This is a genomic window from Bradyrhizobium elkanii WSM2783 (genome assembly GCF_000472865.1).
Taxonomy (GTDB): domain Bacteria; phylum Pseudomonadota; class Alphaproteobacteria; order Rhizobiales; family Xanthobacteraceae; genus Bradyrhizobium; species Bradyrhizobium elkanii_A.
The window spans coordinates 1-40,582 of the sequence record NZ_AXAP01000075.1 but is presented as its reverse complement, the minus strand read 5'-3'; the positions used below and the strand labels follow the sequence as shown (position 1 = coordinate 40,582).

At 63.6% G+C, this 40,582-nt stretch carries 36 protein-coding genes and 1 pseudogene; 17 read left to right on the top strand and 20 right to left on the bottom strand.

The window, feature by feature from the left end; genetic code table 11:
- The first annotated feature begins 451 nt into the window (after positions 1 to 451).
- From YY7_RS0138715 to YY7_RS0138705, 3 genes are all read left to right on the top strand, one after another.
- On the top strand, positions 452 to 1,489 hold the full coding sequence (locus YY7_RS0138715) for a PrsW family intramembrane metalloprotease (RefSeq protein ID WP_028167864.1): 1,038 nt from the start codon (positions 452 to 454) through the stop codon (positions 1,487 to 1,489).
- Positions 1,490 to 1,557: 68 nt separating this feature from the next.
- Entirely contained in the window at positions 1,558 to 2,136 is a 579-nt protein-coding gene (locus YY7_RS0138710) for an HdeD family acid-resistance protein (RefSeq protein ID WP_028167863.1), read from the top strand.
- A 310-nt stretch (positions 2,137 to 2,446) separates the two neighbouring features.
- The gene (locus YY7_RS0138705) at positions 2,447 to 3,532 is read left to right on the top strand and encodes a 3-deoxy-7-phosphoheptulonate synthase (RefSeq protein WP_028167862.1); all 1,086 of its coding nucleotides are present in this window, start codon (positions 2,447 to 2,449) and stop codon (positions 3,530 to 3,532) included.
- A 47-nt stretch (positions 3,533 to 3,579) separates the two neighbouring features.
- On the opposite strand, the gene YY7_RS0138700 is transcribed toward YY7_RS0138705, so the two are convergent.
- From YY7_RS0138700 to epmA, 3 genes are all read right to left on the bottom strand, one after another.
- Positions 3,580 to 3,831 (bottom strand): hypothetical protein, encoded by a 252-nt coding sequence (locus YY7_RS0138700; RefSeq protein ID WP_028167861.1) that lies wholly within the window; start codon positions 3,829 to 3,831, stop codon positions 3,580 to 3,582.
- A gap of 70 nt (positions 3,832 to 3,901) precedes the next feature.
- Positions 3,902 to 4,993, bottom strand: coding sequence for a lysine-2,3-aminomutase-like protein (locus tag YY7_RS0138695; RefSeq protein ID WP_028167860.1), 1,092 nt, complete (start codon positions 4,991 to 4,993; stop codon positions 3,902 to 3,904).
- Positions 4,990 to 6,042, bottom strand: a complete 1,053-nt coding sequence (gene epmA, locus YY7_RS0138690; RefSeq protein ID WP_028167859.1) for an EF-P lysine aminoacylase EpmA — start codon at positions 6,040 to 6,042, stop codon at positions 4,990 to 4,992. The genes YY7_RS0138695 and epmA overlap by 4 nt, the downstream gene beginning before the upstream one ends.
- Positions 6,043 to 6,396: 354 nt before the next feature.
- Between epmA and efp the strand changes: the two genes are divergently transcribed.
- Entirely contained in the window at positions 6,397 to 6,963 is a 567-nt protein-coding gene (gene efp / locus YY7_RS0138685; protein WP_027578243.1) for an elongation factor P, read from the top strand.
- A gap of 46 nt (positions 6,964 to 7,009) precedes the next feature.
- Positions 7,010 to 8,587, top strand: a complete 1,578-nt coding sequence (locus tag YY7_RS0138680; RefSeq protein WP_433994557.1) for a M23 family peptidase — start codon at positions 7,010 to 7,012, stop codon at positions 8,585 to 8,587.
- 151 nt (positions 8,588 to 8,738) lie between these two features.
- On the opposite strand, the gene YY7_RS0138675 is transcribed toward YY7_RS0138680, so the two are convergent.
- Both YY7_RS0138675 and YY7_RS0138670 read right to left on the bottom strand, forming a co-directional pair.
- Positions 8,739 to 9,236: a cupin domain-containing protein gene (locus YY7_RS0138675; RefSeq protein WP_028167857.1), complete on the bottom strand. Its 498-nt coding sequence runs from the start codon at positions 9,234 to 9,236 to the stop codon at positions 8,739 to 8,741.
- Positions 9,237 to 9,286: 50 nt separating this feature from the next.
- A complete protein-coding gene (locus YY7_RS0138670; RefSeq protein ID WP_028167856.1) occupies positions 9,287 to 9,769 on the bottom strand; it encodes a carboxymuconolactone decarboxylase family protein in 483 nt (160 codons plus the stop codon).
- A 50-nt stretch (positions 9,770 to 9,819) separates the two neighbouring features.
- Here YY7_RS0138670 and YY7_RS0138665 point away from each other — a divergent pair, with 50 nt between their 5' ends.
- Together YY7_RS0138665 and YY7_RS0138660 are read left to right on the top strand one after the other, a co-directional pair.
- On the top strand, positions 9,820 to 10,395 hold the full coding sequence (locus YY7_RS0138665) for a MarR family winged helix-turn-helix transcriptional regulator (protein WP_035692057.1): 576 nt from the start codon (positions 9,820 to 9,822) through the stop codon (positions 10,393 to 10,395).
- Positions 10,396 to 10,450: 55 nt separating this feature from the next.
- Positions 10,451 to 11,680 (top strand): lytic murein transglycosylase, encoded by a 1,230-nt coding sequence (locus tag YY7_RS0138660; RefSeq protein ID WP_028167854.1) that lies wholly within the window; start codon positions 10,451 to 10,453, stop codon positions 11,678 to 11,680.
- Positions 11,681 to 11,687: 7 nt separating this feature from the next.
- On the opposite strand, the gene YY7_RS0138655 is transcribed toward YY7_RS0138660, so the two are convergent.
- Positions 11,688 to 12,506 (bottom strand): SDR family NAD(P)-dependent oxidoreductase, encoded by an 819-nt coding sequence (locus tag YY7_RS0138655; RefSeq protein WP_028167853.1) that lies wholly within the window; start codon positions 12,504 to 12,506, stop codon positions 11,688 to 11,690.
- A gap of 21 nt (positions 12,507 to 12,527) precedes the next feature.
- The gene (gene recJ, locus YY7_RS0138650) at positions 12,528 to 14,369 is read right to left on the bottom strand and encodes a single-stranded-DNA-specific exonuclease RecJ (RefSeq protein WP_028167852.1); all 1,842 of its coding nucleotides are present in this window, start codon (positions 14,367 to 14,369) and stop codon (positions 12,528 to 12,530) included.
- A 362-nt stretch (positions 14,370 to 14,731) separates the two neighbouring features.
- Here recJ and YY7_RS0138645 point away from each other — a divergent pair, with 362 nt between their 5' ends.
- Positions 14,732 to 15,826, top strand: coding sequence for a methyl-accepting chemotaxis protein (locus tag YY7_RS0138645; RefSeq protein WP_028167851.1), 1,095 nt, complete (start codon positions 14,732 to 14,734; stop codon positions 15,824 to 15,826).
- A gap of 172 nt (positions 15,827 to 15,998) precedes the next feature.
- Here YY7_RS0138645 and YY7_RS0138640 read toward each other — a convergent pair whose 3' ends face one another.
- The 5 genes from YY7_RS0138640 to YY7_RS0138620 all read right to left on the bottom strand — a co-directional run bounded on the left by YY7_RS0138640 (position 15,999) and on the right by YY7_RS0138620 (position 20,918).
- On the bottom strand, positions 15,999 to 16,718 hold the full coding sequence (locus YY7_RS0138640) for a haloacid dehalogenase type II (RefSeq protein WP_028167850.1): 720 nt from the start codon (positions 16,716 to 16,718) through the stop codon (positions 15,999 to 16,001).
- Between the two features lie 67 nt (positions 16,719 to 16,785).
- Positions 16,786 to 17,784 carry a class II fructose-bisphosphatase gene (glpX, locus tag YY7_RS0138635; protein WP_028167849.1) on the bottom strand — a complete coding sequence of 333 codons (999 nt, stop codon included), beginning with the start codon at positions 17,782 to 17,784 and terminating at the stop codon, positions 16,786 to 16,788.
- Positions 17,785 to 17,859: 75 nt separating this feature from the next.
- Positions 17,860 to 19,176, bottom strand: a complete 1,317-nt coding sequence (locus YY7_RS0138630; protein WP_028167848.1) for a homoserine dehydrogenase — start codon at positions 19,174 to 19,176, stop codon at positions 17,860 to 17,862.
- A gap of 24 nt (positions 19,177 to 19,200) precedes the next feature.
- Positions 19,201 to 20,421, bottom strand: a complete 1,221-nt coding sequence (locus YY7_RS0138625; protein WP_028167847.1) for an LL-diaminopimelate aminotransferase — start codon at positions 20,419 to 20,421, stop codon at positions 19,201 to 19,203.
- 212 nt (positions 20,422 to 20,633) lie between these two features.
- Entirely contained in the window at positions 20,634 to 20,918 is a 285-nt protein-coding gene (locus YY7_RS0138620; protein WP_051397151.1) for a hypothetical protein, read from the bottom strand.
- Positions 20,919 to 21,193: 275 nt separating this feature from the next.
- Here YY7_RS0138620 and YY7_RS0138615 point away from each other — a divergent pair, with 275 nt between their 5' ends.
- Together YY7_RS0138615 and YY7_RS0138610 are read left to right on the top strand one after the other, a co-directional pair.
- Positions 21,194 to 22,999: a PHA/PHB synthase family protein gene (locus tag YY7_RS0138615; RefSeq protein ID WP_028167845.1), complete on the top strand. Its 1,806-nt coding sequence runs from the start codon at positions 21,194 to 21,196 to the stop codon at positions 22,997 to 22,999.
- A 94-nt stretch (positions 23,000 to 23,093) separates the two neighbouring features.
- A complete protein-coding gene (locus YY7_RS0138610; protein WP_028167844.1) occupies positions 23,094 to 23,492 on the top strand; it encodes an MAPEG family protein in 399 nt (132 codons plus the stop codon).
- 10 nt (positions 23,493 to 23,502) lie between these two features.
- Here YY7_RS0138610 and YY7_RS0138605 read toward each other — a convergent pair whose 3' ends face one another.
- The 6 genes from YY7_RS0138605 to YY7_RS0138580 form a co-directional block, all read right to left on the bottom strand.
- Positions 23,503 to 24,483: an isopenicillin N synthase family dioxygenase gene (locus YY7_RS0138605; RefSeq protein WP_245287562.1), complete on the bottom strand. Its 981-nt coding sequence runs from the start codon at positions 24,481 to 24,483 to the stop codon at positions 23,503 to 23,505.
- Between the two features lie 46 nt (positions 24,484 to 24,529).
- Positions 24,530 to 25,498 carry an ABC transporter substrate-binding protein gene (locus tag YY7_RS0138600; RefSeq protein ID WP_028167842.1) on the bottom strand — a complete coding sequence of 323 codons (969 nt, stop codon included), beginning with the start codon at positions 25,496 to 25,498 and terminating at the stop codon, positions 24,530 to 24,532.
- 433 nt (positions 25,499 to 25,931) lie between these two features.
- Entirely contained in the window at positions 25,932 to 26,912 is a 981-nt protein-coding gene (gene argC / locus YY7_RS0138595) for an N-acetyl-gamma-glutamyl-phosphate reductase (protein ID WP_028167841.1), read from the bottom strand.
- On the bottom strand, positions 26,909 to 27,574 hold the full coding sequence (locus tag YY7_RS0138590; RefSeq protein WP_028167840.1) for an FMN-binding negative transcriptional regulator: 666 nt from the start codon (positions 27,572 to 27,574) through the stop codon (positions 26,909 to 26,911). Before YY7_RS0138590 ends, argC begins: the two co-directional genes overlap by 4 nt.
- Positions 27,575 to 27,907: 333 nt before the next feature.
- Entirely contained in the window at positions 27,908 to 28,897 is a 990-nt protein-coding gene (locus tag YY7_RS0138585; protein WP_028167839.1) for an MBL fold metallo-hydrolase, read from the bottom strand.
- Between the two features lie 129 nt (positions 28,898 to 29,026).
- Entirely contained in the window at positions 29,027 to 29,557 is a 531-nt protein-coding gene (locus YY7_RS0138580) for a DedA family protein (RefSeq protein ID WP_028167838.1), read from the bottom strand.
- A 178-nt stretch (positions 29,558 to 29,735) separates the two neighbouring features.
- On the opposite strand from YY7_RS0138580, the gene YY7_RS0138575 reads away from it, so the two are divergent.
- From YY7_RS0138575 to YY7_RS0138560, 4 genes are all read left to right on the top strand, one after another.
- Positions 29,736 to 30,104, top strand: coding sequence for a hypothetical protein (locus YY7_RS0138575; RefSeq protein WP_028167837.1), 369 nt, complete (start codon positions 29,736 to 29,738; stop codon positions 30,102 to 30,104).
- 138 nt (positions 30,105 to 30,242) lie between these two features.
- The gene (gene parE, locus YY7_RS0138570; protein ID WP_028167836.1) at positions 30,243 to 32,300 is read left to right on the top strand and encodes a DNA topoisomerase IV subunit B; all 2,058 of its coding nucleotides are present in this window, start codon (positions 30,243 to 30,245) and stop codon (positions 32,298 to 32,300) included.
- Positions 32,301 to 32,517: 217 nt separating this feature from the next.
- Entirely contained in the window at positions 32,518 to 33,300 is a 783-nt protein-coding gene (locus tag YY7_RS0138565; RefSeq protein WP_028167835.1) for an outer membrane protein, read from the top strand.
- Positions 33,301 to 33,466: 166 nt separating this feature from the next.
- Positions 33,467 to 34,237, top strand: coding sequence for an SDR family NAD(P)-dependent oxidoreductase (locus tag YY7_RS0138560; protein WP_028167834.1), 771 nt, complete (start codon positions 33,467 to 33,469; stop codon positions 34,235 to 34,237).
- A 1-nt stretch (position 34,238) separates the two neighbouring features.
- Here YY7_RS0138560 and YY7_RS0138555 read toward each other — a convergent pair whose 3' ends face one another.
- Positions 34,239 to 35,489 (bottom strand): FAD-dependent oxidoreductase, encoded by a 1,251-nt coding sequence (locus YY7_RS0138555; RefSeq protein WP_028167833.1) that lies wholly within the window; start codon positions 35,487 to 35,489, stop codon positions 34,239 to 34,241.
- A 47-nt stretch (positions 35,490 to 35,536) separates the two neighbouring features.
- The gene (locus YY7_RS0138550) at positions 35,537 to 37,009 is read right to left on the bottom strand and encodes a caspase family protein (protein ID WP_028167832.1); all 1,473 of its coding nucleotides are present in this window, start codon (positions 37,007 to 37,009) and stop codon (positions 35,537 to 35,539) included.
- 413 nt (positions 37,010 to 37,422) lie between these two features.
- On the opposite strand from YY7_RS0138550, the gene YY7_RS0138545 reads away from it, so the two are divergent.
- The 3 genes and pseudogenes from YY7_RS0138545 to YY7_RS61050 all read left to right on the top strand — a co-directional run.
- The gene (locus YY7_RS0138545) at positions 37,423 to 38,850 is read left to right on the top strand and encodes a DEAD/DEAH box helicase (RefSeq protein ID WP_028167831.1); all 1,428 of its coding nucleotides are present in this window, start codon (positions 37,423 to 37,425) and stop codon (positions 38,848 to 38,850) included.
- 212 nt (positions 38,851 to 39,062) lie between these two features.
- Entirely contained in the window at positions 39,063 to 40,130 is a 1,068-nt protein-coding gene (locus YY7_RS0138540) for a GGDEF domain-containing protein (RefSeq protein WP_028167830.1), read from the top strand.
- A 296-nt stretch (positions 40,131 to 40,426) separates the two neighbouring features.
- A pseudogene (locus tag YY7_RS61050) lies at positions 40,427 to 40,582 on the top strand (IS5/IS1182 family transposase); the annotation flags it as partial.

The window sequence follows — 40,582 nt, the reverse complement described above, 5'->3', positions numbered from 1 at the left end:
CTCGCAGTTCGACCTGGTCGCGCACCGGCTCGCGCAGCCGCGGCGCACCGCGCCGCACTGCTTCGGCCCGTGGCTCCGCTTGNTCCGGCAGCTCTCCAAACAACTCGTCACCAGCCATCATCCCCCTCCTGCAAATCAATCCGCGAAGAGAATCACAGCTGCCACGCGCCCGATATAAAAAGATTCACAGTCTCGTAGGATGGGTAGAGCGCAGCGAAACCCATCGCGATGAAATGAGCGGCGCGAATGATGGGTTTCGCTGCGCTCTACCCATCCTACGGACTACGGACTGCGGGATCCCGGCTCGACACCGGAAACGACCGACCGTGCCATGCGACAAAAAGCCGTGAATGTGGCGCGCCGAACCCATCGCAAAGCGGTTACGTTGCCTTGCCAAGCGCTGGCTTTGTGGCCATTTTCCTTACTCGTACCCGGTTTTGATTACCCGCAGATGCTATTGCTCGAGTCTCTCCCAACCGTCATCGGTGCCGCCGCCATTGCGCCGGCGCTTCTGATGCTCTGGCTCGTCATCGCCGCCGACGAGCGCCCGGGCCCGCCGGGACAGGTCTGGCTCGCTTTCGTGCTCGGCGCGGCCAGCATCTCGCTGCTTGGGCTGGTGCGGGCGCCGTTCAACGCATTGCTGGCGATACCGGAAAACCCCTGGATGACGTTGGTGGTGCGCTCGCTGTTCGGCGTCGCCCTCCCTGAAGAGATCGTGAAGATCGCGGTGATCATCGCCGTGTCGTCCCGGCGGCGGCGCGCCTCCGCCGACCCGATGGACCCGGTGGTCTACGGCGCCGCCGTAGGGCTCGGTTTCGCCGCCTATGAGAACCTCGCCTACCTGGTCCAGCACGCCGAGATGTGGCGCGCGCTCGCCGTGCTGCGCAGCGTGCTCACGGTGCCGTTTCACGGCGCGCTCGGCATCATCGCCGGCGCCTATGTCGCGATCGCACGCTCCGGCACCGCGCTCGGCGCGCACCGCAAGAATCGCGCCTGGGCGCGCTTGTCGAGCTGGGGCATGGTGCTGCTCGCCCCGGTCTTGCTGCATGCCGCGTTCGACTTCCCGCTCCTGACCCTGCAGCGGGGCGGCGATCTCGGCTCCACGCTGCGGATGGTCCTGGGCTCGGCGAGCGTCCTGATCGGGTTCAGCTCGATCGGCTTCGCCATCCGCCTGATCTACCGGGTCGGCCGCCATCATGCCCCGCGCACCGCGCTCGCGCGTGAACGGCTGAGCCAGTTGCGGCGGATGTGGGCCGTGCTCGTCCTCGGCAGCGGCGCCGGCTTTCTCGGGCTGGCCTTCGTGCTGACGTCGATCCGTCGCTGGCTGATCAATCCCGAGCACAATGCGGCGGCGATCCTGGTCCCGGTCGCGGCGATCTCCATTGTGATCGGTATAGCGCTGCTGATCGCGACCACCGCGATTTACATCTTCGGGCGAAATCGAATTCGCACGACATCGGAGGGCTTTTCGGCGCCGGGGCCGGGCTAATCTGATATAATCAGAACCGGACACGCTCTAGGATCGCGTGCAATCAGGCACCCGCCGGGAGAGCTGCGATGACCCTTCCAGATAACCTCGACAAGCTGCAGTCCGAAGTGAACGCCACGGTGAAAGCGCATTGGAAGGCCTTCCTGTTCGAAGGCATCCTGCTCGTGGTTCTTGGCCTCGCCGCGTTGATCGTGCCGGCCTTCGCGAGCCTCGCCGTGACCATCTTCCTCGGCTGGCTGTTCCTGATCTCCGGGATCGGCGGATTGATCGTAACTTACTGGGCGCGCGAGATGCCGGGCTTCTGGTGGTCGCTGATCTCGGCGGCGCTGGCCGTGCTCGCCGGCCTGATCCTGCTGGCGCGGCCGATGCAGGGCGTGCTGACGCTGACCATCGTGGTCGGAGCCTATTTCGTCGCCGAGGGCGTCGCCACCATCATGTATGCGCTGGAGCACCGGCGCGAATTGACCGGGCGCTGGTCGTGGCTCCTGATCGCAGGGCTGATGGACATCCTGATCGCCTTCATCATCGTCGCCGGCCTGCCCGGCTCGGCGGAATGGGCACTTGGGCTCCTGGTCGGCCTCAATCTGTTATTCGGCGGCGCCAGCCTGATCGGCATGGCGCTCGCCGCCCACAGCACCGACCCGTGATTTAGAGCGTTTTCGAGCGAAGTGGATACCGGTTCGCGTGAAGAAAACGCGTCAAAATAAGAAACTGAAGATCGGTTCTGATTGAATCAGAACCGAATCTTTGGAGGTGACAAGGCGGAATCCTTCCGTTATAGACCCAGCCATGATCAACGCCGCCACCAGCTATTTTTGGTACTTTAGCTACGACAGCTCGCTGGCGGCGGGAGGATCGCGCTCAATTTAGTGAAATTGCAGCGAGACGTCCGAACAGCCGCCAGACCTGGCGGCTTTTTTGTTGGCCGGCAGGTTCAAAAATCAAAAGGAGCCCGCCGTGTTGAGTACCACTGACGATCTTCGCATTAGAGAACTGAAAGAGCTGAGTTCGCCCGAAGAGGTGATGCGCGAGATCCCGCGCACCTTGACGGCGACGCGGGTGGTGATGGCGGCGCGCAACGCCATCCACGCCATCCTGAACGGCAAGGACGATCGCCTCCTGGTTGTCGTCGGCCCCTGCTCCGTCCACGATCCCGAAGCGGCCATCGATTACGCCGAGCGCCTCGCCACCTTGCGCGAGACGCTGTCTGACCGGCTCGAGATCGTGATGCGGGTCTATTTCGAGAAGCCGCGCACGATTGTCGGATGGAAGGGGCTGATCAACGATCCCAACCTCGACGGCAGCTTCGACATCAACAAGGGCCTGCGGCTCGCCCGCAGCGTGCTCTCCGCCGTCAACAATCTCGGCCTGCCCGCGGGCGCCGAATTCCTTGATATGACGACGCCGCAATACATCGCCGATCTCGTGAGCTGGGCCGCGATCGGCGCGCGCACCACCGAGAGCCAGATCCACCGCGAGCTCGCCTCCGGCCTGTCCTGCCCCGTCGGCTTCAAGAACGGCACCGACGGCAATGTGCGCATCGCCTCTGACGCCGTGAAATCGGCCTCCCACCCGCACCATTTCATGGCGGTGACGAAAGGCGGACGCTCGGCGATCGCGGCGACCAGCGGCAATGAGGACTGCCACATCATCCTGCGCGGTGGCCGCGCGCCGAACTATGATGCGGCGAGCGTCGATGCCGCAGCAACCGAGTTGGCGCGCTCAGGCGTCAACCAGCGCATGATGATCGACGCCAGCCACGCCAACAGCAGCAAGAAGCCGGAGAACCAGCCGCTGGTCGTTGCCGACATAGCCAGTCAGGTTTCCGGCGGCGAGACGCGCATCATGGGCGCGATGATCGAAAGCAACCTGGTCGCCGGGCGACAGGACGTTGTGCCGGGAGTTGCGCTCACCTACGGGCAGAGCATCACCGACGGCTGCATCGACTGGGAGACGACGGTCTCCTCGCTCAACGTGCTTGCCGATGCGGTCGAGGCACGCCGCAAGGCGGAGCGCCGCGATGTCCGGGAACGGTTGGCCTAGACGCTTGTCGTTACGGGCCGCTGGGCGACGCAACGCCGGCGGCTCGCTCAGCAACCCCTGCAGATGCTCTTGATCTTGCGATCAAGGGCGGCGTCTTCCTTGTTCACCGGATTGTTCGGGTCGTTGATATTGTTCTCGCTCGGCACATCGCCGCGGCGCGGCTGACGGTGGCCGATCGGCGCTTCCGGAATCGGCCTGGTCTCGGGAGTGCTTTTCGGCACTGTCGTGGTTCCACCCTGCGCAAAGGCAGGCGCACCGATCAGGGTCACAAGTGCCATCGACAAGATTGTTTTCCGCATCCTGATTCTCCTGCCTCTCGACACACTTTATCGCGCCCGTTCAGGCGCGTCGATATTACTGCATCTGCGCTCACACATTAGGTGGATAGAGATGCACGTCACCGCAATAATCGACGACACGGTAGCGTGTTTCATTAACTCCTTCACGCTGCGAGAGATTGTCCTGCGTCAAATAGCCCGGCCCGATCGGCGCTTTGCCGTGGCCGCCGGGAATGTCGAGCACGTAGTCGGGCTGGCACAGGCCCGAGACGCGGCCCCGCAACGATCGCATCAGTTCCTGCCCCTCCTCGATGGTTGTGCGCAGATGCGCAGTGCCGGGCGCGAGATCGCCGTGGTGCAGGTAGTAGGGCTTGATCCGGCATTCGACGAAGGCCCGCATCAAGCCTTCCAATGTGGCGGCATCATCGTTGACGCCCTTGAGCAGCACGGTCTGGCTCACCAGGGGAATGCCGGCATCCACCAGCCGCGCACAGGCGGCGCGCGCCTCGGGCGTCAGTTCGCGCGGATGATTGGCGTGGATCGCAACCCACGTCGTCGCGCCCTCCACACGCAGCGTGCGGACCATCTCTGGATTGAGACGGGCCGGATCAGCCACCGGCACGCGCGTGTGCAGGCGGATGATCTTGACGTGATCGATGGCAGCGAGATCGGCCATGATCTCCGCGAGCCGCCGCGGCGACAGCATCAACGGATCGCCGCCGGTCAGGATCACCTCCCAGATCTCCGGCTGCGAGCGGATGTAGGAGAGCGCATCGCGGTAGGCGTCCTCCGACAGCGCCATCGCCTTCCCCGGCCCGACCATCTCGCGGCGGAAGCAGAACCGGCAATAGACCGCGCAGACGTGCACGAGCTTGAATAACACCCGGTCCGGATAACGGTGCACGATGCCGGGAACAGGCGCATGCGCATCATCGCCGATCGGATCGGCGTTCTCGCCGGGATGCGTCACGAGTTCATCCGCGGCGGGGATGAATTGCCGCGCGATCGGATCGTTCGTATCATTCGGGTCGATCAGTGCCGCAATGTCAGGCGTCACCGCGATAGCGTAGCGGGCGGCGACCTGTTCGAGATCGGCAAGCGCCTCCTGCCGCGCAAGGCCGCGCTCGATCAGTTCGGCGGGCTGGCGCAGCGTTGCCGCCAGCTTTCGGTCGATCCGGTTCATGTCTCTCCTGCCGGCGGCGTCCACACCACCTGGTCGATCTTTAGCGCGCCGCTTGCCAGCATCACCAGCCGATCGAAGCCGAGCGCGACGCCGCTCGCCTCAGGCATCTCGCCGACGGCGGCAATAAAATCCTCATCCAGCGGATAACGCTCGCCGTAGCGACGCTCCTTCTCGTCCATGGCCGCAGCGAAGCGGCGGCGCTGCTCGGCGGCATCGATCAGTTCGCCAAACCCGTTGGCGAGTTCGACGCCGCAGGCATAGACCTCGAAGCGCTCGGCGACGCGCGGATCGGAAGGATCTGCGCGCGCCAGCGCCGCTTCCGGGATCGGATAGTCGGACAGCACGGTCAGGTGCCCCTGCCCGAGATTTGGCTCAACATGCTCGACCAGAACCTTGCTGAAAATATCCGACCAGGTGTCATCCTCCGCGATCCGTACCCGCTGCCGGGCAGCATTCGCAAGCGCAGCACGGTCGCCCTCGCCGTCAACGACGGTGGACAGAAGATCGATCCCGGCAAAGCGCTCAAAGGCGGACGCCACTGTCAGGAATTCAGGCACGCCCCTGACATCTGCGGTCTTGCCACGAAAGGAGAATCGCTCAACGCCGGTTGCGTGTGCGGCCTCAACAATAACCAATACGGTATCGGCGATCACGGCGTCGATATCATCATTGGCGCGGTACCATTCCAGCATGGTGAACTCGGGCAGATGCAGGTCACCGCGTTCACGGTCGCGGAACACGCGCGCGAACTCGAAGATCTTTGTTTCACCCGCCGCGAGTAGCTTCTTGCAGGCGAATTCGGGTGACGTGCGCAAGTAGCGGGGCACGCGGCTGCAATCGGCCCGCGTCAACTCCGTGCGCGGCGCATGCAGATGGGTCTCGTTGCCAGGCGAAATCTGCAGGATGCCGGTCTCGACTTCCAAGAATCCCCGCCCCTCAAACCAAGCCCGCACCGCCTTCGTCACGGCGCTCCGCGCCTCGAGAAACGGTTTTCTGTCGGCGTGCCGGGCTGGATTCCACCAGGGCGACGGGCGGTCGACGCCGCTCATGGCTGCGCTCCTGCCAAAGGACGCTTCACGCGATGCGTCGGGTTGTCCATTAACAAGTTGAGAAAATCGGTAAATCTCATTGAAATCGCTCGATTTCCTCGACGTCCGGCGACCCCTTGATGCCTGACGGTGAATGCGTTGTCCATAGAGCGGGGCGGCACCACGTTCCGGCCCGCCGTTCGCGCGGTTGACACCTCGTAGAGGACGCCACACCTGTCAGCAACCTGCCGAAACCGGCCGCAAAAGGCTGGCATCTCGGAGGCAAATCAGTAAGGTGCCGCCCGAAACTGCCGCCAGGCCGCCGAGCGCATCAGCCGAGCCGAGCCGGCGGCCGAACCATTCAGGAAAACCACTTTGAGAGTCATCGCCAGTTCCATCCGCAAGGGCAACATCATCGAGCAGGATGGCAAGCTTTACGTTGTCCTTTCCGCCGAAAACATCCATCCCGGTAAGGGAACTCCGGTCAGCCAGATTGAAATGCGTCGCATCGGCGACGGCGTGAAGGTCTCCGAACGCTACAAGACCACCGACCAGGTGGAGAAGGCGACCGTCGAGGATCGCAACTTCAACTACCTCTATGAGGACGCCGACGGCTTCCATTTCATGAATGGCGAGACCTACGACCAGGTCCAGGTGTCGAAGGACATCGTCGGGTCATCCGCGCCGTATCTGCAGGAAAACATGACCGTGAAGCTCTCGATGCATGAGGGCAATCCGGTCGCGATCCAGTTGCCGCAGCGCGCCACCCTGGAGGTCGTCGAGACCGAGCCGGTGACGAAGGGCCAGACCGCCTCCTCCTCCTACAAGCCGGCCGTGCTGTCGAACGGCATTCGCACCGCTGTGCCGCCGCATATCTCGACCGGCACGCGCATTGTGGTGATGACCGAAGACGGCTCATACGTCGAACGCGCGAAGGATTAACCGATCGCGCTAAGGGGGTACCGCGCCGGGGGACGACGCGTTGAAAGTGAAAGCTGTCTGCTTTGTGGCACCTTGGCTGGCAGCTTTCGCGTCGCTTCTCGCCACCTCCCTCGCCGCTTCTGCCGACGAATTCCGTACCCCTTCGATCTCGGCCGTGCGCGTCGAATGGCGCGCGGTGCTCGATCAGCTTCGCGCCGAGATCAATAGCCAGCCTTCGATCGCTGCGAACTTCACATTTGCGAGCCAGCGCCGCGTACCTTCGTACGATCCGCGCTCACGGCCCGCGCTGGTGCAATTGAACGCGATCACCTCGCAGCTATTCCCCGGCATCGGCCGCAGCCCGATCCCGGTGCTCTTGCCGTTCGATACCGCAACCTATCTCGAAGCGCGGCGGAGCGGCACGCCGGAGAGCTTGTCCGTGTCGCGCTATCAGGCGGACTTCCGTCCGGCCGGTCTCTTCCATGCAGGAGCGGCCGGTTATGATGCGATGTTCACACTCGAGCCGGGCGCAGGCAACGGAATGCCGGAGCGGACTTATGCAAGACCGATCGAGGTGCATATCACCGGTTCGCTGCTGCTCTATGATCTCAACGATCGGCTCGGCGGCAAAGGCGAACCGGTCAAATCGCTTTCGGCGCAATATCCTGATATCCGACGCTTCATCCGCGAAGGCTATGCGCGCTACGCCTTCACCCGCTTCGGCGTACCCTATGTGGTTTCGATCCACTGCCTCGATAGCACGCCGCGGCTGCGACGGCTGGCCTGCCGCGAGGCCTATCCGGTCGCCGAACGCTTCCTGAAGGCGCTGCGCATCGCCGGCGGCCAACCCTCGCGGCTGCGGCGGGACATCGCCTCCGTGAGCGCGGAACGGCCGGCCACCGTTTCACCCGAGTTCACCTATCGGCCAAGCGGCGACATCGTCGCCAACAGCGGTTACCACAAGCAGGGTGGCCGCACCGACCTGACCGCGTATTCGCAGATCCGCTTCCCCTTGGCGAAAGCGCCGGCCTTCATCCATTCGCAATCGTTCGGCAGGCGCGCCGACCAATATCCCTGGCAGGACAGCTTTTGCGAGGCGCGCGGTTTCGAAGTCGGCCAGTGCGCCAACGGCTTTGGCCACCAGGGGCAGGATATCCGCCCGGGCGCCTGCCCGCCCAACCGCGAGGCCGGCGAGCCCTGCGATCCCAAGCGGCAGGCAATCGTCGCGGTGCGCGACGGCGTTGTGATCCGTTCACCGGGCCAGCAGGGAGTGACGCTGCAGGTCAACACCCAGACCGAGCATATTCGCTTCCGCTACATGCATATGAACCCGTCGGCGATGGACGCGGACGGCCTTCTCAACGGACGCCGTGTCACGGAAGCCGAAAAGATCGGCGTGGTCTCGAATTATCTCGATCACCCCAACGGCACCACGCGCCACCTGCATTTCGACGTGCAGGTGTTCACGCGCGACGGCTGGCTCTGGGTCAATCCCTACACCACGCTGGTCTCAGCCTATGAACGCCTGATCCGCGGCCGCGGCCGTGAGATCGGCCCAGAACCGCCGGCAGCGGCCGCGGTGGCGCATGCGCAGCCGGAAGACGTGATCCAACGTCTCGATCCGCAGGAAGGCGGCGGCAACTAGACTCGAATCGTGGGTGAGAGGCCACCTCGAGATTCCGCGTGCGGGGCACGCTCTTTCCACGTCATTGCGAGCGAAGCGAAGCAATCCATTTCGCCACTTGTGGAGGCGTGGATTGCTTCGCTTCGCTCGCAATGACGGCGTTAGGCCTCTGTTACTCGATGAGTGTCGTGAGCTGCGCGTCCTCATCCGCCACGAATACGGCAATCAACTCCGCCGGCTCCGTGTTGCTTGCATTGGCTGAGACCAGGTGCGTCGAGCCCGGCGGCTCGAAGAAGGACTGACCGACCTTGAAGGTCTCAAGCGGTCCACCGCCGAGTTGGGACCGGATTTCGCCCTTGGTGATGTAGGCCGTCACCGAGCCGGCATGTCGATGCGCGCGCGTGAAACCTCCGGGGCCGTAGAACACGCGCACGATGGTGACCCGCTTGCCCGGCACGTTTGGCAGTGCGTACGAGCCGATCGGCTCGACCTTGTCGAGCGGCGATCCCTCGGCGGCATTCGCGCAAAGCGGCGCGATGGCGCCGGATACCGTGTCCATCATCGCCGGCAATGTCTTTGCGGTGACCAGGGCGCAGGCAAGACCGGCAATGACCGCGAGCGAAATCGGTCGTGTCGGTGCGAGAGGGATTATCGCGAGCATCGATGCCATGTTGTTCTCCTTGGAGAAAGACGTTATTCGCCCCCTTTGCCTTTTCGGATTCACGACGCGGCTGCGCCGACCGCGGGCGGCTTCCGTGTCGGCGGCCTCCAGCGATAGGCGACGCCATACCTGTTCCAGACGTTGATCGCCGCGATCGCCGAGGTGAGATAGCTCAATTCCTGTTCGGAGAATTCCACGCGCGCCTGAGCATAAACCTCGTCGCACACGCTATCGCCCAGCTTCGTCAGCGCTTCGGTCCATGCCAACGCGGCGCGCTCGCGGCTTGAGAATTGCGGGGCCTCGCGCCAGACCACGACGAGGTTGAGCTTGTCGGCCGATATGCCGAGGCTCTCGGCCTGCAGGATATGAAACTGCACGCAGAAGGCACAGCCGTTGATCTGCGAGGCGCGCAGCTTGACCAGTTCGAGCAACTGCTTGTCGAGCCCGGCCTTGGCCGCCATCTGACCCAGCGCCCGCACCGCATCGTAGACATCGGGTGCAAGCTTCGGAAAGTCAGCGTATTCGGCTCTCGCGTGTGACATCAGTTTCGCCTCATGTTATCAGTATGCTGATAGATTATAAGAGCACTGATATGGCGCGCAAGACTGCATGGTCCACCGGCACGGTTCGTAAGACATCAAAAATCGAAAAATCGAAAAATCCCACTCGGAGCCGGAAAGCGCCCGCCGAGACAGATCCGGCACTTGCAATCATCCGCCCACCACCACCCGGCCAAGGCAAGCGCGGCGAGCAAGGCTATCTCGCTTATCTCCTGCGGCAGGCCCAGGCGGCGACGCGGCTGACGATGGAGCGGGCGCTGGGAAAGCTCGGCGTTACCCCGCCACAGTTCGTCGTGCTGACGATGCTGCGCGCCTATCCCGGGCTGTCCGGGGCCGATCTCGCGCGGGTGGCGTTGCTGACGCCGCAGACCGTCGGCGTCATCATCCGCAATCTCGAGCGCGACGGCGCGATCCGGAAGACACCGCATCCGGTTCACGGCCGCGTCCTGCAATGGACGCTGACCAGGCGCGGAACCGCGCTCCTGGAAAAATGCCGGCGTCACGCCCATGCCGTGGACCGGCGGCTGGCCAAGGGGCTCAACCCCAGGGCAGAACTGATCGTGCGGCGCTGGCTGTCCAAAATCGCCACAGAGCTGCAGGATAGCTAGTTCCCGCGGCGATGTGACTTTTTGTGTCCTTGGATGGCGCCGCTAGATTGGCAGCATGAAGCAACTTGATTCTTTAAAATCCCCCGCCCGCCGAGCTTTCCTGCAAGGCAGCATCGCGGCCGGCACCCTGCTTGCCGGCCCGTTCGCTGCGCTCGCCGCGCCACCCGGCTTTGACCAATGGCGCGACAATTTCCGCGCCCGCGCGCTCGCCAAGGGAATCTCGGCGGCGACCTGGACCCGCGTGATGGGCCGCATCGAGCCTGACATGAGCGTGTTCCGGCAGATGCAGAAGCAGCCGGAATTCAACGAACAGATTTGGCAATACATCAACCGTCGCGTCTCCGACTGGCGCATCATCAATGGCCGTGAGGCGCTCAAGAAGAACGAGGCGCTGTTCGCGCGGATCGAGAAGGATTTTGGCGTCGAGCGCGGCACACTGTTGGCACTGTGGGGCGTTGAATCCGCCTACGGCGATCCGCTGGTGCAGCAGAACCACATGAAGCCGGTATTCCCTGCACTTGCCGCGCTCGCCTGGAACGAACCGCGTCGCAAGGCCTATTGGGAGACCGAGCTGATCAACGCGCTCAGGATCGTGGACCGCGGCTGGAGCACGCCGGAGGAGATGCGCGGCTCCTGGGCCGGCGCCATGGGGCATTCGCAGTGGATGCCGGAAGTGTGGCTCAATGTCGGCTTCGACTATGACGGCGATGGCAAGGTCTCGCCATTCGGTCGGCCGGACGATGCACTCGGATCAACCGCGAAATACCTCGTCAACCGCGGCAAATATCACCGCGGGCAACATTGGGGCTATGAAGTGCGCGCCAATGGCAGCATGAGCGGCAGCCGCACCTATGCGGCATGGGCCGGCGCCGGCGTGACCCGCGCCGACGGCCTGCCATTCCCACAGCCGAATGCATCGGCGCAGCTATGGATTCCGGTCGCCGGCGGCCCCGCCTTCCTGCTGGGTCCGAATTTCTATGCCGTGCGCAGCTACAATCCCTCCATGAACTATGCGTTGGCGATCTGCCATCTCGGCGACCGCATCCTCGGCGCGCCGCCCTTCATCCATCCCTTCCCCGGCTCCGAGCGTGCGCTGACGCTCGCCGAGGTGCAGGAAATGCAGACGCGACTGACAAAGGCCGGCTTCGATACCGGCGGCACCGACGGCCGCGTCGGCAATGACACCATGAAGGCGATCCGGGATTATCAGACCAAGATGAGCCTGTTGCCGGCCGACGGTTATGGCGGCCTGAAGGTGCTGGCGCGGTTGCGGCAGGGCGGCTGACGCGCCGTCATTTCGAGACAATGGGCCGTACAACAGCACCCGCGTTCATGCCGCCGTCGATGACAAGCTCAGTCCCGGTCACGTAGCGCGACGCATCGGAGGCCAGATACAGCACGCCGCTGGCGATCTCCGCCGCCTGGCCGGCGCGGCCGAGCGGGGTTGCAATCTTCGCACGTTCTTCGGGATCAATCGGCGCGTTCGCACGGTTCCCCGTCGCCTCCGTCGGGATCTTGCTCCAGATCGGGGTGTCGATGATGCCGGGATGCACCGAGTTGACGCGGATGCCGTCTCCCGCAGCGGCGCATTCCATCGCGACAGACTTCGCAAGCAGCCGCACGCCGCCTTTGGTCGCGGAGTATCCGGCAAGGCCCGCCGCGCCGCGCAGGCCCGCGAGCGAGGACATCATGATGACGGATCCGCCACCGCTCCTGCGCATCAGCGGCAGAGAATATTTCACCGAGAGGAAAACGCCGTCGAGATTGATCGCGGTCTGCCGGCGCCAGTCGGCGAGCGTCATGTCGGTGATCGACGGCACGGAGATGCCGATACCGGCATTGGAGACCAGCACATCGAGCCGGCCAAACCGTTTCTCGATCTCCGAGATAATCTCCGCCCAGCGTGCCTCGCTGGTGACGTCCTGTTGCAGAAACACCGCTTTGCCGCCGGCCTTGTTGACGCCGGTAACGAGCTCCGGTCCCCTGAGCTCGTCGATATCGGTCGCCACGACCGTGGCGCCCTCCTGCGCCAGCAATTCCGCGACCGCCGCGCCGATGCCCGAGGCGCCGCCGGTGACCAGCGCCACCTTGCCTTCCACCTGTCCTGCCATGTGCTCTCCCCGACTGTTTTCTTATCTGATCACCGCGGGCCCCTGATCGGGGATCGCGACGTCGAGCACACGCAATTGCACACGTTCGCTGCCTTGCCAACGGTCGATCGCAAGCGAGCCCGCGACATGGAGCGGCTGGCCGCGATTTTGAGTCAGCGCATTGCCGAGCTTTTGGCCGACGGAACGGAAGGCCATGCCGTTCACGATCGCGCCGTCGCCCGATTTGAAGCGCAGCCGCAGATGCGCCTGTCCGACTTCATCGGCATAGACGAGCTGGTGCGACGGCAGCGCGATCACCGGCTCCGGATTGCCGCTGCCGAACGGACCGGCGCGGTTCAGCATCGCGGCAAATTCCACCGTCACGGCGCGAGCGCTCACCGCGCCGTCGATGAACAATTCATTCTCGTGACGCGAATTGGCGACGTCGGCGGCGAGCAAGCTTTCCAGATAGGCGCGGAACTCGGCGAGCTTCTCCTTTCGCAGCGTTACGCCTGCGGCCATCGCATGGCCGCCGCCCTTGAGCAGCAGGCCGTCCGCCACCGCCTGCCGCACCGCCTTGCCGAGATCGACGCCGCCGATTGAGCGACCCGAGCCGGTGCCGATGCCGCCCGGCTCGAGCGCGATGGCGAAGGCCGGCCTGCCAAATTTCTCCTTCAGGCGCGAGGCTACGAGGCCGACGACGCCGGGATGCCAGCCCTCGGCGGCCGTGACGATGACGGCGCCCTTGTCCTCCAATCCGAGCGAGGCCAGCGCCTCCGCCTCGGCCTGCGCTTCGGCCGCCTGCTCAATGACGCGCCGCTCGCTGTTGAGGCGGTCGAGTTCGGCCGCGATCCGTGCCGCCTCCGAGGGGTCGGATTCCAGAAGTAGCCGCACGCCGAGGTCGGCGCGCCCGATCCGCCCGCCCGCATTGATGCGCGGTCCCAGCATGAAGCCGAGGTGCCAGGCCTCCGGCGGGCCGTTGAGCCGGGCCACATCCATCAGCGCGGTGTGCCCGACATGGTCGCGCCGGCGCAGCGCGATCAGCCCCTTGGCGACCAGAGCGCGGTTGAGCCCAATCAGGGGCGCGACGTCGGCCACCGTTCCAAGTGCGACGTGATGCAGCATGCCCAAGAGATCCGGCTCCGGCATTTCCGAAGTCCAGAAATCGCGCTGGCGCAATTCCCGGTTCACCGCGACCAGCGTTACCAGCACGAGGCCAACGGCTGCGAGATGACCAAGGCCGGACAGATCGTCGAGCCGGTTGGGATTCACCAGTGCGTCCACCTCGGGCAGCACCTCGCCGCATTGATGGTGATCGATCACGACCACGGACATGCCGAGCCGCCGCGCCTCCGCCAGCGGCTCCAGGCTCGTGGTGCCGCAATCGACGGTGACCAGCAACGTCGCGCCCTTGGCGGCAAGCGCGCGCACGGCCTCCGCGTTGGGGCCGTAGCCCTCGAACAGGCGGTCGGGAATGTGGATCAGCGGATCGAGCCCGCAATGCCGCAAGTGCCAGGTGAGCAGCGCCGCCGAGGTTGCTCCGTCGACGTCGTAGTCGCCGAAGACCGCGACCTTCTCATTACGCATCGCCGCATCCGCGATCCGCCTTGCCGCCGCCTCCATCTCGGTCACGGTGAAGGGATCCGGCATCAATTTGCGGATGGTGGGATCGAGGAAATCCGGCACATCATCGATCGCGACGTCGCGGCCCGCGAGCACCCGCGCCAGCATTTCCGGCAGTTGGTGGCGCTGCGCGATCGCGAGCGCCCGCGCCGCTCCCCGCGCGTCCAAACGGTCGCGCCAGAATTTGCCCGTGAGCGAGCGCGCCACGCCGAGAAAGGCCGGCGGCATCTCTACGGGCAGGATGGCGGTGTGCAGCGTCATAACGATCCCGACGACGAGTGGCGCTCGCATGAGAGCGAATCAGAGCTGCCATCCTCGACCCTGAGCGGGCGATCGCGAAGCGCTGCCAGGCGGTTTTGCCCGCTTTTCGCAGGAGACGGAGGTTGCGGAATTGGCTTGCGGGGGTGTCGAGGCCTTCGTCGGGCGGTGTCAGGAGAGGGATTCACAACGGGAAATGGCGGAATGCCCAAATAAAGTGCAGTCCCACATAGGTGGCAATTTCGGAAAATTAAGCCGACGTTAGCCGAAATCCCCGAAAAAGGACGCGTGCTTGATGTGCGATTTTTTGGTTCCGTTCCGTCCGCAGGAAGCGGTCAAAGGCTTAATGCAAGGGAAGTCCGCCTATGTCCATCGCGCTCCCGCGCGCGAAATCAATCGCGAGCGAATCGGCGGTCTCGCCTGACATCGACGATGAATCCGACATTTCGGCGCTGATCGCGCGGCTGACCGCGGAGGTCAATCAGATCGCCTGCGAGAAGACCAGGTCGATCCAGAAGATCACCAACCAGATGAAGATGCTGGCGCTGAATGCGCTGATCGAAAGCTCGCGCGCCGGCGCGCAAGGCGCGGGCTTTGCCGTGGTGGCGCAGGAAGTGCGCGGCGTCGGCCAGCAGGTCGAAACCATCGCGCGCGAGCTCGAGACGCAACTAACGCGGCGCACCGGCAGTCTCATGAGCTCGATCGAGCGCATGACCGACCGCTCGCGCGGCGAGCGCATGGTGGACCTGTCGCTGAACGCGATCGAGCTGATCGACCGCAACCTCTATGAACGCACCTGCGATGTGCGCTGGTGGGCGACCGATTCTGCCGTCGTCGACTGCGCTGCGTCACCGCAACCGGCGGTGGTCGCGCACACGTCCGAGCGGCTGGGCGTGATCCTTTCCGCGTACACCGTCTACCTCGATCTCTGGCTTTGCGATCTCGAGGGCAACGTGCTCGCCAACGGGCGCGCCGATCGCTTCAAGGTGATCGGCCAGAACGTCGCGGCCACAAAATGGTTTCGCCAGGCGCGCGACCTGCGCTCGGGCGACGACTATGTCGCCGGCGACGTCGAGTGCCAGCCGCTGCTCGGCAACGCGCAAGTCGCGACCTATTGCGCCAGCGTCCGCGAAGGCGGCAAGGCCCATGGCAAGCCGACCGGCGTGCTCGCGATCCATTTCGACTGGGAGCCGCAGGCACGCGCCATCGTGCAGGGCGTGCGCGTCGGCGCCGCCGATAAAGCGCGCGTGCTGCTGGTCGATTCCCATTTCCGGGTGATCGCGGCATCCGACGGCAAGGGCCTTCTGACCGAGCACGTCTCGCTGTCACTCGGCGGCCAGCGCAGCGGCTTCTACCACGACCGCTCCGGCGCGTTGGTCGCCTTCCACGCGACGCCGGGCTACGAGACCTACAAGGGTCTCGGCTGGTACGGCGTCATTCTCTGCGGGGCGGCTTCCTAGGCCTAGATCGGTGTGGTGTCCCCTCATGGTGAGGAGCGCGCCAGCGCGTCTCGAACCATGAGGCCCCGATCTCGCCCGCGGCCGATCCTTCGAGACGGCCGCTGCGCGGCCTCCTCAGGATGAGGGCTTTCTGCGTGGCGCTCTTCTTGGCTTTTCGCGACGAGCTGCTCAGCTAGCAACCCATCCGATCGGCGATTGCGCGGAAATCCTTGGCGACGATATCCCAGTCGCCGGTTGCTTCGAAGTCGACCTTCTGCAGCGGGCCGTATTCGGTCGGACGCGCAACAAAGGCGGTCTTGAGGCCGTTCTGCTGCGCATGCTTGAGATCGCCGTTGTGCGCGGCCACCATCATCACCTGCTCCGGCGGCAGGCACAGCAATTTCGCGGCGCCAAGATAGGTTTCGGGATCGGGCTTGTAGTGCTCGAACAGTTCGGCCGACATGATGAGATCCCATGGCAGGCCGGCAAACTTCGCCATGTTGGTCAGCAGTGCGACATTGCCGTTCGAGAGCGGCGAGATGATGTATTTCGCCTTCAGCCGCGCCAGCCCCGCTATGCTGTCGGGCCAGGGATGCAGGCGGTGCCATCCCGTGGTGAGGTAATGCAGGTCGACGTCGGTCAATCCCTTGATGCCCTGCTGCTCGACCAGCTTCTCAAGTGAGCGGCGGTGCAGCACGTCGAGGATGACATAGCCGCGTTCGGGATGTTTGCGCACCTCGTCCATCGAGGCGACATAGACCCCGCGCCAGCCGTCAACGAGCGCGGTCCAGTCGGCTTCGATGCCGCGCGTCTTCGACCACTTCGTGAAGTCGTTGATCAGGCTGGTGCGCCAGTCGACGACGGTGCCGAACACGTCGAACACCAGCGCCTTCACCGCCGAAAGATCGGCCATGCTCGCCTCCCGTTTGTTCTTGTCATTCCGGGGCGCGCATCAGCGCTCCCCGGAACGGCGGTTCACCTCAATCGAGATGGAACTTCTCGAGCTGGCGGTGCTCCGCCTTGATGTAGCGCACGGTGCCGGTAACCGAGCGCATCACCACCGTCTCGGTCTCGATCGTGTCCTTCTTGAACTTGACGCCTGTCAGCAGCGAGCCCGTGGTGACGCCGGTGGCAGCAAACAGGCAGTCGCCACGCGCCATGTCCTCGATGCCGTAGATCATCTTCGGATCGGTGATGCCCATCTTGTGCGCGCGCTCGCGCTTCTCCTCGCTGTCAAGGATCAGGCGGCACTGCATCTGGCCGCCGATGCAGCGCAGCGCTGCCGCGGCCAGCACGCCCTCGGGCGCACCGCCGGTGCCCATATAGATGTCGACGCCCGTCTCGTCCGGGTTGGTGGTGTGGATCACGCCGGCCACGTCGCCGTCGGTGATCAGGCGCACGGCGGCGCCAGTCGAGCGGATGCTCGTGATGATGTCGGCATGGCGCGGACGATCGAGCACCAGCGCCGTGATCGCCGATGCCGGCACGCCCTTGGCCTTGGCGAGCCGCTGGATGTTGTCGGCCGGCGACGCGTCGAGCTCGATCACGTTCTTGTCGTAGCCCGGACCGATCGCGATCTTCTCCATGTAGACGTCGGGCGCGTGCAGCAGCGTGCCGCCATCGGCCATCGCCATCGTGGCGATCGCGCCCGGCATGTTCTTCGCGCAGAGCGTGGTGCCTTCCAGCGGATCGACGGCGATATCGACCTTCGGCCCGGCATTGAGCCCGACTTTCTCGCCGATGAACAGCATCGGCGCCTCGTCGCGCTCGCCCTCGCCGATCACGATGGTGCCCTCGATCGGCAATTTGTTGAGTTCGCGGCGCATCGCGTCGACCGCGGCCTGGTCGGCCGCCTTCTCCTGGCCGTGGCCGCGCAGCCGCGCGGCCGACACCGCCGCCCGCTCCGTCACCCGCACGATTTCGAGCGTGAGAATGCGCTCGAGCAAAAGTTGTGGCGGGACGGAAATATGGGTCGACATCTCTGCACTCCTTCAGCCTTCGGGCCCCTCGCCCGCATTCAATCATCTAACGTAGAAGGCGTTCGCTATCGCACACTAATTTTTCTCAATTCGGATCACCTGCGGGCGACCGCTGATGACCCTGTCGCGCTGCACGGCCTTGAGCGCCCGGTGAACCGCATCTTCACTGGTCGCGTAGGTAATCAGAATGACAGGAACCGGTGAAGCTTTTTTGGCCGAACCGTTAACATCACCGTCATTGCGGTGGCGCTGCACGATCGATTCCAGCGAAATCTTCTGTTCCGCAAGCCGCGTTGCGATGGTCGCGGCGGTGCCGGCGTGGTCGCGGGCCAGAAGACGGATGTAATACCCGCCCTCATGGCGCTCCATCGGCGCCTTTGTCGTCGCGCGCAGGCTGTCGACCGGCCGGCCAAACGGCGTTGCGCGGATGCCGCGCGCGACGTCGGCGATATCGGCAACGACGGCGGACGCGGTCGCCGCCCCGCCGGCGCCCGGCCCGACCAGTGTGATCGGCGGAATGCCCTCACCGTCGATCGTCACCGCATTGGTGACGCCCATCACTTGGGCAATCGACGAAGATTTCGGCACCATGGTGGGATGCACTCGCTGCTCGATGCCCTTTGCAGTTCGCACCGCAACGCCGAGCAGCTTGACGCGATATCCGAGTTCCTCCGCCGCACGCAGGTCTTCGGGCGTGATCGAGGAAATGCCTTCGACATAGACGGCGGTTTGCGCGACCTTGGTGCCGAAGGCGAGGCTCGCCAGAATCGCAAGCTTTTGCGCGGTGTCGTGTCCGTCGACGTCGAAGGACGGATTGGCTTCGGCATAACCGAGCCGCTGCGCGTCCTTCAAACATTCCTCAAACGACAGTCCCTCATGCTCCATCCGCGTCAGGATGTAATTGCAGGTGCCGTTGAGGATGCCGTAGACGCGATTGACGCTGGTGCCGGAGAGCCCCTCGCGCAGCGTCTTGATCACGGGAATGGCCGCGCCGACCGCGGCCTCGTAATTCAGTGCGCTGCCATGCTGCTCCGCGGCCTTGGCGAGCCGCAGCCCATGCTTGGCGATCAGCGCCTTGTTGGCTGTCACTACCGACTTGCCGGCCTTCAGCGCAGTCTCGATGGCCGAGAAGGCGGGATCATCGGCGCCCCCCATCAATTCGACGAAGCAATCGACATTGGAATCCTCGGCCAGCGCCTGCGGGCTTTCGGCCCAGTCGACGCCGCGCAAATCGAGTCCGCGCTTCTTCTTCGAACGCGCGGTGACCGCGACGACGCGCACGCCGCGGCCGCTGCGCGCCGCCAAGGCGGCACCCTGCTGCTCAATAAGGCGGACGACTTCGGCGCCAACGGTGCCGAGCCCCGCTATGCCCACTTTCAGCGGTGCGACCATTGCAAACAGACCTGCCGGAGGAGATTAACGCCGGTTGGCGAGAGGAACCACGTTGTGCAACGTTTCGATGCCGCTTTCAAGGAAGCGGCGCACACCGCGCGCGGCCTGGCGAATACGTTGCTCGTTTTCCACCATCGCGATGCGGACAAAACCCTCGCCGTGCTCGCCGAAGGCAACGCCGGGCGACACCACCACGCCGGATTTTTCCACAAGCAGGGTCGCGAACTGCATGCTGCCGATATCCTCGAACGCTTTCGGCAGCGGCGCCCAGGCGAACATCGAAGCTTGCGGCGGCGGGATGTCCCAGCCGGCGCGGCCGAACGCTTCCACCAGCGTGTCGCGCCGCCGGCGATAGGTCTCGCGCATCTCGCGGATACAGTCGTCCGGCCCGTTCAGCGCCGCAGTCGCGGCCACCTGGATCGGCGTGAAGGCGCCGTAATCGAGATAGGATTTCACCCGCGCCAGAGCCGCGATGATGCGCTCGTTGCCGACCGCAAAGCCCATGCGCCAGCCGGCCATCGAATAGGTCTTCGACATCGAGGTGAATTCGACGGTGACGTCCATCGCGCCCGGCACCTGCAGCACCGAAGGTGGCGGATTGTTGTCGTCGAAATAAACTTCGGCGTAAGCGAGGTCCGAGAGGATGAATATCTCGTGCTTCTTCGCGAACGCGACGAGGTCTTTGTAGAAATCGAGATCGGCGACATAGGCCGTCGGGTTGGAAGGATAGCAGACCACGAGCGCGAGCGGCTTCGGGATCGAATGGATGATCGCCCGTTCCACCGCCTCGAAGAATTGCGGCGTCGGCTCCGACGGCACCGAGCGGATCACCCCGCCCGCCATCAGGAAGCCGAAGGCATGGATCGGATAGCTCGGATTCGGGCACAGGATGACGTCGCCGGGCGCGGTGATTGCCTGCGCCACATTGGCAAAGCCCTCCTTCGAGCCCAGCGTCGCCACCACCTGGGTGTCCGGATTGAGCTTCACGCCGAATCGCCGCGCGTAATACGCAGCCTGCGCCTTGCGAAGGCCGTTGATGCCCCGCGAGGCCGAATAGCGGTCGGTCCGCGGCTTGCCGAGAGTTTCCTTCAACTTCTCGAGTACATGGGGCGGCGTCGACAGGTCCGGGTTGCCCATGCCCATGTCGATGATGTCGGCCCCGGCATTGCGCGCCGCTGCCTTGGCCTGGTTGACCTTCTCGAACACGTAAGGCGGCAGACGGCGAATGCGATAGAACTCTTCCATGGGACCTTTGCTCCGACGACCGGCACGGCAGAATCGCGCGCGTTTACGCGGTTTGCCGAGACCAAGCCCGGTTTGGCCCGGAAATTACGCCCAATCAATGACTTAGAGCGTTTCCAGACGCAAAATCTGGGCTCGGCGACCGGATATGCGGTTGAATTGAGGTTCTTTTAGCATGTAGCGGTGGCAGCGCCAGCGATTAGCTTGCTGCGGCTTCACTTGCCGGCGTTTTGTGCGGCCGTGGCTTGGCGGTCGCGCGCGGCCTTCAGCTCGGCCTCGATCTTGGCCTGCTCCGCCGGCTTCATCGGCGCCTCCTCACGATCCGGCGGCATGTCGTGCACCGGAAGATACCCGCCGGCGTCCTTCGGACGCGCCGGGGCATCGGCTGGCGTCCCGATGCCGGGAAGATCCGCGATCGACGTGGAGCAGCCGCTCAGCGCCACCGCGGACGCAAGCAGCGCGCCGACCGCGAGCAGCCTTTTCATTCGATCGATACGCATACGTCCGGAAGTCCCCACTTGCCGGTAACCAATCACTGGTACGAGCTTTGCAGCGACAAATCGTCTGATCGCTTCGGCTCTGCCCTAACCGTTCAAACCATTGTCGCCCGAAACGATTAAGTCGTGAACAACAAATCCGATTGATGCGGCTTCAATGTGTCGGAACTGGGAGGAATTTGTCGCAGTGCAACAATGCGAAAACCTAGAGAAATCCTACATCTTGCTTGCCGCACCGCGCGATGACGCGGCTCAATTGAAGCGATAGTGTCCACTGCATGAGCGACGTTACCCTCGAAACCCAGGCCACAAAGAAGTTCGACGGCGAAGCCTTCGCAATGAACATTGCGCGTGCGCTGGAGAGCTCCGGCCAGGCGCTTGCGGCCTATCTGAAGCCGCGCGAAAACGCTGACATCAAGGACAAGGCGGGAGGCGAGTTTGCGGAGGTGATCAAGACCTTCACCGCGGTCGCCGAATACTGGCTCTCGGACCAGGATCGGGCCGCTGACCTGCAGACCAAGCTTGGCAAGGCCTATCTCGACCTGTTCGGCTCAGCCGCCCGCCGCATGGCCGGCCAGGAAGCCAAGGCCGCGATTGATCCCGCACCGCGCGACAAGCGCTTCGCCGACCCGGAATGGCGGTCGAACCAGTTCTTCGACTTCATCCTGCAGCTCTATCTGCTCACCACGCAATGGGCGCACGAGCTGGTGCGCAACGCCGAGGGCATCGACCCGCACACCCGCAAAAAGGCCGAGTTCTACGTCCAGCAGATCACCAACGCCCTGGCGCCGTCGAATTTCGTTTTGACCAATCCGGAAGTGCTGCGCACCACGATGGAGACCAACGGCGACAACCTCGTTCGCGGCATGAAGATGCTGGCGGAGGACATCGAGGCCGGCCACGGCACGCTGCGGATCCGCCAGTCCGACCCGACCAACCTCGCGGTCGGCGTCAACATGGCAACCACGCCGGGCAAGGTGATCTATCAAAACGAGTTGATGCAGTTGATCCAGTACTCGCCGACCACGGAGACGGTGCTGCGCACGCCGCTCCTGATCGTGCCGCCATGGATCAACAAGTACTACATCCTCGATCTCAGGCCCGAGAAGTCCTTCATCAAATGGTGCGTCGACCAGGGACTGACCGTGTTCGTGATCTCCTGGGTCAATCCCGATCGCGATCTCGGCAAGAAGACCTTTTCCGACTACATGACCGAAGGACCGCTGACCGCGATGGACGTCATCGAGAAGGTGACCGGCGAGATGAAGGTTCACACCGTCGGCTATTGCGTCGGCGGCACCCTCCTTGCCGCGACGCTCGCCTGGCTCGCCGAGAAGCGCCGGGTGCGCGTCACCTCGGCCACGTTCTTCGCCTCTCAGGTCGACTTCACCCATGCCGGCGACCTCCTGGTGTTCGTCGACGAGGACCAGATTTCCGCGCTCGAGCGCGACATGGAGCAGCGTGGCGTGCTCGAGGGCAGCAAGATGGCGATGGCCTTCAACATGCTGCGCTCGAATGACCTGATCTGGAATTATGTCGTCAGCAACTACCTGAAGGGGCAGCCGCCCTCCTCGTTCGACCTGCTGCACTGGAACTCCGACGCGACGCGGATGCCGGCGGCGAACCATTCCTATTACCTGCGCAACTGCTATCTGGAGAACCGGCTTTCCTCCGGCACCATGGTGCTGGACAACACGCTGCTCGATCTCTCCAAGGTGAAGGTGCCGGTCTACAACCTCGCGACCCGCGAGGATCACATCGCGCCGGCCGAGTCGGTGCTGTACGGATCGCAATTCTTCGGCGGGCCGGTGAAATATGTGCTGTCCGGCTCCGGCCATATCGCCGGCGTGGTCAACCCGCCTGCGGCCAACAAGTACCAGTACTGGACCAACGACAACATCAAGGACGCCAAGCTTTCCGACTGGCTGAAGAGCGCCAAGGAGCACAAGGGATCGTGGTGGCCCGATTGGCGCGAATGGCTGGAAAGCATCGATGCCGAGACAGTGCCTGCGCGCGCGGTCGGCTCGGAGGCACTGCCACCGATCGAAGAAGCTCCCGGCAGCTATGTCCGGGTGCGCGCATAGCGCGAGGCGCGCCGCTTCGGTATAATCAAGCGTCCATCGGAGCAGAAAAACCATCACGCTCCAGACGGGACGCAGCTCAACCGAGGGGAAACCAATGACGCGCGAACTGTTCTGGCTGACGCTGACGGTAATCCTGACCGGAATATTGTGGATTCCCTATGCCATCAACCGCTGCCAGGTCCGCGGCCTCGCCGGCGCGATGGCCAATCCGTCGCGCAACGACAAGCCTCACGCCGACTGGGCGAACCGGCTGATGTTCGCGCACGACAACGCGGTCGAGAACCTCATCATTTTCGCGCCGCTGGTCTTGATCCTCAACGCAATCGACTACTCGACCAAATGGACCGTGCTCGCTTGCGCCGTCTATTTCTGGTCCCGCGTCGCGCACCTGATCGTCTACACGCTCGGCTTGCCGGTGTTCCGCACCCTCGCCTTCGTCATCGGCTTCCTGGCGCAGGCCGTACTCGCGGTGGCGATATTCAGGGCGTTCTGATTACAGTGCTTCACGGCTGTGGCCTGGCCTCGGGCTTCATGCTCAAATCCATGGATGCCGTCAGCTTGGCGCGAATGTAGTCGCCAGCCAACACGGGCTCGTACAGCGCGGGATGCTCCGCATCGACGCAAGTCGGGAGGCAGGCGACTTCGGCCGACTCGTTCGGTCCCGTGAAGGCCACCATGGACAGGCGCGCGGTCGAGCCTGTGAGGCTGCGATCGGGGTTGGATACCCGATGCAGCGTCGAGCGCCAGCGGCCATTGGTCCATCGCGACATCAGATCGCCGACATTGATCACGAAGGAGTTCGGGACGACGCCAACCTCGCTCCATGTCCCGTCGCGATCACAGACCTCGAGACCGCCCGGCGCCTCGTCCTGCCGCAGGATGGTCAGGCCACCGTAGTCATGATGGGCGCCATAGCGCAATTGACCCGGCGCAGGCGGTTGCGGCTGATCGGGATAATGCACAAAGCGCAGCGTGATCGATGGATCGGCATACGAGGACGCGAAATAGTCTTCTGGCAGATCGAGGGCCAACGCCGAAAGACGCGTGAGACGGGCGGCGAGCGTCATAATCTCGGCCGACCAGGCTTCAACCAAGTCTCGAAGCCCGACCGGACTGGCAGGCCATATATTCGGCCGGCCGCTGTGGGCTTCCCGGTGCGGAGCCGCAAACACCAGGGCCTCGCACAGGTCAGGCGGCGTTTCGCCCGACAGGGTCTTGGCGACACTCTCGATTCCGATCGGCAGATAGCCGCGCCCCTTGGTCTTCTCGGGTGCCGCATTCTGCAGCTTCGTCGCCATGGGCTGCGCGAAATAGTCCTTCACCGCGCCATAGGTGTCGCTCGCGAGCTGTTCCGGCACCCCGTGCCCGACCACAACGGCGAAACCGATACTTTCGAACGCATGACCAAACGCCAGTCCGACCTTCTGGCGGGCCGCAGCGTCACCGTGGACGAAGGGGGCTATATCGACGATGGGAAGAGTCATCTGAGGCATCGAAATCTCTCGGCAAACACATCAGGTGGTCGAGCGGTCATTTGGTGTTGCTGAATCGCAGCGTGTAGGCGGATCTCACGTCGAGCGTTCTCGGATAGACTCCTGCCGCGGCGAGCGTGTCGAAGAAGCGGGTCCAGCGTTCGTCCGTCATGGCGCCAATCCCCAGCCTGTCGGCATCGCCCCCAAGGACAAGCCCGCGCTTGCGCATCTGATCGAGCTTGAAGCGGAACAGTTCCTCTCCCCCGGTTGGATTGACGGCGAGGATAGCTTTCATGGCCGGTGCGGCGTCACCCGTCATACATTCTTCGAACCCCTTTCGGGTTGCATCGACGAAGGCCTGAACGGTGTTGGAATGACCTTCAATATAGGCGTCGGTGGCGAAGATCGTGGTCGCATAATTGTCGTAGCCATAGTCGGCAAGCAGGATCGATACGGGCGGTGCAGGCAAGGCCTTGCCGAGCAGCAAGGCGTCTTCGGTGATATAGCCTTGCTGCACGGCCTTGGGATCGGCAAGAAACGGCGCAGCCGAATAGCTGTAGGCCGCCAGTTGATCATCCGAGAAGCCGAACTTGGCTTTGAGGAATTGCCAGAATTCGTTTCGTGAGAACTGGCCGATCATGATCCGCCGGTCCTTCACGTCCTGCAGGGTGGAAACGCCCTGGCCTGCATGAGCCACCAGCGTCTGCGGGTCCTTCTGGAAAAATGCCGCGACCGTACGGGCCTTAACGCCCCGATTGACCAGATTGAGCGTTGTGAAACTCGACCCCATGCCCATGTCGATTTCGCCGGCAGCGACCATGAGGGGCATATTGACGTTTGGATTGCCGGGACGAAGTTCGACGTCGAGGCCTGCGTCCTTGTAGTAGCCCTTGGCCTGGGCCTGGAAGAACCCACAGTGCTCCCCTTGTGGCACCCAGTTAAGGCTGTAAACAACCTTATCGAGCGCCTGGGCTGGCGAACCCATGACCGACAAGGCCATCGCACAGATAGCAAGACACTGTTTCATGAGTGTAGCGGTCCGCATGCCTGCCCCTTTGGACTGGAAATGATTCAGCCGACCGTCGGGTAGCCATCGTCGTCACCACAACGGCAAGCTGAGCCCGCGAGCCAGCTTCATCTCCGTGTTTGCGGAGCGCTCGGCGACCACTGGATTGCAAGGCAATAGGAAGTCTTGCACCGCAAAGCGTTGCGTACGAGCATCATTTTTTGCGCATTGTGTTCGCAAAAAGCGTACGCAGACAGGATGCGCCCTGTGCGCCAGCCATCGGATCGCGGGCGCGCGCCCTCATCTGCGGCAACTGACTTCATCCAGTTTTCTGGTGAGCCTTTGAGCGCGTCCCTATTGTGCCGATCGTCCAATGTCGCTCCGGCAGAATCGTGACCGCATCGCTGTGCGCAACGCGGTCACGCTGACAGAAACAGTACCGCCCGCTTCAGGCTTAGGCCTCAGCGAGCCCCAGCATCAGCCGCATGTTTTGCACCGCCGCGCCCGAGGCACCTTTACCCAGGTTGTCTAGGCGCGCGACTAGCACTGCCTGATGGTGCTTGTCGCTGGCAAAGACATACAGTTCGAGCCTGTTGGTCTCGTTCAGCGCCTCGGGCTCGATCCGCCCGCTCTTGGCAGCCTCGTTCTCAAGCGGCATGACCGAGACATAGCGGCTTCCGGCGTAGCGTTTCGCCAGCGCGTCGTGAAGGTCGGCCGCGCCAGGGTTGCCCGGCAGCGTCTCGAGCTGCAACGGCACTGACACCAGCATACCCTGCCGGTAGTTGCCCACCGACGGCACAAAGATCGGCCGGCGCGTCAGCCGCGAGTAGAGCTGCATCTCCGGCACGTGCTTGTGCTCGAAGCCGAGACCATAAAGTTCGAAGGCTGGCGCGGTGCCATCCTCGAAGCTTGCGATCATCGACTTTCCGCCGCCGGAATAGCCGCTGACGGCGTTGACGGTGATCGGATAGTCCGCCGGCAGGACGCCAGCATCCACCAGCGGGCGGAGCAGCGCGATCGCGCCAGTCGGATAGCAGCCGGGGTTGGAGACCTTCCGGGCGGTGCGGATCTTGTCCGCCTGATCCGGGGCGAGCTCCGGAAAGCCGTACGCCCAGTCGCTGGCGACGCGGAACGCCGTCGACGCGTCGAGCACGCGGGGGGCCGCTGTGCCCATACTGTCGATCAGCGCTACGGTCTCCTTCGCGGCATCGTCCGGCAGGCAGAGGATCACCAGATCCACCTCCTCCATCAGCGCGCGCTTGGCGCCTGCGTCCTTGCGCTTTTCTTCGGCAATGCTCTTCACCACCACGTCGTTCTGCAGCCGAAGCCGCTCATTGATGCCGAGGCCCGTTGTTCCACTGGCACCGTCGACAAAGACGGCGGGCTTTGCGGAGCTGCCGACGGTCGGGGATGGCTTGACGTCAGAGAAGCTCATGGCTCGCTCCTTTCGAGCGTGTTCGGTTCATTTGCAAAGGCTTGCGGCCGCGCTTGGCGCATCAGATGAGCAATCTGCTGCGCGCCGGCATCGGTCTGCGAGGCGAGCGCGCCCGCCACCGCTGCATAGTCGGTTTCGGATTTGTGCTGGTTGAGCTTGGAGCTGCCCTCGACCTCTTCAACCGTCATCTCAAGGCCCACGATTGCCTTCTTCATCGCCTCCAGCCGCGCGGCGGTCATCTTCGCCGACGTCCACGGCTTCTTCGGCAACAGCCTGTTCTCGAACTTGGCGCTGAGCGTGTCGATCTGCACCGCAAGCTCATCATCCGATAGCGGCCGCACCGGACCGCTCAGGTGCACAGCCTGATAGAGCCAGGTCGGCACCTGATCCCGCGAGACGTACCAATCCGCCGACACATAGGCATCCGATCCAGTGACGGCCAGCAGCCAGGACGAAGTCCCCGCAAGCTTTATCAGCGGATTGTGACGGGCAAGATGAAACACCGCGCGCGGCGTCCCGTCGGCAGCATAGGACAGATAGAACGGCAGCGGCGAAGCGATCGGCTTGGCGCCGTCCCAGGCGCAGACAAGGCCGAACCCGCGCGCTTCCGCAAAGGCGAGACTTGCGGCGCGGTCGGGCTTAAACGGCGGTGGCGTATACATGTCGAACTCCGGAGGTGGCTAGGAGCCGCCAGATCGACCGCGTTGCTTTTCTTGGGAAAGATGCCGCGGGAGATGATCCGGCGGCAGAGGCGATGATCTTAAACGCAGACGACCGCCCATACCGCGCAGGCGCGGCGGCGACGGGCGATGGAATTGGTCGCAACGTGGATCATGCGTGAGCCTATAGGGGTGCGGAGCCTGATCGTCAAGGCGCAACGCCGTCATCCCGGGGCGACGCGGTAGCGTCCAACCCGGAATCGCGCGCCACAACCTCCAGCTTCCAGGTTCGCGCGCTAAAGGCGCGCGCCCCGGAATGACGAGCGTGGGACCAATTCAGATCACTGGATTCCACGGCGCCGGGATCACCCGGTAGCCATTGCCGTCCTTCTCGATATTGGCGAGGCCGGGGAACGGATAGTGGAAGCCTTGCAATTGCAGCTTCTCGGCGGCCACCATGTCGTAGACCCGGCGGCGGGTCTTCTCGGCCATATCGGCGTCCTGGTCGAAGAAGGCGTGCCAGCCCGGATTGGTCGCGAACGGATTCGGATTGTTGGTGACGTCGGACTGGATGAACACCTTTCCCGAGCCGGACGACAACACGTAGGAGGTGTGGCCCGGAGTGTGGCCAGCGGTCTCGACCGCGAGCAATCCCGGCGCGGCCTCCTTGCCCCATTCGTAGGGCGTTACCTTCTTCTGAAGGCTCGCCTCGAAGATGCTGCGGTTGTTCTTGAAAAGACCCTGCATGCGACCGGCCGGAGCGCGGCTCATCTCGCCATCGTCCATCCAGAACTTCCATTCCACCGCAGGCACCAGCACCTCGGCGTTCGGAAATGCCGGCGTGCCGTCCGCCGTCAAGAGGCCATTCACATGATCGCCGTGGAAGTGGGAGATCACGACCATGTCGACCGCCTTGGGATCGAATCCCGCAGCCGTCATGTTGTCGATGAACAATCCGTTGGCGCCCTTGCTGTTGACCTTGGCAGTAGGGCCGTTGCCGGTGTCGAGAACGATGAGCTTGCCGCCGCTGTTGATCACGAGCGGGGCGAAATGGATCGTGAAGACGTCACGCGGCAGGAACGCCTTTTCCAGTGCCGCGTTCACTTCCTCCTTCTTCGCATTGGTGATGAAGGAGTCTTCCAGCTTGAAGACGTTCTTGCCGTCGGACACCACGGTGACCTGGATGTCACCGACCTTGTAGCGGTAGAAGCTCGGCGCCTGCTTGTCCGCGAGCGGCGCCGCGGCCTGTGCGGAAACGTTCGGCAACAGTGGCGCAGCAGCGATAGCGGCTGCGCCCGCGAGGGCATGACGACGTGTGATTTCCATGATGCTCTCCCACTGAAACGATGGTCGCGGTATTTCCGCGTTGGCTTCCTGCAAGGACCCAATCTACCGGAAAATGGAGCGCCCGGTATCGACGGGGCTAACCCCCGCCTGAGGCGCTTATTCCACGTCTCACACCGTTCGCCACAACCACTCGGCGATGTGCGCCATCACGTCCCCGAACAGCAGCAGCACTGCCGACCACACCAGCGCGGAGATGAAATTGGCGATCTGGAATGGCCAATATGACATCTCGAAGATACCGGCCGCGAGCGGAACCGAGGCGCGCAAGGGTCCAAAGAAGCGGCCAATGAAGATGCTGGGCACGCCCCATTTGCGCACGAAGGCTTCACCGCGCGGCAGGATCTCCGGATAGCGCGATAGCGGCCACATCTGCGCGACCTTTTCCTTGTAGCGGTAGCCGAACCAATAGGAGACCCAGTCGCCGAGTGCCGCACCAATGCCGCCGGCGATCCAGACCGGCCAGAAGCTGATACCGCTCACCCCGATCAGCGCACCGATCGCGACAAGCGCACCCCAGGCTGGGATCAGCAACGAAACAAAGGCGAGCGACTCGCCGAACGCCAGCATGAGCACGATTGGCGCGGCCCAAACCTGGTGGTGGCGCACGAAATCGGCCACGGCACGCGCAAATTCTTCCATATAATGAACGCCTTCCCCGCCCCGCTCAGGTGGCTTGAACCTTTCTGCGGGCTCATAGCCTAAGGACAGGTAAGCCAGCCCCTTGCGTGACAATCAAGTCACAAAGCCGAAGGAAGGGGCGTGATTTCAGTTCCCGGCCCCATGGCCGCGACGTTTTCCCACAAGATGAGGGTTTTTGATGATTGGATCGTTGATGATGTGCGTGAGTGCTGTCGTTCTGCTGCTCGGAATGCTGGGCGGCATCGCCATGGGTATCCAGCAAAACTTCACTTTGGCGCCGGCGCATGCCCATCTCAATCTCGTCGGCGGCGTGCTTTTGTTCCTGTTTGGGCTCTATTACCACCTGATTCCGGCCGCGGGGGCGACGATGCTGGCCCGGATCCAGGGCTGGATGCACATTCTGGGCGCGATCCTGTTCCCCGCAGGCGTGGCCGTCGTGCTCCTTAAGGGATCCTCTTTCGAGATCGCTCCGGTCGTGGGCTCATTGCTGGTGGTCGGCTCCATGGCCCTGTTTGCCCTGATCGTGTTCCGCACCTCGCGCGCCTGATCGAGAGTCCCTATCTATTCTGTGACCGCCGGGCGAGGCATCGATTGCCGCTGCCCGGCGGTCACTTTTTAAGCCTATCCGTGTCATAGTCAGGGTGACTGATTCGCTGCGCGCTGTTTGCGCAATCTATGAAGAGCCATGTCCAAATCACTGAAACCCGCTGCAAAAACAAAATCCAATGACGACCTGTTCGCCGGTGCCGAACCCAAGGGCCGGGCGCCGCTGAAGGTCGCTGCGCGGTCGGGTTCCGCTGAGGCTGACTATACCGCTGCTGATATCGAGGTGCTCGAAGGGCTGGAACCGGTCCGCCGGCGGCCCGGCATGTATATCGGCGGTACCGACGAAAAGGCGCTCCACCATCTGTTCGCCGAAATCATCGACAACTCCATGGACGAGGCCCTGGCGGGGCACGCCACCTTCATCGAGGTGGAGTTGACCGCGGACGGTTTCCTGACAGTCACCGACAACGGCCGCGGCATTCCGGTCGATCCGCACCCGAAATTCCCGAAGAAATCCGCGCTCGAAGTCATCATGTGCACGCTGCATTCGGGCGGCAAGTTCGACTCCAAGGTCTACGAGACCTCGGGCGGCCTGCACGGCGTCGGCGTTTCCGTGGTCAACGCCCTCTCCTCGCGGCTTGAGGTCGAGGTCGCGCGCGGCCAGAAGCTCCACCGCATGACGTTCGAGCGCGGCCATCCGAAGGGCAAGCTCGAAGACCTCGGCAAGGTCAGCAACCGCCGCGGCACGCGCATCCGCTTCAAGCCCGATACCGACATCTTTGGCGCCAAGGCCACGTTCAAACCGCAGCGCCTGTTCAAGATGACGCGCTCCAAAGCGTATCTGTTCGGCGGCGTCGAGATCCGTTGGCATTGCGACCAGGAACTCCTGAAGGGCGTCGAGGATGTGCCGGCGGAGGCAACCTTCCACTTCCCCGGCGGCCTGAAGGATTACCTCGCCGCCGCGATCCATGCCGACACGCTGGTGCATCCGGACATCTTCTCCGGCAAGTCGGGCCGCAACGGCGCGCACGGCGCCTGCGAATGGGCGGTGGCCTGGACGGCGGACGCCGACGGCTTCCTGTCCTCCTACTGCAACACCGTTCCGACCCCCGATGGCGGCACCCATGAATCCGGCATGCGGAGCGCGCTGCTGCGCGGCCTGAAGGATCACGCCGAGCGCGTCGGCCAGGGCAAGCGGGCTGCATCGGTCACCTCGGAAGACGTCATGGTCGGCGCCGCGGTGATGCTCAGCGTGTTCGTGCGCGAGCCGGAGTTCCAGGGCCAGACCAAGGACCGGCTGGCCACGGCGGAGGCCCAGCGCATCGTTGAGCAGGCCATCAAGGATCCGTTCGATCACTGGCTGTCAGGCAATCCGCTGCAGGCCAACAGGCTGCTCGATTTTGTGGTCGAACGCGCCGAGGAACGGCTGCGCCGCCGCCAGGAGAAAGAGGTCGCGCGCAAGACCGCGGGCAAAAAGGCTCGCCTGCCCGGCAAGCTCGCCGATTGTACCGACGCCGGACTTGCAGGTTCCGAACTCTTCATCGTCGAGGGCGACTCGGCCGGCGGCAGCGCCAAGCAGGCGCGCGATCGCAAGACGCAGGCCGTGCTGCCGCTGCGCGGCAAGATCCTCAACGTCGCTTCTGCCGGCAAGGACAAGCTGATGGGCAATGTCCAGCTCAGCGACCTTGTGCAGGCGATCGGCTGTGGCACCGGTGCGCATTATCGCGAGGAGGACCTGCGGTATCAGCGCATCGTCATCATGACCGACGCCGACGTCGACGGCGCCCATATCGCGTCGCTGCTGATCACTTTCTTTTACCGCCAGATGCCGCGGCTGATCGACGAGGGGCATCTCTATCTGGCGGTGCCGCCGCTCTACAAGCTCACGCACGGCTCCAAATCGGTCTATGCCCGCGATGACGCGCACAAGGATGCGCTGATCAAGAGCGAGTTCAATGCCAACGCCAAGGTCGAGGTCAACCGCTTCAAAGGCCTCGGCGAGATGATGCCGGCCCAGCTCAAGGAAACCACCATGGACCCGGCCAAGCGCACCCTGCTGCGGGTCGTTCTGCTTGCCGATGACCGCGAGGGCACCGCCGATTCGGTTGAGCGATTGATGGGCACCAAGGCCGAGGCGCGGTTCGCCTTCATTTCCGACAAGGCTGAATTTGCCAGCGACGACCTGCTTGACGTCTAATCATCGCTTTCCAGGGATAACCCTCTGTAAACGCGACAGATTTTTATCCTGCCGCGGCACGCGCACCGCTCCGGGCCGAAGACGAACCGGAGCGTTTTCAGGCAAGTGTGCCTGTCCCGCAACAGCATTCCTGGTTGAAATAGCTATAGTTTGTGCAGCTACGAAATGGAATCGACGCAGCCGTCAGGCGCTCGTCATGCAAGTTGGGGATTTGAACATGAAGAAATTGGCGCTCGCTCTGGCGGCGGTTGCAGCACTGACGGGGTCGGCCTCGGCGGCTGATCTTGGCGCTCGGCCGTATACGAAGGCGCCGCCGCCGGTGGCGCCCGTCTATAACTGGACCGGCTTCTATGTCTTCGGCGGTGGCGGCGGTGGTCTGTGGGATGCTGACAGCAACGTTCAAACCACCGTTGGCGCGATTCCGCTGTCGCGCGACACCCGGCTCGGCGGCGACGGCTGGTTCGGTACCGTTGGTATCGGCTACGATTGGCAGTTCAACGGCCGGTGGGTTGCCGGCGTGTTCGCCGACGGCCAGTTCGGCAGCCTTCGTGGTTCGTTGACCGACCCGATTGACCAGGTCGAGGGGCGTGTGAAGCTTCGGACCAGCTATGCGGCCGGTGTGCGCCTCGGCTATCTGGTTGCGCCGAATGTCTACTCCTACGTCAACGGCGGCTATTCGGGTTCGGAATGGTCGGGTACGACCCTTTCCGATCTCGCCGGAAACCCGGTCGGTGCGACCACTCCTTCGTTCCGTCGTGACGGCTGGTTCGTCGGTGGTGGCGTTGAGAACAACCTCGATATCTTCGGCATCAGCGCACCCGGCTGGTTCATGAAGACCGAATATCGCTCCGCGTTCTACGACCGCATCTCTCTGCCCTCGTCGTTCCTTGATGGCACGCCGACGGGAATTTCGACGACCTTCAAGCCCTGGGTGCAGACCATCAGCACCTCGATCGTCTACCGCTTCAACTGGGGCACCCCGGTCGTCGCCAAGTACTGATCTCTGCTGAACTGGCAGGCAGAAGCCCCGGCATCGTCCGGGGCTTTTTTGCGTTTGCGACTGGGGTTCGTTGCAAGACTGGCACGTCTGCGACATCCGGGGTTGGCAAAGCCTCGCCTCAGTCGGCATCTTCCCTCAATCTCGACAACAGAAGCGGAAAACAACAATGGGAACGCCCCTCTTCGACCTTACTGGCAAGGTTGCGATCGTCACCGGCGGCAATGGTGGAATCGGGCTTGGGATGGCGCGCGGGCTGGCGGATGCCGGCGCTGCGATTGCCGTCGTCGGCCGCAACGAACAGAAGTCGGTGGCCGCGGTCGCCGAACTTAAGCAGCGCGGCGGCACGGCCGTTGCGATCGCCACCGATGTCACCGACAGCAAAGCCGTCGCCGACATGGTGGCGCGCGTCAAAGCCGAGCTCGGGCGAATCGATATCCTCGTCAACAACGCCGGCATCAATATCCGCAAGCCGCCGCATGAGCTGGATATCGGCGAATGGGACAGCGTGATCGCGACCAACCTCACCAGCGCCTTCCTATGCTCGCAGGCGGTCCATCCGGCGATGAAAGAGGCCGGCGGCGGCAAGATCATCAATATCGGCTCGATGATGTCAATCTTCGGCGCCAGCTTCACGCCGGCCTATGCCGCGAGCAAAGGCGGCATCGTGCAGTTCACGCGGTCCTGTGCCTGCGCCTGGGCGGCCGATAACATCCAGATCAACGCGATCCTGCCCGGCTGGATCGATACCGACCTGACCCGGCGCGGCCGCAGCGAGATCACCGGGCTGCATGAGCGGGTGCTGGCGCGCACGCCGGCGGCGCGCTGGGGTGATATCGACGATCTCTCGGGGATCGCGGTGTTCCTCGCGTCGCCGGCTTCCGATTTCATCACCGGCACCGCCATCCCCGTCGACGGCGGCTATTCGATCATGGGCTGATTCAGGAGAGCGCGGGCGACTGCACATGTTCGGGTCGCACGCCGATCCCGACGAAGCGCGCGGTGATGCCCTGCAACCAGGGCATCGCCGTGACCAGTCGCACCACCAGCGGAACCTTGATCGGCTGATTGGCGGGTCCCAGCGCAGTGCTGATGATCTTGTTCTGCACGATAGTCTGCATCGTCTGCGTCATCTTCATCGGAAACTCGCGCCGCTTGCGCACCGCGTCGAGTTCATCCTCGGTCGGACAGCCGCCCGCAAGCTTTGCCGCCAGCAGATTGGCGGTCGCGACCGCATCCTGCACCGCCAGGTTGACGCCGACGCCGCCGACCGGCGACATCGCATGCGCGGCGTCGCCGATGCACAGCAGCCCCGGCAGCGTCCAGCGCTTCAGCCTGTTGATCGCAACCGTCAGGAGCTTCACGTCGTCCCAGCTTTTGACATCGGAAATGCCGGACTTCAGGATCGGCGCCAGCCGCACCACGTCATCCAGCAGCGCCGGAAGTCCCCTCGCCTTCACCGCGTCGTATTGTCCCTTGGCGATGACATAGGCGCATTGCCAGTAATCGCCGCGGTTGAACGTGACCATCATCTTGCCGGGCTCGACCCGCGCGAACAGGTTCTCGTTTTCGTCCGGCCGCCGCCCGATGCGAAACCACAACACGTCCATGGGCGCGCCGATCTCCTCGACCGCAAGTCCGGCGCGCTCGCGCACAGTCGAGTGACGGCCATCGCAGGCAATCGTCAGATCGGCCTCGATGTCGAGCGCGCCCTCCGGCGTCTTGGCCCTCACGCCGGCAACCGCTTCGCCATTGCGGATCAGATCGGTCGCCTCCGTGCTCATCAGCACTTGCAGTGAAGCGAAACGCTTGCCGCTCTCGCGCAGGAAGTTGAGAAAGTCCCATTGCGGCATGAAAGCAATGAACGGGTATTTTGCGTCCGTGCGGGAGAGATCGGCGATCCGGACCTTGGTGCCGCCGAACATCCCTTCGAGCTTCTGCAATTCCTGGTGCGGTAGCTTGAGGAAGCCGTCGATCAGCCCGAGTTCGTCCATCACCTGCAAGGTCGAGGGATGCACGGTGTCGCCGCGAAAGTCGCGAAAGAAGTCAGCATGCTTCTCCAGCACCACCACATCGACGCCGGCGCGGCCCAGGAGGTAGCCAAGCATCATGCCCGCCGGCCCGCCGCCGACAATGCAGCAGCGCACTTTCATCCTGCGCGCTGACGGATGCCGCGATACGCTTGCGCTCATGATGCCCTCGTCGAGACCCGGCTTGAATTATAGCGCCAATCAGACGACTAGCGCCGGAACATCTTGATCTCCGATACGCTGCCGTCGCGATAGGTCAGCTCCACCGAGACCGACTTGGTCTCCGGCGCAAGCTTTAGATAGGGCTGCGCCTCGTGCGGGATCACGCTGGGGTCGCGTGGATCGCATGGCGGCATCTTCAGCACCTTGTCCGGCACTCCGCTGTCGATACCGATACGCGCCTCGCGGATCGCGCAGCGGTAGGACATCAGATGGGTGTAATAGACCAGGAGCCCGTTGAACTCGCGGAACGACAGCCAGCTCGTCGCAGTCATGTCGAGGATCTTGCGCTGGTCGCGGATCAATGCCGCTTCGGGGTCGAACCGGATCGGAAATGGCCCTTGCATCTCCCCGGCCGCATCGACATAGCGGACCTGGATGGTGCCGGCCGGCGCATCGGCTGCCAGTTCGATCGACGGATTGGGCATCCGTTTGCGCGTGCGCGGATCAAGCGCGTCGATGAATCCGGTCTCGCGGAAATCGCCGCCGTCGCCCATCCGCCAGGAGATTCCGAGCGCAGGGTCCGCGATCGAGAACACCACCGTCCAGCCGCCATTGTGGCGGGAGAAACTTGCGATCGGCACGTTGACGGAATCGTCCCTCGGGACGCGCGGCACCGAGACCGGCGGCAATGCTGCAAGCTTCTGCGGTCCCTCGGCAGCTCCCGCCACGTCCTGCGCTTTCGTCATGCCGTTCAGGAACACGTCATCCACCATCTGGTCGAAATAAACAGGGATCTGCTTGTGCCTTATGGTCTCGGCCGCCTCGCTGACCAGGCGCCGGGTTTGCTGGGCGACCTGGACCAGATTCTTGCCGGGCTGCAGCAACTGCTTGGCAAAGGTACGGGTGAACACCGAATTGGGATTGGTATCGTCGTTCGACAGCCGATCGAGGGCGGTCTGGCGCGGGCCGGCCGAGAACACCGAGAATACGCCCTCCGGCAACTGCGTCATCGGCGCCAGCCCGCCACCGCCGGCGACCGCGCGCGTTCCCGGCCGCTCGAACGGATTGTTGCGGCAAGCATCGAACACCAGGATCGAGGTGCGCGCCCTCTTGTTCTGCAGGCGCTCGACGATGCGATCGGCGAGAACAGATGCGTCGCGCACCAATTCTTCCTGGCCCTCGGTCGCCGCCGGCACGTCGGTCGGCAGCAGGAAGTTCTGGCCGGCGATCTCGAAGCCATGGCCGGCGTAAAAGAAGAACGCGGTGTCGCCAGGCTCGATCGCCTTGTCGAAGGCGAGCAGCGTCTCGGAGAATTGCTGGCGGTTCTGATTCTCGGCGATCATCACGGAGAATCCAAGCTGCTTCAGTGTGTCCGCCATGGTGCGGGCGTCATTCACCGCCTTCTGCAACTTGGGGACGTTCTTGTACTCGTTGTTGCCGACGACCAGCGCAACGCGCTTTTCAGCCAGCGCGGGCGGCGCGGCGAGAGTTGCCGATGCCAGGGCAATGCCCGCGACCATCAGAACTCTCGAAAGAAAGCCAGCCATTCTCTGCCCCGTCTCACCAAGCGCCCCGTAACGCGCGACCGTCGATGCCATAGTCGGTACACCGCCCCAAGCGGTTCAGTGTACGAGCTTTCGCGTTCGGCCAGTACCGCCCCGCCATTTGACGGCCAAATGACAGCCCGCCCCTTATTTGTGCGAAAACATTAAGCTTTTTCGGGCATTTGGGCAGTTCCCAGATTGACTTTGGCGATTTCGAACCTATGTTCCGAGCAACGCGGCCTTGGATCGAAACGCGATTCCCTGAGTTTGCCGCCCGTCAGCGTCAGTCAGAGCCCCCGAGCTTTTTTGAGAAGCAACGCCGTTTCGGGGCGAAACGCGACAAGCCTTTTTACCCTCGATTCCGAACGGCGGTGTCGACAAGAGGCTCAATGTCTTTTTCCAATCTTGGCCTTTCCGACAAGGTCTTGGCCGCCGTAGCGGCCACCGGATACACCAATCCCACGCCCATCCAGGAACAGGCGATTCCCCACGTTCTCGCCCGCCGCGATGTCCTCGGCATCGCCCAGACCGGCACCGGCAAGACCGCCGCCTTCGTGCTTCCGATGCTCACCATCCTCGAGAAAGGCCGAGCCCGGGCACGAATGCCACGTACCCTGATCCTCGAGCCGACACGCGAGCTCGCCGCCCAGGTGAAGGAAAACTTCGACCGCTATGGGGCCGGACAGAAACTCAACGTGGCGCTCCTGATCGGCGGCGTCTCGTTCGGCGACCAGGACAGCAAATTGACCCGTGGCGTCGACGTCCTGATCGCGACCCCCGGCCGGTTGCTCGACCATACCGAGCGCGGCGGATTATTGCTTACCGGCGTCGAGCTGCTCGTGATCGATGAAGCGGACCGCATGCTGGACATGGGCTTCATCCCCGATATCGAGCGCATCTGCAAACTGGTGCCCTTCACCCGTCAGACGCTGTTCTTCACCGCCACCATGCCGCCGGAGATCCGGCGCATCACCGAGGCTTTCCTCCACAACCCCGTGAAGGTCGAAGTCTCCAAGCCCGCCACCACCGCCGTCACCGTCACGCAATCGCAGGTGCCCGCAGGGCGCGAGCCGCACCAGAAGCGCGAAATCCTCCGCCGCCTGCTGCGCGAGGCCAAGGACCTCAACAACGCGATTATCTTCTGCAATCGCAAGCGTGAAGTCGCCATTCTTCACAAGTCGCTGCAGAAGCATGGCTTCAGCGTCGGCGCACTGCATGGCGACATGGATCAGGCCGCCCGCATGGCGGCGCTCGATCAATTCCGCAAGGGCGAGCTGCCGCTCCTGGTCGCCTCCGATGTCGCCGCCCGCGGCCTCGACATCCCCGCCGTCAGCCACGTCTTCAACTTCGACGTCCCCCATCATCCCGACGACTACGTTCACCGCATCGGCCGCACCGGCCGCGCGGGCCGCACTGGTACCGCAATCTCGATCGTCACGCCGCTCGACACCAAGTCGGTGGCCGCGATCGAGAAGCTGATCGGCCAGCCGATCCCGCGTGCTGAAGGCGACTTCTCGGTTCAATCGGATGAGAGCGAGACCGACGAGCAGCCGCGTGAGGCACGGCGGCGCGACAGTTCGCGCGAGCGCAGCGGCCGCAACTCGCGGCGCGAACGCGAGCCGCGTCATGGTCATGGCCGCGATGGCCGCAACGGCGATGGCCGCAATGGCAATTCGCAGCCGCAGGCGGCTAGCCCGCGAGTGCCTTCGATCGGCCGCGCGGAGCCGCGGCGCACACAGCACGACGTCGACTCAGAGCCGGCCGATCACTCGCATCTGCCCGCGTTTCTGCTCCGCCCCGTGCGGGCCCGCGTCTAGCGCTTTGCACAGCGTCGGCTCAGATCAGGCCGACGCTCTAATCTCTTGGCTTGGTTCGTTTTTTTCGTGCCGTCGATTCCTCCATCCGAATCGTCGGCGCGCGGCGTGCGATTCCCCTATTTACGGGGCGTTCATTATCCTCCATTAGCGTGGCGACAATACTTTTAGTCATTGCGGCTGGGCGGCGCGGCTCGGCATTGGGGACTTGATCAGTGGTCAAGCTGCTGGACGAACACGAACGCACGATGGCTTTTGCCGAGGTTGCGCTTGGCCAGATCAGGTCGCTTCGTCAGACCGCCGTCCCCCGCAACTACGAAATCTGGTATGTCTACGCGACCGGATACAACGCTCCCCTCAATAAGATCATCAACGAGACTCTGGCGCGCAACGGCAAGCTGAGCGAAGCCGATCTCGAGCAGATCTACGAGACCTATCTCTCTCACATCAAGACTTCAGATCGCATCGACAAGGTCGGCGCGCGCGTCATCGGCGAGATCGACGATGTCGTAACGCTGATCTCGGACGCGCTCGGCATGTCCGCGAGCTACGATGCAAGCCTGAGCGGCGCCAGCGAACGGCTCGCGAGCGTGAAGAATCGCGACCAGCTCAAGCCGATCATCGAGCAGCTTGTGAAGTCGACGCATGAGATGCGCGAAACCAACAAGGCGCTCGAGAATCGCCTGGCGCTGTCAAAGACCGAAATCAGCAATCTCCAGCACAGCCTGGAGGCGATCCGCGCCGAGAGCCTGACCGATCCGCTGACCGGGCTTGGCAACCGCAAATATTTCGACCGCTCGATCGAGATGGCCGTGCAGACCGCGATCGCCAATGACCAGCCGCTGTCGCTCCTGATGTTCGACATCGACCATTTCAAGTCGTTCAACGATTCCTACGGCCACCTCACCGGCGACCAGGTGCTGCGGCTGGTCGGCATGTCCTTGAAGCAGACCATCAAGGGCCAGGACATCACCGCGCGCTACGGCGGCGAGGAATTCGCGGTTGTGCTGCCCAACACCAGCCTGCGCCAGGCGCTGACGGTGGCCGACCATATCCGCCGCGCCGTGATGGCGAAGGAATTGAAGAAGAAATCCACCGGCGAGATCCTCGGCCGCGTCACCATCTCGGTCGGCGTCTCCCTGCTGAAGCCGGGCGACGACACGGATGCGCTGATCGAGCGCGCTGATGCCTGCCTCTATGCCGCCAAGCGCGCCGGCCGCAACCGCGTGGTCTGCGAAGTCGACCCCGAATACACCGCCGAAATCCGCAGCCGCGTTGCGTGACGATTTCGTAGGCGAACGTTCTGTCACGCTCTCTCCCCCGTCATTGCGAGCGCAAGCGAAGCAATCCATCTCGCCGCTTGTGGAGGCATGGATTGCTTCGTCGCTGCGCTCCTCGCAATGACGGGCTGTAGCTTCGTAGGGTGGGTAAAGGCCCACTTGCGCCGTGCCCACCATCGCACGCGCTATCTGGAACGGTGGGCACGCTTCGCTTTGCCCACCCTACGAGACTGTGAATCTTTTTATATCGGGCGCGTGGCAGCTGTGATTCTCTTCGCGGATTGATTTGCAGGAGGGGGATGATGGCTGGTGACGAGTTGTTTGGAGAGCTGCCGGAACAAGCGGAGCCACGGGCCGAAGCAGTGCGGCGCGGTGCGCCGCGGCTGCGCGAGCCGGTGCGCGACCAGGTCGAACTGCGAGCGGTCGATATCGACAGCCTGATCGGACAAGATCAT

What these genes read in the sequence shown, in the direction of transcription:
- YY7_RS0138715 (WP_028167864.1), top strand. Translation starts at nt 452, where the DNA reads ATGCTATTGCTCGAGTCTCTCCCAACCGTCATCGGTGCCGCCGCCATT.
- YY7_RS0138710 (WP_028167863.1), top strand. Translation starts at nt 1,558, where the DNA reads ATGACCCTTCCAGATAACCTCGACAAGCTGCAGTCCGAAGTGAACGCC.
- YY7_RS0138700 (WP_028167861.1), bottom strand. Translation starts at nt 3,831, where the DNA reads ATGCGGAAAACAATCTTGTCGATGGCACTTGTGACCCTGATCGGTGCG.
- YY7_RS0138695 (WP_028167860.1), bottom strand. Translation starts at nt 4,993, where the DNA reads ATGAACCGGATCGACCGAAAGCTGGCGGCAACGCTGCGCCAGCCCGCC.
- epmA (WP_028167859.1), bottom strand. Translation starts at nt 6,042, where the DNA reads ATGAGCGGCGTCGACCGCCCGTCGCCCTGGTGGAATCCAGCCCGGCAC.
- YY7_RS0138675 (WP_028167857.1), bottom strand. Translation starts at nt 9,236, where the DNA reads ATGGCATCGATGCTCGCGATAATCCCTCTCGCACCGACACGACCGATT.
- YY7_RS0138670 (WP_028167856.1), bottom strand. Translation starts at nt 9,769, where the DNA reads ATGTCACACGCGAGAGCCGAATACGCTGACTTTCCGAAGCTTGCACCC.
- YY7_RS0138665 (WP_035692057.1), top strand. Translation starts at nt 9,820, where the DNA reads ATGGCGCGCAAGACTGCATGGTCCACCGGCACGGTTCGTAAGACATCA.
- YY7_RS0138660 (WP_028167854.1), top strand. Translation starts at nt 10,451, where the DNA reads ATGAAGCAACTTGATTCTTTAAAATCCCCCGCCCGCCGAGCTTTCCTG.
- YY7_RS0138655 (WP_028167853.1), bottom strand. Translation starts at nt 12,506, where the DNA reads ATGGCAGGACAGGTGGAAGGCAAGGTGGCGCTGGTCACCGGCGGCGCC.
- recJ (WP_028167852.1), bottom strand. Translation starts at nt 14,369, where the DNA reads ATGACGCTGCACACCGCCATCCTGCCCGTAGAGATGCCGCCGGCCTTT.
- YY7_RS0138645 (WP_028167851.1), top strand. Translation starts at nt 14,732, where the DNA reads ATGTCCATCGCGCTCCCGCGCGCGAAATCAATCGCGAGCGAATCGGCG.
- YY7_RS0138640 (WP_028167850.1), bottom strand. Translation starts at nt 16,718, where the DNA reads ATGGCCGATCTTTCGGCGGTGAAGGCGCTGGTGTTCGACGTGTTCGGC.
- glpX (WP_028167849.1), bottom strand. Translation starts at nt 17,784, where the DNA reads ATGTCGACCCATATTTCCGTCCCGCCACAACTTTTGCTCGAGCGCATT.
- YY7_RS0138630 (WP_028167848.1), bottom strand. Translation starts at nt 19,176, where the DNA reads ATGGTCGCACCGCTGAAAGTGGGCATAGCGGGGCTCGGCACCGTTGGC.
- YY7_RS0138625 (WP_028167847.1), bottom strand. Translation starts at nt 20,421, where the DNA reads ATGGAAGAGTTCTATCGCATTCGCCGTCTGCCGCCTTACGTGTTCGAG.
- YY7_RS0138620 (WP_051397151.1), bottom strand. Translation starts at nt 20,918, where the DNA reads ATGCGTATCGATCGAATGAAAAGGCTGCTCGCGGTCGGCGCGCTGCTT.
- YY7_RS0138615 (WP_028167845.1), top strand. Translation starts at nt 21,194, where the DNA reads ATGAGCGACGTTACCCTCGAAACCCAGGCCACAAAGAAGTTCGACGGC.
- YY7_RS0138610 (WP_028167844.1), top strand. Translation starts at nt 23,094, where the DNA reads ATGACGCGCGAACTGTTCTGGCTGACGCTGACGGTAATCCTGACCGGA.
- YY7_RS0138605 (WP_245287562.1), bottom strand. Translation starts at nt 24,483, where the DNA reads ATGACTCTTCCCATCGTCGATATAGCCCCCTTCGTCCACGGTGACGCT.
- YY7_RS0138600 (WP_028167842.1), bottom strand. Translation starts at nt 25,498, where the DNA reads ATGAAACAGTGTCTTGCTATCTGTGCGATGGCCTTGTCGGTCATGGGT.
- argC (WP_028167841.1), bottom strand. Translation starts at nt 26,912, where the DNA reads ATGAGCTTCTCTGACGTCAAGCCATCCCCGACCGTCGGCAGCTCCGCA.
- YY7_RS0138590 (WP_028167840.1), bottom strand. Translation starts at nt 27,574, where the DNA reads ATGTATACGCCACCGCCGTTTAAGCCCGACCGCGCCGCAAGTCTCGCC.
- YY7_RS0138585 (WP_028167839.1), bottom strand. Translation starts at nt 28,897, where the DNA reads ATGGAAATCACACGTCGTCATGCCCTCGCGGGCGCAGCCGCTATCGCT.
- YY7_RS0138580 (WP_028167838.1), bottom strand. Translation starts at nt 29,557, where the DNA reads ATGGAAGAATTTGCGCGTGCCGTGGCCGATTTCGTGCGCCACCACCAG.
- YY7_RS0138575 (WP_028167837.1), top strand. Translation starts at nt 29,736, where the DNA reads ATGATTGGATCGTTGATGATGTGCGTGAGTGCTGTCGTTCTGCTGCTC.
- parE (WP_028167836.1), top strand. Translation starts at nt 30,243, where the DNA reads ATGTCCAAATCACTGAAACCCGCTGCAAAAACAAAATCCAATGACGAC.
- YY7_RS0138565 (WP_028167835.1), top strand. Translation starts at nt 32,518, where the DNA reads ATGAAGAAATTGGCGCTCGCTCTGGCGGCGGTTGCAGCACTGACGGGG.
- YY7_RS0138560 (WP_028167834.1), top strand. Translation starts at nt 33,467, where the DNA reads ATGGGAACGCCCCTCTTCGACCTTACTGGCAAGGTTGCGATCGTCACC.
- YY7_RS0138555 (WP_028167833.1), bottom strand. Translation starts at nt 35,489, where the DNA reads ATGAGCGCAAGCGTATCGCGGCATCCGTCAGCGCGCAGGATGAAAGTG.
- YY7_RS0138550 (WP_028167832.1), bottom strand. Translation starts at nt 37,009, where the DNA reads ATGGTCGCGGGCATTGCCCTGGCATCGGCAACTCTCGCCGCGCCGCCC.
- YY7_RS0138545 (WP_028167831.1), top strand. Translation starts at nt 37,423, where the DNA reads ATGTCTTTTTCCAATCTTGGCCTTTCCGACAAGGTCTTGGCCGCCGTA.